Origin of the sequence: Chryseobacterium sp., from assembly GCF_041914225.1 — a bacterium.
In the GTDB taxonomy this organism is placed as follows: domain Bacteria; phylum Bacteroidota; class Bacteroidia; order Flavobacteriales; family Weeksellaceae; genus Chryseobacterium.
This window is the reverse complement of record NZ_JAYSDT010000034.1, coordinates 1-41,523: the sequence shown is the minus strand read 5'-3', so window position 1 is coordinate 41,523 and position 41,523 is coordinate 1. Positions and strand designations below refer to the sequence as shown.

Genomic DNA, 41,523 nt, shown 5'->3' with positions numbered 1-41,523 from the left:
AGACAGAAATAATTAAAAAATTAAATATATTATGTCAGTAAACTTTAAACCATTGGCAGACAGAGTTCTGGTAGAGCCAATCGCAGCAGAAACTAAAACAGCTTCAGGTATTATTATCCCGGATACTGCAAAGGAAAAGCCGCAAGAAGGTACTGTAGTAGCAGTAGGTCCTGGTAAAAAAGACGAGCCTACAACGGTTCAGGTAGGTGACAAAGTACTTTATGGTAAATATTCAGGTTCTGAATTGAAGTTAGAAGGGAAAGATTACTTAATCGTAAGAGAAGCTGACTTATTGGGAATCATCGGGTAAGCATCTCGCTATTGGCTTCTGGCAAATGGCTTTTTATACATGAAAATTAATGTATGAGAGATTTTAAAAAGTTTGAGGTATGGCAATTAAGTCATCAGTTGACATTGAAAATTTATACTTCAACCGGAAGTTTTCCAAAAGAGGAAATTTTTGGACTCACCTCTCAAATCAGAAGATCATTTGCATCGATTGGATATAATATCTCAGAAGCGGCAGAATTCAGATAAAGAATTTGCCAACTTCATCAAATATTGCTCTGGGATCATCCAATGAAGCCGAAAACCAATTAATTCTCGCCAAAGATTTAGGATACATTCATGAAAATGATTACCAAAATCTTCTGGAAGAGTTGACAACATTAAAGAAAAAGCTTGTCACTTTGTGGAACAGGCTCAATGGAAATTAAAAATTAAAGTTAAACACGCGAATTGCAAAAGCTAAAAGCAAAAAGCAAGTCGCCAAAAGCTAAACAAACATGGCAAAAGAAATAAAATTCGATATTGAATCAAGAGACGCTCTAAAGAGAGGGGTAGATGCATTGGCTAATGCAGTAAAAGTAACTTTAGGTCCTAAAGGGAGAAACGTAGTGATCGAAAAATCTTTCGGTGCTCCACACGTAACTAAGGACGGTGTTTCTGTAGCAAAAGAAATCGAACTTGAAGATAAGGTAGAAAATATGGGAGCTCAGATGGTAAAAGAAGTAGCTTCCAAAACTAACGATATCGCAGGAGACGGTACTACTACCGCTACTGTATTGGCACAGGCTATCGTAAGAGAAGGTCTTAAGAACGTAGCTGCCGGTGCTAACCCGATGGATCTTAAAAGAGGGATTGACAAAGCGGTAACTGCTGTTGTGGAAAACCTTAAATCTCAATCTCAGGAGGTTGGAGATTCTTCAGAAAAAATCAAGCAGGTTGCTTCTATCTCTGCCAACAACGACGATACCATCGGTTCTTTAATCGCTGAAGCGTTCGGAAAAGTAGGTAAAGAAGGAGTAATCACTGTAGAGGAAGCTAAAGGTACTGATACAACAGTAGACGTTGTAGAAGGTATGCAGTTTGACAGAGGATACCAGTCACCTTACTTCGTGACAAACCCTGAGAAAATGTTAGCTGAACTTGAAAACCCATATATCCTTTTAGTAGAGAAGAAAATCTCTTCCATGAAAGAATTATTACCGGTTCTTGAGCCAATTGCACAAGGTGGTAAGTCTTTATTGATCATCTCTGAAGAAGTTGAAGGAGAAGCTTTAGCTACTTTGGTAGTAAACAAACTAAGAGGTTCTCTTAAAATTGCTGCTGTAAAAGCTCCAGGATTCGGAGACAGAAGAAAAGCAATGTTAGAAGATATCGCAATCCTTACAGGTGGACAGGTGATCTCTGAAGAGCAAGGTTTCACTATGGAAAACATCTCTTTGGATATGCTTGGAACTGCTGAGAAAGTAACCATCGACAAAGACAATACAACAGTTGTAAACGGTGGTGGTGACGAAGCGAAAATCAAAGGAAGAGTAGCTCAGATCAAAGCTCAGATGGAAACTACAACTTCTGACTACGACAGAGAAAAACTTCAGGAAAGATTAGCTAAGTTAGCTGGAGGTGTTGCTGTACTTTACGTAGGAGCTGCTTCTGAAGTGGAAATGAAAGAGAAAAAAGACAGAGTAGATGACGCCCTACACGCTACAAGAGCGGCTGTAGAAGAAGGTATCGTTGCCGGTGGTGGTGTTGCTTTAGTAAGAGCAATCTCTTCACTTGACAATCTTTCAGGATCTAATGCTGACGAAACTACAGGGATCAAAATCGTGAAAAGAGCAATCGAAGAGCCATTAAGACAAATCGTTGCCAACGCAGGCGGTGAAGGTTCTGTAATTGTTGCTAAAGTAGCAGAAGGAACTGGAGACTTCGGATACAATGCAAAAACTGACGAGTATGTTCACATGCTTGAAGCAGGTATCATTGACCCAACTAAAGTAACAAGAGTTGCCCTTGAAAATGCAGCTTCTGTATCTGGAATGCTTCTTACTACTGAATGTGTAATCACTGAAGTGAAAAAAGACGAACCAGCAATGCCAATGGGTGGTGGAATGCCAGGAATGATGTAACAGCGTAAGCTAAGACAATCTAATATACTAACCGTTCTACTTGTAGAGCGGTTTTTTGTTTGGATTATGGTTTTCCATAAGGAAATAGTATATTTATACTTTATATTTAATGATTAAAAATAGATAGCTAAAATCAAAACAGAATTGGCGCAGTATCTATTGTCATTATTGACGCAATGCGTAAATTAGAAAGTTAGTGGCAAGTAAAGCCAAAAAATCGCAAAAAACAACCAAGAATGAATAAACTAGATTTGGAATACAATTCAACATATATAAGTCTAAATCTTATTGATGAATTAGATTATATAATTGGCGGATATGATAAACCAAATATTACTTTTATTTATACTTTAAACACTTTTATAGAATCATTTATACTAAATAGTAAGTTTTATATTTCCGATCAAGAATTTAAACATTTAAATATTGTTTCTAAATCTATCTTCCCCAATGGAAGACCAATTTTAGAATTAATAACAAAAACAAAATGCTTAAGTGCAATTGGCGGAATTGGAAATAATATAGGACAAGTCGTAAGTATTGGCAAATTTGATCCAAATAACCCAACTACTTATCAAGAAAGGATTCAAGAATTCGTTGAAAAAGGTCTAGATACTAAAGATTCAAGAGAAAAGTATTTAAAAATATCAACTTTGAATGAGGACGTTGAAAAATTATCTTTTTTAAATATTGGCAGAGTTGAAGATGGATTTGTTGCTCTTGTAAGCCATAACTCGCCTCAAAACTTTTTCAATAAATTAAATGAAGTAACGTATTACAGTAATGTTCAAGCAACACTTCCCTATTATTGCTATAAAAATCAATTAAATAATTTTCAAAACAGAGGTTTGGGGAAAGAAATCATTACAAAATTAACAGATGTTTTTGAATCAAAACAAGCTCAAATTAATAAGTACTTTGGATATACGAATCAACATATTCCACCCTTAGTAAATATTCTTTTAAGTCAGTGTAATAGTATTGATGATATTCCAAACAAAATTTTCCAATTGAGAGAAGATTTTACACAATTAAGAAAATCATTAACGAAATATGAAGCGCAATTAAGTGAAGCCCCTTCCGAACTCCCTCCAGCCACTTAATCAAGGGGTTCCAGCCCCTTCCATAAGCCCCTACAGCCCCTTGGGTAAGGAGGTATCTCCCCTTCAGAACGGCCTGTACCCCCTTATACAACCCCATATAACCACTTCACAAAGCCTCTCCACCCCCTTCCATAAGTCCCTTTACCCCTTGGATAAGGGGCTATACCCCCTTCATGAACCCCCTCTACCCCCTTAGGGAAGGGGGTAACTGTACCTGCAGAAATATAAAGCGTGAATGAAATCAACCGTTTTTTAGAAAAAATAACCTGATGCCTGTCTGAATAAAGCATTTTAAAAATTCTCTCCAACTTTTTCTTATCTTTAAACCACGAATATGCTATTAAAGACTGATCCGGAAAATAAACCTGAATCACTGAAAGTATAAAACAGAACCCAACACTAAAACCCATACCATTGAAAACAAAATTATTATTCCTGTCATTTTTGAGTTCACTGCTGGCTCACGCGCAAACCCTTAATTTTAAAAGTCTCGCCAACATGTCGGTAGGCAGAGGAGCCACAACCAGTGTAATTGTTGATGATAATATATACGTGATCAATGGATATCAGGAAAGCGGAGGCAATGCCAACTATATTGAAAAATATAATATTACTGATAACAAATGGAGTGTTCTCAATTCTATTCTAAGTCCCAAAAAATTTGCTAATTCGGAGACTTATGATAATAAAATTTATATTTTTAACGGTTGGGGAAACAGCCATCTTGAAATTGTAGACCTTGCAACCCTTAAAGTAACGAAGGGTGCTGTTAACCGTTCCTATACCGGCAATGCAGGTTCTGCCATCCATAACGGGAAAATATATGTGTTTGGCGGAAGCGGGCTCAATGGCGCTGCAACCACTTCCTTTTCCAACAGGTTCCAATATTATGATATTGCTTCCAATACATGGCATCCATTACCGGATATGCCCACAGCCAGAGAAGCAAAGGGCAAAATTGTGAATGATAAGCTTTATGTCATTGGCGGCTTTAACGGTACCTCATCCCGCCTGATCAATATCTACGACATCAACACCAACCGGTGGACCGATCAGATTACGATGCCAGCCGGGATATCAGGACATTCGTTAGCGGTATCCGGTGATAAGATTTTTATTGCAGGAGGCTATAATAATCAGACTTTTCTGGCCTATTTTGATACGGCAACCAATAAATTCCATCAGCTGTCATCCAATATGATCCCCAGGAGACACGCTGCAACGGAAGTATACAATGATAAATTATACATCATTGGCGGAAGCACAACTTCTGTAACCAAATCAGCTATTAAAAGCTTACAAGCAGCTGATATTTCTGAAAGTGCGCTATCTTCAAATGCAGCCGGTGAAGACCGTGAGACTAAAACAAAAGTCTACACCAACGCATCCAAAGACGGTTTCATCATCAGCAATAAAATAACAGCAATCAATTTGAATTTACCGTGTACTCTTTAGATGGAGAAGTGGTCAGCAGAGGCTTTGCCTATTATAACAGAAATATAGATTTATCTAAAGTACAGCGCGGAACTTATATTTTCAGTTTTAAAGATGAGAAAGGGGTTTTGCAGAAGATTAGAATTGTAAGATGATGCCAAATGATACATCTCCGTATAGATAAAATTAAAGAGAAATGGGCCAATGAAAGTATAAAGCTTAACCCGCCTGCAACACCGGAAGCTATAAAAGCAGTTGAAGAAATCATTGATTTTCAGTTTCCTGATGATTTTAGAGAATTTTATTTAAATCTGGATGGATTTGCAGATTCGGACTGGACTAAAAATATGTTTTCTATCTGGTCATTATCAAGAATCCTAGAGGAATATCATCATGAGAAAAACAAGAGTTTCATTGTATTTGCAGACTATCTGATTAACTCGCATCATATCGGCTTTGTGAAAGGAAAGAAAGGTGTGTTCAAAAACTATGGTGAGGTGCCGGAATTAATTGCTGATACTTTTTCTGAAGCAATCCTTCTTATCAATTCGGATGCAGATATTTTGTATTAATATAAGTTGAACCATATGGACATATATTCTAATTCGTAGATTTGAAAACTAATAACCGTACTATGACTGCTCAGGAACTTGAATTATTATTAACAGAAAGAGCCCGGACATTTGACCTCAGACAGAAAGCATTTGACACTCTCCACAAAATACTCTCCGAAGACCCTGACGAATTGATAGGAGGTTTCGCACCCAATGAAATTACCTTCCTGTTTGATGGCTATCAATATCTGATTGAACAGCGATATATTGAACCATTTATCAGAGCAAGAATAGGTATATATGTGGAAAATGACATGTATCTTAGAAATTCAGAATCCATCGGATATTATGATCTTGAAATGGATTTTGATGGAGAAATAGTAGATGCCTGGTTTGTTATCGAAAAGGAGAAATACCTGAAAGATATCGGAATCATATCCTATTTTCAGGAGATGAACAAAAAGATGCCTTCTCACTATTTAAAAGGAAATCATGGTGAATATGAATTTGTTTCTTACATATCCTTAATCGGAATGTTATTCATCAGCAAAGAATTCGAAAGTGCCGGAGTATTCGTCAACAAAGCAAATACTTATCTGAAAACCGATGGCAAACCTTTACCTGATAAAGATTACTTAAAGGAATGCAGATATTTCCTGAAAATAATAAGCCGCTACCTGATAGAAAACAACCTGATCAGTGAAGAATTGAAACAAAGTTTAGAAGAGAAACATGAAAAGTAAAGCCTTCATTTTTTTATCCCTTCAACTTTCCCTTATATTTGTTTCCATAACGGTCTGAGCAATGAGGAGGACATAAACCAAGCAAAAAAATATGCCAACAAAAGAAGAATTCTGGGACAGGAAAAAGAAATTAAATGATGATTTTTTCGTAATGGGTTCCCTGGCAAATCCGGCCACCGAAGAACAGATTACAAGGTATGAAGAAAGTACAGGTTTTACATTCAGTGAAGATGTTAAGGATTTTCTGACAACATTTGGCTCCCTGATTTTTGAGGTTAAAGAAGAAATATGGAAACGGCCCGAGGAATTTGATGTTCTTCCAGCCTGGAAATTCGGATACGGCTTTTTCGTGTACGGGCTTTCACAGGACGAAGAAATGCCTTCATGGATGGGTTTTGAAGAGAAACACGCCGAAGCTCTTGAATGTAAAGACAAGCCTCTGGGCCAGCTATTTTTCAAACGCAGCGGAAATCTGTACAGAGCTTATACAGACAACGGAATCATAAAAATTGAGTATGACAAATATGACGAGGAAGATTATGAAGTATTTGAAGGAAATATTTATGATTTTTTAATCAAAGAAATTGACAAATTAGAAGAAGATTATCAGGAATATATCAACGAAGGAAAGTCGTGATCTGAATATGAAAAAAGCATTTGAATTTCTTAGCCATTTAAAAGAAAATAACAACCGGGAATGGTTCGCCAGGCACAAATCTGAATATGATGTCATTGTAAAGGAAAATAAAGTTTTATTTACTCAGATCTATCATGAACTTCAGGAACATGATCAGCTCAAAGGAATGCATATTTTCAGGATTTATAATGACGTCCGTTTTTCCAAAAACAAAGCTCCCTATAAAACCAATTTCGGAGTGGGATATTCCCGTTCGAAGCCTATGCTGAGAGGCGGATATTATATTCAGCTGGAACCTGGAAACAGTTTTGTAGGAGGCGGATTCTGGGGCCCGGAGGCCAAAGATCTGCTTCGTATCCGTAAAGAATTTGAAATAAGCAGTAAAGAAATTGAAAAAATTATTTCCGATACAACTTTCATCAAATATTTTGGAGAACTTAAAGGAGACGCTGTAAAAACGGCACCTCGTGGGTTTGATAAAAACCATCCGGCTATTGACCTGATCAGAAAAAAACAATTCCTGGTGATGCGGAAATTTACAGATAAGGAGGTTCTGTCAGACAGCTTTCATAAGGAAGCCATCCAGACCTTGCTTGCCATGCGGTCCTTTTTCGATTATATGAGTGAGGTACTGACTACGGATATGAATGGGGAACCTTTATTTTAACAATCATAAGTTTTTTATGTACTCTATATAAGAACAGGAAAGTTAAAGAATGTAACACATTCTGAATCTAATGATCAGGTAAAAAGTAATGTTAAAATACAACTAAAAAAGGATATTAACTCTATATAAAACATGCTCCGATAAAGTCATGAAAAAAATGTCTTCATTCATTTTTACTGCTTTTATATTATTGAGTTGTACTGAGAATTCTCAAAAAACAAAATCAATGATTTTCGCAGTTTTACACTTCAGGCTCCTAAAGGCTGGAGCAAGCTGGAGCCGAATGCGTATGATAGCAATGCTGGAATTATTGTCACAAAAAATAATGATTCTATTTTTTATGATTACGGACCTTATTCAAATTCTCTTGAGCAGCTTTCAACTCCTGTTATCAGCAGAAAAGATTTGAATGAACTTTTAAAAGTAAATCCAGACGCTGATACTACATTATTTATTATTCTCAATGAAAATGAGAATCAGGAAAATTTCATCAAAAGTAAAATAACCTATAAAAAAATTGATGGATATAAGGCAAAAATATTGGAGCCCAAACAAGTGGGAAAAGGAATTACAGGTGTTTATATCGACAGCCTCAAGACTGAATCGATAGGAAAAATCAGATTCAATCTATATGGTACAAATCTGAAAAAAGAAAATCAGGTAGAACTTTTAAAAGCCATTCAGACATTAAATTTTGCAAAATAATATTCAGGACACAAAAAAAATCAAATTCTCTTTTTTTGGTATTTTGCCCCAATTAAAAACAACCAATGAAAATAAAAATCCTTCTCCTTATTTTATTCATCACCAATGCTGTTAAAGCGCAAATCACTGAGAAAATAACCATTCCCAATGGTGTGGTGTATCATTATGCTGAAAACATCATCAATGATAAAGCTAAAAAACTACTTACTGAAAGCCTTACGAAAACAACCAGCTATGATATATTGGGAAATAATTTAATTATAGGGCCTACACTTTGGAAAAGGTTTAAGAATATTGAAAGCTTAAAAAGTATCCCTGATAGTCTGATTTTCCATATAGATGATGCAGAAATTGAAGGAAAAATGGCCAAAAAGCTGGATGACTCCAAAAAAATATGGAATGAATTTAAAAAAGAGGTTTCCGGAAATTATCAGATAAGAAAAGCTAATGAAGATGAATTAAAATATTACTGGTCTACCATCTCATTTGATATTCAAGAACCTTTGTTTATCATACAAACCGAAAACCATTATTACATTATCAACTTTCTGAAGGAAAAGCTAAAATTATTCTGGCTTGATGAGTTCCCGTATAAAAATTCTTACAGCAATCCTATCGGTAATGAAACTTATAAAACGGATGGAACTATTAAAACATATAAAAATGGTAATGAAGTGTATGTTACGGATAAAGGCAACAAAGAAACTAAACTTGAAAAGGTCATATTTCTGTCCGGCGATTCGGAATTAAAGGCTAATTCTTCCTTTGAGGATATTAAATCTGTTATTGAAAAAACCAACAAAATTTTTGAGAATTTGTTTAAAAACTCCAAAAGTGAAGGAAAAATAATGGTTCAATTTGAATTAGGAAAAAAGAAAAACGATGTTCAGTTTGCGGTTAAAGATGACCTGGACCTGGAGATTATGAAAGAATTCGAAAAACAGATAAATAAAGAAAAATACCCCAATTCAAAGAAAGACACCGTAAAGTTCCAATTGATTTATAAAGTTAATTCTTACGATGATACGGAATAAACTATCTCTTATTCTATTTTACTGTAGCTTATTTGTAATTTAGCCAATCTAAAAAACAAACCATGAAATTCTACATTTTATTATTTCTTCTTTTTATGGCAGGTATAGTAACCGGGCAGAAAAAAGAATACCCATTCATCAAAAAAGGAGATTTTCCCGAAGGCATTTATATGACTTTAGAAGATGTTTTAAACAAAAAACCGTCTTCCACTGAAGAAGTATATTTCAAAGCCTGTAAAAAGTGTGATTCTCTTGATCTGCCGGAAAAGGCTTTTTTTTACTTTAAAGAAAAGAATAAAAGAGTAAAATTTCCGCTAGCCGTTTCACATAAAGGAGAGATGTATTTCCAGACTTATAGAAAATATACCAACAAAGAGGACAAGGGATATGACCCGGATCAATATTCAAGATTTTGTAAAGTGCTGAATTACGGGAGGTTCATTTATTTCGAAGAAAATATGAAAGGCTTATGGTCCAAAGCATTCTTAGGAGCATTAAGTCCTCTTACCTACTCTATCAATGGCAAAACCAAAGGAATTGTTTTAGATTTGGACAACAGGGAATTTAATATCCTGCAAAATTGTGATGATCTGAACGATTTTTTATCAACACATGACATTCCGGAGATTCAATGTAATTCAGAAACCTTTACGATTGGGGACCTGAGGGCAAAAATTGATGAAATCAATCAGCCTTACCGCCAGCCTGTTTTACAAAATTAATTTTATTCCATTGAAAACCAGCTTTTCACTTCCTATGATTTTGTATAAATGTTTCTGCCTGCAAATGCAACACTTGATTCAAAAAAATAACTTTTCAATACACGTCTGAAATATGAAAAAGTTAATCGCAGTTACGTGTCTGGTATTGGTACTGACTCTTTACAACTACCCTGTTTATGACGACAAAAAAATTACATTTGCCATTATTTTTATTTGTTTTGTGGTTCTTGTATTTTCAGTAGCAAAACTGTATTATCCCGAAGAGAAAGATTATGATTCATTTGAAAAGGAAATGGATAAACAGCATGAATATGACGGGATTTTTCAATACACAGAAAAAGGGTTTTATATTAAGCAAAATAATAACTCTGAATTTATAAAATGGGATGAAATTATTTCAATATATTTTTTTAGTGTCCCAACTCCATTCAGTGATAGAAAACAAACCGGGCTTGAAATCATTACGGGTAATAAAAGCTATGAATTTGATTATAATGTAACACCGGGAATCGTAAAATTAGAAGATCAGCTTTCCTTAAATCTTCCAACCTGGGATATAGATTCTCCAATGGTCAGAATTAATAATTTCGGGCTTGAGAAAACAAAGTTATATGAAAAAAAATAGTTCTAAAGATAGATGATTATGCCCACCATCATTAAAATAAAAAACAAGGCTGTGACCATTATATTGGGCTTAGGTTTACTCCTGCTCACTTTTATTATTCTGATTATTATTCCTCTTTCAAGCCTTCAGGGAGAAAGTATCTTTTTCATTTTAAATTATATTTCATTTGCCACTCCTTTTATAGCTTTTTTTATACTGTTCCTGTATATCTGGTTATGGAACACCTTCGGAAAAACAATACTTACCATTGACCCTGAAAAAGTAACTGTCCAGTATAAAAACAAGCTGTTTACAAAACCTAAAACTTATCTGAAAAAAGAAACTGATCAGATTTTAGTAAAAGATTTTCAAGTGGAAAAATATAAATTCGGGGTTCGCTATCACTTTTCTCTGAGCGGATCTACATATTCTGTTGTTCTTATACAGAAAGACATTGAAACCAGAATGGTAGACTGGATCACCGAAACCAAAGCCATTGTAATAGCAAATGAAATAAAAAATGTTTGGCATTATTAATTCCCCGTCTGCACAATAAATATTTTCTGCAATAGCATGTAACAATATCACACTTAAAAGTGTCTTATTATAAAGAAAACGAAATCTATTGTAACCGGCTTCGTTTTATTATATTTTTTGTTCTTTTCTCACAGAACTCAAAAAAACTGGAACGGCTGTTTTTCAACTTGTCCGATGCTATACAACCATGATACAGTATCAGGAAATCAAACCCATAAAATTGCCATTTGTAAGTAAAAAATACACATTTTCAAACCGTTCTGAAAATAGAACGGTTTTTATTTTTAATATCCATTGCTGTTTTTTATTATTTTTATCTCACACAAAATCAAACCACAAAATATATTTTATGCCTCATTTTATTATAGAATGTTCACAGGGTATTCTTCAGCAGAGAACACCTGATGAATTACTGGATGCCATTTATGAAACAGCTGATGCAACAGGTCTGTTTGCTCCCAATGATATTAAAGTAAGGCTCCAGCCCTATCAGTATTACAGATTAGGTGCAGGTAAGAAAAATTTCCTGCATGTGTTCGGATATATTATGGAGGGACGCACTCCAGGACAAAAAGCTGACCTTTCCAGACAGATCACCAGCCGACTTTCTGAATTGCTGCCAGACATTTCCTTTCTTTCTGTCAACATCAGTGATTTTGAAAGAGCAACATACAGCAACAAAGCACTCATCAATCCTGAAAATTCAGATCAGGACCGACATTTCGGATTGTAGCATCATTTCTCAAACCCAATAAATATAATATTATGAGCTTAAAAGCATTAGTCAGCAAAAGTGTACAGTACAACAACTGGGTGGTTAACAAATATATTGACTGGCTATCCACAAAGTCAGATGAACAACTGAACCAGGTAACCATTTCAAGCTTTCCTACGATCTTAAAAACCCTGCATCATATCTGGCAAACGCAGGAATACTGGTGGAGCCACATTTCCGAAAATAATGATTTTGATTTTACCAAAACGGCAGAAGTTACCAGCAAAGAGGAGGTGTTCAATGCCATAAAAAACAATTCACAAAAACTGGTAGATTATGTGGAAAGCTTGTCTGAAGAGGATCTTTCTAAAAATGTAAAGATAGAATCCCAATGGTTTCAATGTGACTTTTCCAAATATGAATATATCCAGCATGCTATTCTTCACGGCACCTATCACAGAGGACAGATTGTAACAATGGGAAGAAATATCGGAATAACAGATGCACCTATGACAGATTTTAACTTCTGGAATATTTATAAAGACAAGTAAGAAAGAACACAATTTTGTGGATAAGTCGAAAACTAAATCTCAAGACATCTACAGACTACAGGTAAATAATTGATTTAAAACTATTTAAACCAAAACATATATTTATCCACATATTTAAATATTTGTGGATAACTTTTTATATTCCAATTTACCTTTGTGGATAAACTATGGATAAGTTTTTTCAACCATTGAAAACAATACAATAACGTTCTATAATTCAATAAATTAAAAATAAAATTACTTTTTGTGGAATTTTCAGCATAGAAAAGTCTGTGGATAAGTTATATGAATAAGTTATCCACAGTTACATCTTCATATATTCATCTTTCAAAATTTGAATAATGAACATTTATTCATAATTCATTATGAGTATTTTTTTATAAATTGCAGCAAAAAACAAATCACCAAATAAAGAAATAAATAACACAAAACAATTATATTCAAGTAATTAAGAATATATTTACAAAAACTAACTACAGATATGCTAACGATTCTTATTTATTATTCCCGATTAAATAAAATCTAAATAATCATTATATACACATCTTCACAAAAAAACCGCAACACTATGATGAAAAAGTTATCCACAAATGAAAACAGATTGAATAACTTAATAATCCCTCATTTAAATGACAACAACAGACATCAAAGAAAACATCATCCCTTATCTCGGGGAAACTGCACCGTACATTTCCATCCCTGAAAGTATTATTTATAACGGAAGCAGGATGGAAGCTGAAATTTCAGATTATGATTTCAGCAATGAAAATTTTTCAAAACTGATAAAGATATTATCTTCATTAGGAAGCTGTAACCTTTACAGACTTTTAAATACTTCCTCCAGAGACCCGATTTATTTTATGGGTGAAAAGGTGAGAATAAGGCAGCTTTCCTATAGAAAATCAGATTCTGCCTCCATTACCTGCGAGAGCTTCCTGGAATCCAAAAGAAAAGGTAAATCTTCACTCCTGATGAGAGACAATCACTCCGGGGAACCACTCTACTCTTTCGAACTCGATTATCATATCATTGCGAAAGATACGTTCAAACTTTTTTATAAAGACTACTTCAATGATGCTCCTGTGGAATATTACGATGAAAATCTTCCCGAAGGCACAATTACAATAGAAAATGAACATAAATTTAACGTTTTACTCAACCCTTTTACATCTAACCAATGTAAAGGTCATTTTGAAAATTATCCTATTGTACCTTCTGTTTTTATTATGAATTGTACATTAAGGGTTAAGGGAAATCCTTAATTTCATGGGAAATACCGGCACATATGAAATAGACAGCCTGGAAGGTTTTGCTACCAGGGCTATGCCGACAGGAATAGAGTACAGGATTGAAATTTCTCACCAGCAGTTTTTAAAGAATATTATTTTCTACAAATGTGAAATAAAAGATCTCCTGGGAACACCACCTTATGCCATTATTATAGTCAACCTGAGATCAACTGATAAAAAATAAATTTCGCAGCCCTGTATTTGAATACAGGACTGCTTTTACCACTAAAATCATTAAAATTCTTGCAGCCTTTTTGTAAATTGGGCTAAAATACATCAATTACTCATCGAAATGGAAAAATATGCAATCTCATCAGATGGCCGGAAAATTCATTATAAAGAATCAGGCAACGGAAATACGACTTTACTTTTTGTCCACGGATGGCTTGGCAACACAGAGTGGTGGGCTGATCAGCAGGAATATTTTGCCAACCGGTATCATATTGTACAAACAGACCTTGCAGGACATGGAAAATCTGATTCATCCAGAAAAGAATGGACAAGTGCCCGATATGCAGATGATATTAAAGCTGTTGCCGATGCCGTTCATTCGCAGGAAATAATTCTTGTGGGTCATTCCATGTCCGGAGCTTATGTTTTGGAAGCTTCTTTACAAATTCCGGCTGTAAAAGCTATAATTCTGATAGATACATTAAAAAACCTGGACGAATCATTTACCGAGCAGCAAACTGAAGAAGTGCTCTCTCAATACAGAAAGGACTTCAAATACACTGTGGAAAACTTTCTGCCGCAATTTTTATTTGCAGAAGGAACTCCACCTGCTGTAAAAGAAAGGGTACAGCGTGAATTCCTTCAAAATGAACCTGAATTGGCAATCAATGCTCTGTGGCCTTTATATAAAACAGACTTCAAAATAATTGCAAAACAGGTTCAGGTACCCGTTATCGCCATTAATTCAGATGCTTCTCCCACGCATTTGGAAAACAACCGAAAATATCTGAAAAACTATGATTATGTAACCATTGAAGGCGTTGGGCATTATCCTATGCTGGAAAAGCCGGAAGAGTTTAACAGGATACTTGATCAGGTCATAAAAAGATTAGACTAAAAAGCTATTAAACAATCAATATGCAGAATACCCGAATTTTTGCAATGCCTTTTGCAAGTGTTTATCCACATTATATTCAAAAAGCAGAAAGAAAAGGACGCACTAAAGAAGAAGTTCACGAGATTATATTCTGGCTTACCGGATATAATGAAAAAGAGCTCCAGGAAATATTAGATCATAAAACAGATCTGAAAACATTTTTCGAAAAAGCCCCTCAGATCAATCCGAATGTTTCACTGATCAAAGGTGTCATTTGTGGATATCGTGTGGAAGACATTGAAGATGAACTGATGAGAAACATCCGCTATATGGATAAACTGATTGATGAGCTGGCAAAAGGAAAGAAGATGGAGAAAATATTAAGAAAGACCTGAAGATAAATTCTGAATAACCTTAAAAACACTTCCGCTACTAACTTTATAAAATCTGAAAATCTCTTTTCCAATTCAAAAAACTTCCCGAAATTAGCAGCCTGTGCGTTAAATATTATTCAATGAAATAAAAATTTAAATTACAACATACAGCAAAACTTAGTATAAGTTTTCTTCGGGGCAGGGTGAAATTCCCTACCGGCGGTTACAGTCCGCGACTCCTTTCTTTTGAAGGGACTGATCTGGTGAAATTCCGGAACCGACAGTTAAAGTCTGGATGGGAGAAGAAAATGAGATGATCAGTAAGATTCCTTATGGGCTCTTATTGTATCATATTTCATTTCCATGTACCGAAGACTATTTTAACTTTTAAAAGTAAAATAACATGGAAAAATTATTGGAACAATTCGGAGCAAACTCCAGAGAACGTGTAGAAAAAGCACTTGCAACGTTACAACAGGGAAAAGGTATTCTTTTAGTAGATGATGAAAACCGCGAAAATGAAGGCGATATCATCTTTCCCGCTTCCACAATTACAGAACAGGACATGGCACTTCTGATCCGCGAATGCAGCGGTATCGTTTGCTTATGCATTTCTGAAGAAAAAAGCCGCCACCTCAACCTTCGTCCGATGGTGGAAAACAACAGTTCAAAAAATCAAACCGCATTCACAATTTCCATTGAAGCCAGAGAAGGCGTAGAGTCTGGTGTTTCAGCCAAAGACCGTGTCACAACGATCAGAACAGCTGTAGCATCAGATGCACAGGCAGAGCATATTGCAAGTCCCGGCCATGTTTTTCCCCTGATCGCCAGAAAAGGTTGTGTATTTGAAAGACGCGGTCATACCGAAGGCAGTGTAGATCTTGTAAAAATGGCTAACCTGGGTGACGATGCTGTACTTTGTGAACTGACGAACGAAGATGGCTCTATGGCAAGACTTCCTGAAATTGTGGACTTTGCCAACAGAAAAGGGATGAGTGTCGTAACCATCGAAGACATTTATGCTTACCGTAAAATGGTAATAAGCAATTAGACCTAAACATTTTTAACGCACAGAGCCGCCTGTTGATATGATCAGCAGGCGGTTTTTTCAAATATTCAATTAAAAACAAAATAAATTAACATTTGAATACTATTTTTTAATTATTTTTAACAAAAATTTCTGACTATGAAAAAATCTTTACTCCTTTTATTAGGAGCATCTGCCATGTTCTCTGCGCAGATCACGCTTACAAAAGCAGCCAATGACCCTATTGCCGGGAATGTTGTTAATTACAATATTGTAAACGGAGGTGTAAATAACTCTGCAACTGGTGCTAATGCAACATTTTCAAATGGAGGGCTTACGATGGGAGCTTCATCACAGACAACCTATTTGACGCCCACTTCTGCTGAAATAACAACTTTTCCTGGTTCAACCATTAAAATGTTAGATGGAACAACAACTGTTTATTACAAAGCTTCATCTACCAAACTGGAAATCACAGGAATTGTAAACCCTCAGGCCACCTTAAACTTTAGTGTGGACAACGGTACTTATATCAGTTATCCACTAACTTACGGGCCAGCACAAAACGACACAGCCAAAGGAACCTTCTCTTCATCTTCCGCCAACGGATTGTTCAGCGGTACAATGACTGCCATTGCTGATGCGTACGGAACCCTGATTATAGGAAATCAGACGTACAGCAACGTGCTTAGAGTAAAATATACACAGAACTTTAACCTGTATCCGTCTTTTGATGTTACTTATTCCAACCCTATCGGGACACTTACCAATACTGCTTATGCTTATTACGATGCTTCTCACAGATATGCGCTGCTAAGTTCCACAAGCGGAAATATCAGCATTCCTTTGTTGAGCATCAATCAGACAGTAGCCACTGCATTGGCTTTAAATGAAACATTTTTAGCAACCGGCAATGCCGTGAAAAAAGAAAACTTAATGGTTTATCCTAATCCTGCACAGGACTTTATCGGATTCAAAGGAAATACGGATAATTATTCCAAAGCAAATATTTACAGCCTGGATGGAAAGCTGGTTAAAACTTCAGATATAAAATCCGGAAACGTACAGATCTCAGACCTTCCGCCAGCGTCTTACTTCATTGAAATCAGCGGAAAAAATGCTGCAGACACAAAGAATACAAAATTCATCAAGAAATAACAAAAGCAAAATCCCCGCTCCTACAAGTGAGCGGGGATTTCTTATTAACATTCAAATTAGCCTCTAAAAAGTTGCCGCAGGAGCCGTTTCATTATTAAGCTTTCTCTGCATCTCCGTTTTTTTCCCTTTTGAAAAATCATAGCTGAGCCCCAGTATAAACATCGATTTATTGTTCATAATCTGAGTATGAACTCTATAATCTACCAAGCTTTCGGGTAAACTTTTTGTTTTGTATTCCGAAGGCATTCCTATCCAGTACATCCCTGTGGAAAATGTCCAGTTTTTATGTTTATAACTGACAAAAATATTATTCTGGTTTTCGTTTGTATTCAGGAAAGCCCCGCTAAGGCTGTACACCGGAATATTAAACTGATATTGTACAGAAAAAGATTTATACTCCGAAGAAACTACAAAATAATTTCCTAAATAATCATTTTTAATCAAAGCACCGGTACTTGTCTTCACAGTTTCAGAAGTAGGTGTGATCACAGCTTTTACTACAAGCAGACTGTTTCCGAAAGGTTTATAAGATCCTGTAAGCTGTACGCCATACCGCTGTCCGTTTTTACCATTTTCATAAGTGAGTGCATAGCCTCCCAATACGTCATCCTGAACATAATACTGATTGATTATCCTGTTGGTATACCGGTAAAATAAACCTGCATTAAAGTCAAAATATTTATTATTAAAAGAATAGGTCAGGTTATTGGAAAATACCTGTTGAGATTCTAAGAAAGGATTTCCTCTCTGAACAACATTGGGTGCCAGTTGTACCACATTACTGCTCAAAGCATTACTCCACGGGCTCACCGGATTGTAACTGGATGTAAAACGAAGATTCTGATTGTTTTTAATCTGATACGCTAAAATAACTTTCGGGGTAAAAGTCCATTCATCAAAAGTATTCTCTGCACTTTTGTTGTGAATATTCGTAAGACCTGCACCGATACGATAGCTGAATTGATCAATTTTTCCAGAAAATTCTGTATAAAAATACTGCTCCAGATAATTAACGCTGTACTGGGAATAGCCGGCAAGGTTATTGAGGTCGTTGGAAATGGAGGACCTTGAAATACGGTATCCGGATGAAAGCTTTCCTGCCTTGAAATCATGGGTATGTGCCAGCTCCCCTACCAGGCTCGTCTGCTTTGCTTTCAGCATCATATCATTATCATACACTGACAGACCTGAGGCTACAATCCACTCGCTGGCTGTTTCGGAAGTATTGGTAGTATAGTGAGATCCTACTACATTAATGCTCAGCTCATCTTTTTCACCAATCTTTTTCGAATAGTAAAGATCCAGCTTGGGAATTACATAATCTGAACCATTATTTTTAAACATTGCATGTTCCTCTTTCAGGGCATCTTCAGTAAATACACTCTGCCCTGTTCCTTTTGAAAACCTGCTGAAAATATCCATATTCAACTTGGCCTGAAAAGCATAATCATCAGGAACCAGCCTGGTGTAACGCAAGGCAATATTCTGGAAAGTATAACCGAAATGATCCTTCCTGTTTTCGTCAGAACGGTAATGTTTACCGTTCAGCTGATAATCATAGATACTGTTTACCCTTCTGTCATTATAATCCCTCAGATTCAGGGAATATTCCAACCCAAAATTATTTTTTCCTTTTGTATAATCGGCATAGGCAGATCCATTCACAAAACCTGTATTCAAAACTGTGGAAACATCAGCTCCAAATACATATCCCGTTTCCGTAGACCTTGTCAGAATATTAACTACAGTATCAGCTCTTGTTGCCCACCTTGCCGGCGGTATATCATAATATTCCACCTTTACCACTTCACTGGGTGCTACACTCCGGATCTGCATATCCGTATAAGAAATAATGTCGTTCCCCCTTTTGTACTGGTAATTGTATTCGCTACAGGATCCAGCTGTAATTCCGGAAGGGTGCGAAGGAGATCTTTTGCATACCGGGCTTTTTCCAGAGCCTCCTTATCAAAAGTATAAACGGCTTTATCCGCAAACTGTTTTTTCCGCTGAGATTTTAAAATAACTTCCTGAATTTCTTTGGCCGCCGCTACATCAGCCGTATCACTTTTCTTCTCCTGAGAAAATATGAGAGTTCCGCAAAGGAAGAAAATGGTATATATAGTTTTTTTCATTTCTGAAGATGAATTATACTATTAGGACAACCCATCTCCGATGTTTATTACATTTATAATTGCAACTCATTAAAAAATTTGATAATTTTCCATTTAAATTCTAATTATTATGTTAAATTCAGCCCGTTTTTTGCTGGTTACTTTTTTACACCGCAAAATGTAAAGTCATGAAAAAGTTATTCATATTAATTCCGTGCTTTCTGTTTTCTGTACTGGAGGCACAGGAAATTCCAAACGGTTCGGCAGAAAAGATGAATATCATCAAAACCAATGTCACGGCCTATGCATTCAGAAATATCAATCTGTCTTATGAACGTGCCATCAACCAGTGGTTTTCTGTGAATATCGGCTTCGGAACTATGCCGGAAGGAAAAGTACCTTTCATTAATGCCTTTCTGAAAGATGAAGATGAGAAAAGATTCCAGAATCTTAGAGTAAAAGCAACCAATTTCACAATTGAACCAAGATTTTATATTGGTAAAGGCTATGGAAGAGGATTTTATTTTGCGCCTTATTACCGCTACTCCAGCGTTACTTCCAATACTTTTGATTTTTATTATGACTATAAGGGGCCGGGCGGGGTTACCTACCAGATTCCTATTAAAGGCCAGGGAGATACCAAAGGAAACAGCGGCGGTCTGATGGTTGGAGTACAGTTCTTTTTAACAAGAAGCCAGAATCTTGTGCTGGACTTCTGGATTGCAGGAGCTCACTACGGAAGTGGAAAGGGCGATTTTACCATGACCTCAGATTATGTGCTGACTCCCGATATGCAGGCCCAATTAAAAAAAGAAATAGAAAACCTCGATATTCCATTCGTAAAATATACGGTGGAAACCAATGCCAATGGAGCCAGAATAAAAGTTGACGGTCCCTGGGCAGGTTTCAGAAGCGGACTTTCGATTGGATACAGATTTTAAACACACAACTTATAATATCTAAGCCGTTCTTTATCAGAACGGTTTATTTTTTTCTGAAATTTGTATCTTGGATCCCATTATAAAAAATTTCTGGAATTATACTATGAACTCAACCTCAATCACCACCGGCCAAAGAATCAAGGCTATCATAGGCGGATCTATCGGAAATCTTGTCGAATGGTATGACTGGTATGCATATGCTGCCTTTGCCATCTATTTTTCGCATTCCTTTTTCCCGGATTCTGATCTTAATGCACAACTGATGAACACTGCGGGAATATTTGCTGTAGGTTTTCTCATGAGACCAATAGGTGGATGGATGTTTGGGAGTATTGCAGATAAAATCGGAAGAAAAAAAGCTATGACACTTTCCGTTCTGCTGATGTCTTTCGGATCATTACTGATAGCGCTTACTCCAACTTACGAATCTATAGGCATTCTGGCTCCTTTATTACTTTTACTCGCAAGACTGCTTCAGGGTTTGAGTGTTGGCGGGGAATACGGAGTATCGGCAACTTACCTCAGCGAAATGGCTACACAGGACAGAAGAGGTTTTTATTCAAGCTTTCAATATGTCACTTTAATTGGCGGTCAGCTGATTGCTTTAGGAATTCAGCTTATTTTGCAGAAATTACTGCTGACAGAGACCCAACTTGAAGAATGGGGCTGGAGAATTCCTTTTGTGATCGGGGCTATGCTTTCTATTATCGCATTGTATCTTCGGGCTAACCTCCATGAAACCGAAGCTTTTGAGAATAAAAAAGATATGAGTGAAAAGAAAAAAGGAACAGTAAAGGAGTTGCTGAAACACCCGAAAGCTTTGCTTACTGTTGTAGGTCTTACATTAGGGGGGACGCTGGCGTTTTATACCTACACCACCTATATGCAGAAATTCCTGGTTAATACGGTTCATCTTACCAAGGAAGAATCTACACTGGTTTCCTTTATTTCATTATTTATATTTGCCTGCCTTCAACCTGTATTTGGAGGGCTTTCTGACAAAATCGGAAGAAGACCGCTTCTTTTGGGGTTTGGAATACTGGGAACTTTATTTACGGTTCCGCTTCTTACAGCCCTCAGCACCACCACTTCAATCTGGACTGCATTTTTCCTGATCATGACTGCATTAATTATTGTAAGCGGTTACACTTCCATCAACGCAGTAGTAAAAGCCGAACTTTTTCCTTCTGAAATCCGGGCACTTGGCGTAGGTCTTCCTTATGCTATTACCGTAGCAGTATTCGGAGGAACTGCAGAATATATTGCGCTTTGGTTTAAGAAAATTGGTTCTGAAGAATATTTTTACTGGTACATTACCGGATGTATTCTCTTTTCCCTGGTTGTGTATACCGGAATGAAGGATACTAAAAAAATTTCTACCCTGGATAAAGATTAAAATCTCAGAGCTTTATAAAAAATTGCGCCGCAGGGAATCTGCGGCGCAATTTCTATTTTAGTGATAGGCCTGTTTAAATTTTTCAATCATACTGTCCAGATTATGACGCTGGACATATATGCTTTTCACCTCCTGATACCTTGGTGATTTGTAGAAAACCTCGTGGAAATCCATACTTCCGTTTCCCACTTTTACTACTTTCTGTACTTCGATATTCAACTTTCTCAATTCGTCTTTGAAGACTTTAAATTCATCTTGGATACTACTGCTCATTAATATTTTTGGTTTTTAGTTAAAAATTCCATTTACCCCTTCAAATGTTAGGGGTTGCCTCTCAAATTCTGAATAAAGTTAGTAAATTTATCAACACAAAATAACACTTTGTCAATATTTTATCATTTTTTTACAAATAGTCAGTTAATAATATCCGATTAGTACATATTTCGTATTTTTAACTTCATAAAAAATCGCAATAACATTATACAAACCATGATTATTAAAGCATTTTTCTCATTATTCTTTTTAACACTGCTCACTTTTCTGCATGGTCAGAAAATGGAATTCAAAGCACCGGATTATGCAGTAATTCAAAAAAATATTGAAGATAAAAACTCGGAATTCTATTATCCGAAGCTTTTAAAAAGATTAAAACAGAATGATACACTTCTTACAGGCAGCCAATATCGTCATCTCTATTTTGGTTATACCTTTCAAAAAGAATATCAGCCCTATAAGACCGGCAAGAAAGCTGAGGAAGTGGCCAAATATTACCGTGGAGAAGGTATTTCACAAAAAGATCTGTCGAAAGGAATCCAGCTGTTCCTTGACACTTTGGATGAAAATCCGCTGGATCTGCGTGCGATGAATTACCTCGCTTATCTGTATCACTTAAATAATGATGATGAGACTGCAAAAAAAATTGCGGGAAACTTCCATGGACTATTAGGCGCTATTCTGACATCCGGCGATGGATTGATATGTGAAACAGGCTTTCACGTAATTTCCGTAACTGATGAATATGTACTTCTGAACAGGTTCCAGATGGAAACCCAATCACAAAGCCTGAAAGGAAAATGTGATTATCAGGAGTTTGAAAAGGGTAAATATAAGGTACCGGGATTTTATTTTGACATCAGCAGGTTCTATGGAAGAATATTAGATTAATAATTTTTATAAAATAAATTTCAAATGGTCTTGTCCTGAACATAAGGGTTTCAGAGAAGGAAAAATATTTTTTTTCATAAAAAATAAATTTTTGTGTAACATTTTTCAGAGGTTCGTCTCTAAAAGACAAATAAACCTTAAAACTTTAGAAATCATGAAAAAATTCACATTCCTTCTTATCATCATGTTATTTTTTTTAGCGGTGTGCAATATATTTGGACAACAAACAGCATATCCGTTTGAAGTAAAGAAAACCGGAAAAGGTAACCAGTCATTAATCTTTATTCCAGGGTTTGCTTCTTCAGGAGATGTATGGAGTGAAACGACTGCAAAGTTTGAAAACAACTTCACTTGTTATACTTTAACGATGGCAGGATTTGCCGGAACAAAACCGCAGGCAGAGGCCAGCTTTAAAGATTGGGAAAAAGGAATTGCAGCTTATATCAGAGATCATAAAATTGACAAGCCTATCCTTATCGGGCACAGTATGGGAGGGGGTCTTGCATTAGCTATCGCAGCCGATTATCCGGAACTTGCAGGTAAAATCATTATTATTGATACTCTTCCGTGCCTGGCAGCAATATCTGATCCCAATTTCAGTGCAAAAGAAAATAATGACTGCTCATCCACCATTACTCAATTAACTGCTATGAACGACGAGCAGTTCCGAAAAATGCAGGCTCAGGCAATCCCACGCCTTCTGGCAGATACTTCTATGCAGGAAACTATAATCGGATGGAGTATGAAGTCAGACCGAAAAACATTTGCTAAAATGTACTGTGACTTTTCCAATACCGATCTCAGAGAAAAAATAAAAAATATACAATGTCCTTCTCTTATTCTTCTGGAATCGTTTTTTGTTACCCTTAAACCAACGATTGAAAGCCAGTACAGGAATTTAAAAAATGCCAATAAGCAGTATGCTTCAAAAGGATTGCACTTCATCATGTATGATGACAAGGATTGGTATTTTAATCAGCTTACTAACTTTTTATCTTCGAAATAATGGTTTTTGAAGAGATATATGAACTCTACTGGCAAAGGATATTCCGTTTATGCATGGGATATGTAAATGATACTGAACTTGCACAGGATCTTGCACAGGAAACCTTTATCATTGTGTGGCAGCAGCTTCCCAAATTCAGGAATGAATCCAGCATTGGAACATGGATTTTCAGGATTGCTTCCAATAACTGTTTCCGGCAGATCGAAAAGGAAAAGAAATTTGCCAAAGCAGATTTACCGGTTAATCTGGAAGAGAAAAAGCAGGAATCCATAGAACCCCAGATCCAGATGCTCTACCAGTATATTTCTGAGCTGCCGGAAACAGACAGGATCATCATTTCATTGGAACTGGAAGAGGTAAAACAGGCTGAAATAGCCCATATCGTAGGACTTTCAGAATCCAATATCCGGGTAAAGATTCACAGAATAAAAGAAAAATTAACGCAAAAGTTTAAAGAAAATGGATTCTAATATCGATTTTAAAAATATATGGAAGCAGCAGACTTCCAACAAACCCAATATGGAAGAGCTTCTCGGTAAGCTGAAAAAATTCAGGAATCAGAATCTGCGCAGACTGATCTTTGCTAATATTGGATTAATTGTTACTTCCTTATTGATCCTTTTTATCTGGTACCGTTACCAGCCTGAGATGATCACTACAAAAATCGGAATTGTGCTGGTAATTTTAGGAATGGTTATTTTCCTACTTGCCTATAACAAGATGTTTATGGTATTCTACAAAATTGATCAGACCCAATCAAATAACGAATATCTGCAAAGTTTATATGTGGTAAAAAATAAGCAGAAGTTTATGCAGACCACCATACTCAATCTCTATTTCATCATGCTGTTTCTCGGAATATGCTTTTATATGTACGAGTACACTTCAAGAATGACTCTTGGCTCAGCAATTCTGACCTATGCAGTAACGTTTGCCTGGATTGCTTTCAACTGGTTTTATCTGAGACCACGAACTATAAAAAAACAACAAGGCAAACTTGACGAATTAATTAATAAATTTGAAGAGATCAATAATCAATTAAAAGAATCATGATTTCTTCAGACAATAAAAACCACTGGGAAAACGTATATGAAACCAAAAATCCTGATCAGGTAAGCTGGACCCAGAAAAAACCTCAGACATCACTTGACTTTATTACATCTTCGGGATTGGGAAAAGATGCCAGCATCATTGATATCGGAGGTGGAGACAGCAATCTTGTTGATTTTCTTCTTGAGGAAGGCTACGAAAACATTACGGTACTTGATATCTCAGCCAAAGCTTTGGAAAAGGCGCAGGAAAGATTGGGTGATGCTGCCGGCAAAGTAAAATGGATTGCATCAGATATCACTGCTTTTGAACCTATTGAAACCTATGATATCTGGCATGACAGGGCCGCTTTTCATTTCCTTACAACCCCGGAGCAGGTTTCAAAATATATTGATATTGCAGAAAAGGATGTAAACAATTTTATGATTATCGGAACTTTTTCTAAAAACGGTCCCACCAAATGCAGCGGACTGGATATTCAGCAGTATGATGATGAATCATTAACTGAAAAATTTCAAGCTGGTTTTACAAAGATAAAGTGTATTACAGAAGATCATATTACACCTTTTGAGACCATTCAGAATTTTGTTTTCTGCAGTTTTAAAAAGCTTTGATAGATACAAGCGGATATTTTAAACAAAAAAGCTGTATAAATTTACAAGTCACAAAAGGTTAGACCGAAAAAAGAGAATCATCATGACTCTCTTTTTGTTTATTTATAATTCCTTACGGATTATGATTCTTTTTCTTCCTCCATTTCCACTTCATGACGAAGCTGAGCTTTGTAAAGCGTAGCATAATATCCGTTCTTATCCAGAAGCTCAAGATGCTTTCCTTCTTCTACGATTTTACCATGCTCCATGACAATAATTTTATCTGCTTTTTCAATAGTGGAAAGTCTGTGGGCAATAATAATGGAAGTTCTGTTTTTGGTAATTTTTTCTGTTGCTCTCTGGATCAGCTTTTCACTTTCATGATCAATAGAAGAGGTTGCCTCATCCAGAATTAAAATTTTCGGATCTGATAAATAAGCTCTCAGGAATGATAACAGCTGTCTCTGCCCTAAAGAAATGGATGAACCTCTTTCGCTCACTACATAATCATATCCGCCTGGAAGCTGCTCAATAAACTGATCCACTTCAATTTCTCTCGCTCCTGCTTTTATTTTATCCAGCGTTATACTCTCATCCCCGAAGGCAAGATTTTCAAAAATACTTCCATGGAAAAGGAATACATCCTGCAGCACAACTCCGATATGGCTTCTCAGATTATACAACTCATAATCTTTTAAGTCTACATCATCAATCAGAATATTTCCGGAATTGATGTCATACAACCTTGTGATTAAACTGATAATGGTAGATTTTCCGGCTCCTGTTGCTCCTACAATCGCCACGGTTTCTCCCGGATTTACCTTAAAATCTATCCCTTTCAGTACTTCCTGTTTTTCATCATAAGCAAAATGTACTTTCCGGAATTCAATTTTTCCGGCAAAATGATCCTTCTTCACAGTTCCGTTATTCGGCATTGAATTTTCTTCGTCCATTAATCCCAGTACTCTTTCCGCACCTACAATTCCCCGCTGGATATTATTGAAACGGTCTGCAATCTGCCTTAATGGACGGATCAGCATGGAAATATACTGAATAAATGCAATCACCACCCCGGCACTGATGGTAATATAGCCACCATAAAAAAGGATAAACCCTATAAATAATGATGAAATAAGCTCTACTACCGGAAAGAAAAGAGAGAAAATAAATACGGTTCTCAGCAATGCCCCTTTCAAGGTAATATTGATATCATCAAATTTCTTAAATTCAGCTTCCTGTCTGTTGAACACCTGGATAATCGGCATTCCGGCAAGCCTTTCCTGCACAAAAGAGTTCTGATTGGCTGTCCAGTTTCTTTCATCCCCGAATGCTTTCTTCAGTCTTTTCTGGAAGAATCTCGTAATGACTACCATCAAAGGTAAAATGGCCAGCGTAATATAACTCAGGTGAACATTGGTACTGAACATCATGACCAATACAAACAGAATTCTCAGGATATCTCCAAATACCATCAGGAAACCGTCTGTATATACAGTAGCAATGGTTTCCACATCACCTACTGCACGGGTCACCAGCTGCCCGATCGGGGTTTTATCAAAAAATGAAGTCTTGAAATAAATCAGTTTAGCATACAAACGCTCTCTGATATCCCTGATCACATTCTGTGAGATAAAATTTGAAAAATAAACCAGGAAAAAGTTTAAAATCGTTTCAGCAAACACCAATCCCACAAGGATATAGATATGTTTCATCATCAAAGCCTTATCATGAAGCTTTGTTATATCATTATCCACCACCTGCATGGTAAGATAAGGCCTGTAAGTGGAAACTATCGAAAGGAATATGGAAATGATAAGGGTAAGGATGAACCAAGAACGAAATTTCATTCCGATAAAGAACAGCCTTTTTATAATTCCCCAGGTATCTTGTTTTTTCATTGTACGAATCGAAAGAAAGAATTAAAATATAAATTCTATGCAAAAATAAGACTTTATACCCGGACTGCCTTTACTACTTTTGCAAATCGTCATAGAAAATTTCAGATACCTGTCATTTACAATATGAATATATTAAGCATTCTTCTGTATCCAGCCCAAAACATATTCTGCTACTTCTTCCCAATTTTTTTCTCCACAGATGAAATGACTTCTTCCTGCAAACTCTTTAAAATCTACAATGCTGTTAGAATCTTTATAAGCCCCTGCTATTTTCTTTGAAAATGCTGCCGTAAAAAATGTGATCATTAGAACCTGCAATGAAGAGAAGTGGCTGGTGAGGTTTTTTAAGGTCTAATTTAGCAGAAGCTTTAAACAAAGGATCTTTTGCTAATTTTCTACTTTCAGGTACTGCCACTGTTTCGTATAATCTGTCACTTTCTTCTTTCGAATAATTATTGAAAAACGCTTTGTGGTACCATTCTTTTGTTCCCAGATAGGGACTTTTTCCTTTGAAAAAATTCACCACCGGCCAAACGATTTTAACGGTAGAAAAAGGAGCCATTATATTTTTCGGTGGAGCACCGTCAATACTTACTCCGGCTGCCGCTTTTCCCATATCAATAAGTTTCTGAACCATAAGTCCTCCGAAAGAATGTCCGATAACTATAGGTTTTTCAGGAAGGCTGTCTATCAGTTTTACAAGATTGTTGATTGTATCGTCAAAACCTACATGTCTTAATTCTCCGGGAATATTATTCTTTAAATCTACAGGATTTCCTTCATGCCCAGGATTGGATGGTGTATGCACAGTATACCCCTGAGCTTCAAAATATGTTTTCCATTCTTTCCAGCTTGTATTATTCACAAATAACCCATGAATTAATACGATTGTTTTTGTTTTCATAATTTTTACTTTTTGTATTGTTAAATTGATGAAACAAATTTCCACAGATAAAATGACGAAAACTTTAACTCAGGTTAAAATCGTACTATTTACCTGAAATTCTTTTCCTTATCCTGCTCAGAGAAGATCCCTGAATGCCCAGATAGGAAGAAATATGATAAAGAGGAACATTACTGAAAATATCCGGATGTTCTTTCATCAGATCCAGATAACGCTCTTCAGGAGACTTTAATAGAAATCCTTCTACCCTTGTCATGGTAACATTAAAAGCTGCCTGTGCAAGGAGCCTTCCAAATTTCTCCCATTGATGCGACTGCAGATAAAGAGAAAGCAGATCTGTGTGCCGGATAAAAATAATAGAAGCATCTGTAAGGGCCTGAGTAAAATAATCACAAGGAATCTGATTGAGAAAACTTTTAAAAGGAACCACAAATCCATTGGCAGAATAAAGAAAAACATTCTTTTCTTCACCCGTATCTCCATTGATGACATAAGAACGGAAAACACCATCAACTATAAATCCCAGATAAGAACATACATTTCCCTGAAGATTGTAAAAATCTCCTTTTTTATATTCTCTGGGTATCCAAAAACTTTCAGACAGGCTGAAATCTTCTTCAGAAATTCCGGCAAAATGATGCAATGCAAAGGCTAGTTTATCAATTTCAGTCATAGTTATTTTTAGTACACCTTATGGTATTTAAAAATAATCTTAATTTCTGATATTAAAAAGATAAATGTTGCAGACCTTACTGATCAAGGGACTTCCCTATTTCTTCAATTTCGATGGTTTTTGCCGGTCTTTCTTTGATAAATTTATTTTCAAGGAATTTATAAATTCTCCAAACGGCAACAATAGAGATCAGCCAGCCAACGATATTCACTGCGGAAAATCCTGTATAATTTACATTTTCTGCAGATTCAGGATCTGTAATACCCAGATACATCCCGTAAGCAAAACCTAACAAGAGCTGGGTTCCTAAATAAATACCGATAGCCAGAACACCATACTGCCACTTTGTTTTTCCAAACCTTTCTGCTAATTGTGCGTAATACCGGTAAGCACCGATAAGAATAAAAATTGATAACATGATTATTTGTTTTTTTTGTTTTATTTAAAATTCATAGCCTACATCCACCAGATACAGCCCGTGTCCCGGTGCTGAAGTTCCTGCAGCGTTACGGTTTTTATCTTCAATCACTTTACGGAGATCTTCCGGTTTCAGTTTTCCGGTTCCTATTTCTACCATGGTTCCGACAATAGCACGAACCATATTTCTCAGAAAACGATTGGCGGAAACTGTGAATTTAAGTTCAGTTCCGTTCTGCTCCCATTCTGCTTTGTAGATTTTACAGATATTGGTTTTGTTGTCTGTTTTTAACTTTGCAAAACTGGTAAAATCTTCATATTCAAAAAGAATTTTGCAGGCTTCATTCATCGCATCAACATCCAGGGATCTTTTCCAGTGCTGCCAGGCAGACTCCTGTGTGAACGGATTTTTTTCCAGGGAGATATAATATTCGTAGGTCCTGTATGTAGCATCAAAGCGGGCATGGAAATCATCTTTTACAGGAAAAATTCTTTTAATGGAAATATCAGGCGGAAGAAAACTGTTCAGCCTTCGGGGAAGCTGATCATCCAACTCTTTTTCCGTATCAAAATGGGCAAATATTTTTTTGGCATGAACTCCCGTATCTGTTCTTCCCGCTCCCGTAGTTTTAATCTCTTCGCGCAAAATTGTAGACAGCGCTTTTTCCAGTTCTTCCTGTACAGAAATAGCATCCGGCTGTATCTGATAGCCGAAATAATTCTTTCCGTTGTAAGAAAATTCAATAAAGTATCTCAATGTATTGTAATAACTCCACAAAAATACTTTAATTTAACGAAATATTTGTTGAAAAGTCTTTGAGAATATTACATCAATGCTTATGAAAATTCCTATTTTTGCAAACGTATGAAAAGATGGTACCTTTATCCTTTTTCCCTTGGTTATCATTTGGTAACGGGTATCCGAAACACAATGTATGATCTGGGAATTTTTAAGTCGACAAAATTCAAGACTCCGATAATCAATGTCGGGAACCTTTCTGTGGGCGGAAGCGGGAAATCCCCCATGGTGATGTATCTTGCCCAGTTCTTATCCAAACATTACAGAACCGGTGTGCTTTCACGAGGCTACGGAAGGCTGACCAAAGGCTACGAAGTAACCAATTATGAAAGTAATTACAAAATGGTAGGTGATGAAGCAATGCAGCTTTTTGAGCGTTTTAAAAACCGCTTTGTCATTGCAGTTTCCGAAGACCGGGTGCCAGGTGCCAAAAAAGTGATCAGCGATATGGATCTGGAGGTTCTCGTATTGGATGATGCCATGCAGCACAGAGCGATCAAGGCAGGATTCAATATTTTAATGACCGACTTTAATGATCCGTTTTTCAAGGATTACCTTCTTCCTGCCGGAGATCTCAGGGAATCCAGGTCAGGATATAAAAGAGCCGATATCATTATGGTCAGCAAATGTCCTGATGAACTTACTGAAGAAACAAAAAGGTATTATATCTCAAGAATAAAACCTTCATATGGACAAAAAGTATTCTTTTCATCCATCGGTTATGACGAAAATGTATACGGAAAAGATAAAATGCTTCCGGACAATAACCTGAATTATTACGATATTTTACTGATCACCGGAATTGCTAATCCGAAACCGCTTCTGGAGCATCTGGCAAAATTCTCAAAAAGGGTGAAACATTTAAAATTCAGAGACCATCATAATTTTACCGATGATGATATTAAAAAAATCCTTGCGGAGTATAAAAAATTAGGGGAATACAAGCTGATATTAACCACAGAGAAAGACTATGTACGTCTGAAAACTTTTGACTATCTTAGAGAAATTGTTTACTACTGGCCTATCAATGTACTGATTGATAAGAAAGAAGAATTCAATCAAATCATCTTAGATTATGTTAGAAAAAATTAAAGAAACTGCAGATTTCATTAAAAATATCATTCAGGAAACTCCTGATTTTGCGGTTGTTTTAGGATCCGGACTGGGGAAATTACAGCATGAAGTAGAACCGATCCATATTTTAGAGTACAAAGACATCCCCCATTTTCCACAAACTACAGTAGCCGGACACACCGGAAAACTGGTTTACGGAAAGCTGGAAGGGAAAAAAGTTCTGATGATGAGCGGCCGTTTCCATTATTACGAAGGACATTCGATGGAAACCGTGACTTTTCCTGTAAGAGTCTTCCATTTACTGGGCATTCAGAATCTTATTCTTTCCAATGCATGTGGCGGCGTAAATCCAGCCTACAGTGTTGCAGATATCGTTATCCTGAAAGATCATATCAATATGATGCCTGAGCACCCGCTTCGTGGAAAAAATATTGATGAGCTTGGACCACGTTTTGTGGATATGAGCGAGCCTTACAACAAAAAAATGATTGCAACGGCAGAACAGGCTGCTGCTGATCAGCATATTAAAGTACACCAGGGAGTTTACGTTGCGCTCCAGGGGCCAACCTTTGAAACTCCTGCAGAATACGGAATGATCAAAGCCATTGGCGGAGATATGGTAGGAATGAGCACCGTCCCTGAAGTCATTGTTGCCAGACATATGGGAATGGATGTTTTCTGTATTTCAGTGATCACAGATCTTGGCGGGCCGGATATTGCTTTTGCCGTTTCCCATGAAGAAGTGTTGAATGCAGCCAACAAAGCAATGCCGAATGTAATTGCCGTTGTCAAAGGCTTAATTAAAAACTATCAGTAAAAATAACCCTATATTACAGTTGAAGACCGCAACATTCCACTCCCTTGGAGGAGTGGCAAAAATTCAAAATTTTTTTGACGGGGTGGTTTCCACACTTCCACTCTCTTACCCATAGAGTCTATCAATATTATAAATTTTTCCTAATTCCGAAGAAATCAATCTCAGATTGCCATTCATTGTTTAGATTTGTATAAATGAAATTGTACGAGATGAAAAAGTTGATATTAATTTTTATGATGGGAATTTTTGGGATAAGTTATTCACAAAAAGTCCCGGCCGTCCTTAAAACAGGATTTTCAAAAGAAGCCTTACAGCAGAAACTGGAAGATGAAGATGGAAAAAGTGTGACCATACAGCAGATTCTTGATCAGCATAAAGGAAAAGTTTTAGTTATTGATTTCTGGGCAGGATGGTGCAGAGACTGTTTAAATGCACTTCCAAAAGCCAAGGAACTGGAAGAGCGCAACAAGAACATCGATTTTGTATTTCTGTCATTAGACCGTTCAAAAGAAGGGTTTGAAAAAAGTCTTGAAAGGTTTGATATGAAACACAAAGAAAATTATTGGTTTTCCACAGGCTGGAAAAATGATTTTAACAATTATGTAGATCTTAACTGGATTCCAAGATATATGGTTATTGATCAGAAATCTTCCATTGCAAAATATTACGCAATATCACCCGAAGATCCTGAACTTCAGCAAACCATCGATAAACTTTTAAAATAGTTGTCATTAACTTTAAAAACATAAAAACTCATTGGAAATCATCAACTTTCAATGGGTTTTAACATTTTATTTATATAACACCATGATCACAAGAGAAGCTACGGAACAGGATTTAAAAACTCTTTTAGAATTTGAACAGGGCATTGTAACTGCTGAAAGACCTTTCAACAGTACGCTTATTGAAGGAGAGATCCATTATTATGATTTAAGACATCTGATACTGTCTCCGGACGCGACAGTAATTGTTGCAGAAGAAAATAATGAGATTATTGCATCAGGATATGCCCTGATTAAAAAAGCAGAGAAAGATTATTATCAGTTTAAAGAATATGCCTATTTAGGTTTTATGTACGTCAAACCTGAACATCGTGGAAAAGGAATCAATAAAGTGATTACCGATGAACTTATTTCCTGGTCAAAATCCAGAGGAATAAATGAAGTAAGACTGGATGTATATGCTCAGAATGAATCTGCTGTAAAAGCTTATGAAAAAGCAGGTTTTGAGCCTCACCTTCTTACCATGAGACTGAAACCGTAAAAGGTAGGAAGCGGGAAGACGGGAGATGGAAGTTGTTTATGTCCTAAGAATAATTTGTGACTTTTTTAATCAGTTTTTAATAATTAAGACATAAATTTCCCTATCGATTTCATTAACTTCCAGCTTCCAGCTTCAACTTCCATACTATAAAAAATTTACCGTAAATAAAGGAATCCATATCTTTGTATATGGATTTTTCTTTGCCTCTTCGTAAAATTATTCATGTGGATATGGATGCATTCTATGCTTCTGTGGAACAGCATGATAATCCTACACTGAAAGGCAAGCCTATCGCTGTGGGAGGGCAACATCGTGGTGTAGTGGCTGCCGCAAGCTATGAAGCCAGAAAATATGGTGTCCGCTCTGCCATGCCCAGTAAGACCGCCAAAGAAAAATGCCCGCAGCTTATTTTTGTTCCTCCCCGCTTTGCCAGATATAAAGAAATTTCAAAAAAAATCCGGGAAATTTTCTACGAATATACTGATCTTGTAGAACCCTTATCATTGGATGAAGCCTATCTGGATGTTACCGAAAATAAAAAAGGAATGGAATCTGCCAACCTCATCGCCAAAGAAATCCGTCAGAAAATTTTTGAACAAACCGGGCTGACAGCTTCTGCGGGAATTTCGGTCAATAAATTCCTGGCAAAAGTAGCTTCCGATATCAATAAACCGAATGGCCAGAAAACAATCCATCCGGATAAGATGGAACAATTCCTGGAAGAATTGCCTGTAGAAAAATTTTATGGTGTAGGAAAGGTTACGGCTAACAAAATGTTTAGTTTAGGAATTTATAAAGGAAAAGATTTAAAGAAAAGATCGCTGGATGAACTGGTGAAAATTTTTGGAAAATCCGGAAAACATTATTACAATGTGGTGCGTGGCATTCATACTTCTGAAGTAAAGCCTCACAGGATTCAGAAGAGTGTGGCTGTGGAAAGAACATTTTTTGAAGATCTTCTGGATGAACAGCAGATTAATGAAAAACTGGAAAGCCTCGCGCAGGAACTCCATCAGAGATTACAGAAAAACAATATTCTCGGAAGGACATTAACATTAAAAATAAAATATAAAGATTTCTCTCTTTTCACCAGAAGTATCACAAAGGAAGATTATTTTTCTTCCCCTGAACAGTATTTTAATACCGGAAAAAAACTCTGGGAACTCCGTCCGTTCGATAAGGCTGTACGCTTACTAGGGCTATCCCTCTCCCATCTGAATACGGAAGAAAAAAAGCAGATTTCCGTTCAACTAAAAATCCCGTTTGAAGAATTTGAAAATGATTAGGTCATATTTTTTTACTAAATTGTATCCACCAAATCAGTAATTGTATGAACCCAACCATGATTCAGTTTTTCCACTGGTATTCTGAAGGAGACGGAAAGTTGTGGAAAGAGGCCGAAAAACAGGCCGGATATTTAGCAAAACTTGGAATAACATCAGCATGGCTTCCTCCAGCGTATAAAGGTACAAATGGCGGCTATTCGATCGGATATGATGCTTATGACCTGTATGATCTGGGAGAGTTTGATCAAAAAGGAACCATTCCCACAAAATACGGCACCAAAAATGATTATATCAAAGCTATTAAAGCTTTAAAAAAACATAATATACAAGTGATTGTAGATATTGTTCTGGGACATAAAGCAGGCGGTGACGAACTGGAAAAATTCAAAGTAGTAAAAGTAGATGAAGAAAACAGGGAAAAAGTAATTTCTGATGTCATCGAAATTGAATCTTATACCAAATTTACCTTTCCCGGAAGAGGAAAAAAATATTCTGATTTTGAATGGAATTTCACCTGTTTCAGTGGTGTAGATTATGCTGAAGGCATGGAATCCCATATTTATAAAATACAGTCCGAATATGGAAATGACTGGGAGGAAATGATTCATGATGAAAAAGGAAATTATGATTACCTGATGTATAATGACATCGAGCACCGGAATCCTTTTGTAAGGGAAGAGCTTAACAATTGGGCAAAATGGTATTTTGACCAGACAGATTTTGATGGAGTGAGGCTGGATGCTTTAAAACATATTTCTTTCGACTTCTATAAGGAATGGCTTACACTTCTCCGTTCCAATTCGGGTAAAAATATTTTCGCTGTAGGAGAATACTGGGCTCCCGGTTATCTTCACCTGCTTCAGAAATATATTGAAGTGACTGAAGGCTGCATGAGTCTTTTTGACAGCTCTCTTCAGAATAATTTTCATAATGCTTCAAAAGAAGGCGGCTCCTATGATCTTCGTAAAATTTTTGATGAAACTCTTACCCAGGCAGACCCGATGCACTCTGTAAGCCTGGTGGCCAATCATGATACCCAGCCGCTGCAGGATCTTGAAGCTCCGGTAGATTCATGGTTCAAGCCTCTTGCCTATGCTTTGATATTATTAAGAAAAGATGGTTATCCATGTGTATTTTATCCTGATTTATATGGTGCCCATTATATTGATAAAGACTCGGGAGGTCATGACCAGGAGATATTCATGCCGAAAGTAGATGGTATTGAAGAATTATTAAAAGCAAGAAAAGACCATGCATATGGTGAACAGCATGATTATTTTGAGGACGCCAACTGTCTTGGATGGGTTCGTACAGGAGACGATGATCATACAGGCTGTGCAGTAGTCTTAAGCAATAAAGATGCTTATAATAAACCCATGGAAGTAGGAAAGCTCTATGCCGGAAAAAAATTCAAAGATTTGCTGAAACGATCTAAAGACAAAGTAACCATTGATGAAAATGGCTGGGGCAATTTTCCTGTTCCGGCGGGAAATGTGAGTGTCTGGATCCCGGAATAAAATAAACTCCTATAAAAGGCATACATGGTGATTTATGGTTACAATTTTCGGAGCTCAAGAATTTCCGGCTTTTCGGATGTATCAGATATTTTTCCGTCACGTGCAAATTCTGCCCAGAGCGCTCTTAGTTTTTTACCATGTTCATGAATACGGCTCCAGGGAATATTTTTCAGCAATTCGGAAGATTTCCAGGCGGTTTCGTTGCCAAAGATTAAAGGCAGATCAATACAATGCGGTGCCCCGATATGATTATCTTTTGATTTTGAATGAATTCTAAACAGGTAAACATTTCCGCCAGCATCTGCCAGATTTTCTGCAAACTGCCTTGCCGGAGCTCCATAAATGAATTCTGTAGTCTTTTCAACGGTTTTATCCATGATCTTTAGCCCTAATCCTTTTCCGAAATATTTATTTAAAGCCTCGGATGTCTTGAGATAAAATGCAGTTTCATCATTATTCAGGCCAATCAGAACATCATATTTCTGGGCATTTTTTTTCCACATCTCTACCGAATCTTCTTCTTTACATAAAGGAAAGAATCCATACTGAGTTCCAAAAGGCATTGCTGCTTTCAAACCATATTTTATCACTGAAGGAACAAATGTCTTATATTCATCCATCATTTTTAAAACATCGGTCTCATCTTTCAATACTTCTGTTTTTTTCAGAAATTCCGCAGACATTTTCTGTCTTTTATGACGTAAGCCCAGAGGAGCGCTCTGGATAATCACACGGTGAAATAAATCTTCCACTCCCTCCGAAATCATCAGATGGGCAATAGCATCGCCTCCCGAAGATTGTCCAAAAGAGTAATATTATTTTCATCTCCTCCAAGATCGGTAATATTTTTCTTGATCCATTTCAATGCTTCAATGATATCCAGAAGGCCAAGATTGGCAGGTCTTTTTTCATCGCCTCCCAGAAAGCCGAAAAGCCCCAGACGATATGAAACAGTAACAACAATAATATGCTGTTCTTTCACCCATTCAGCAGGATCAGCAGTGGCAAGGTCGCCACAGCCTATTTCATGAGAACCTCCGTGGATCCAAACTACAACAGGCAGTTTTTCATTTTCAGAAATTATTTCAGGTCTTGTTACGGAAAGATATTGGGTAGATTCATCGGGTTCAAAACTTTCCACGGGAGTAGCCCCAATCATTTTTTCCACAAGCGGACTTAAAGCCTGCGGGCAAACCGGAGTTTTTTCAGGAGCAATAATATCTGAAACAGAAGGCTCCGCAGGAACCGGCATTTGAAATCTCTCAGAATGGGCATAGCGAATACTTTTAGCCCTGATAATCCCTTGTTCTTTCAATGCTATAATTCTTCCAAAACGGGTCTCAAAAACAGTAGTCTCTTGCGGGTTTGGTGTCATTTTTAGAATGGTGAAACTTTTCTCCTTAAATTTAATTATTTAAACACAAATCTCACAAATGATTACACAATATTCACTAATAATTATGGTGTCTTTCGTGAAGAGATTAGTGTTATTAGTGTTATAAAAAAACTAAACACAAATGTCACAAATGAGCACACAAATATCCACTAATAATTATGGTGTCATTGGTGAAGAGATTAGTGTTATTAGTGTTAAAAACTAGTTCAGGGTTTTATATTCACTCGGAGAAATACCAACTTTGGTTTTGAACAGCCTTGTAAAATGCTGCGGATATTTGAAACCTAAATCATAGGAAATCTCACTGATTGTTTTTACCTGATCCAGAATCTGTTCTTTGGCGATATCAATAAGCTTATTATGGATAAATTCCTGAGCGGAAATACCTAATTCTTTTTTAATCAGATCACCGAAATAATTGGCAGACAGGTTCAGTTTTTCTGCAAAATAATTGACCATCGGAAACCCTATATTTTTCGGGTCCTCGGACTTTAAGTAATCATCGACCAGATTTTCAAATTTCCCGATCACTCCCTGGTTGATATGATCCCTGGTAATAAACTGACGGTCGTAAAAACGCATGCAGTAATTAAGGAACAGTTCAATATTATTAACAATTAAAGATTTACTGTGTTTATCAATAGCCTGTTCCAGTTCCAGCTTAATATTTTTAAAGCAGTCCAGTACCACTTCCCTTTCCTTTTCTGAGAGGTGTAAGGCTTCATGCACATCATAAGAGAAAAAGGAATAGTCTTTCATATTCTTCCCTAAGTTGGTTCCTTTTATTAAGTCAGGATGAAAGATCAGGGCAAAACCTGCAGGCTGAACAAACTTATCTTTGTTATAGATTCCATAGGTTTGTCCGGGAGCAATGAAGACCAGCGTCCCTTCCTGATAATCGTAGCTATGCTTTCCATACAGCATGTCTCCGCACATGACATCTTTCAGAAAAACGGTATAAAAGCCGAATTTTCTTTTATGCTGGCAGATAAGATCGGATCTGGAAAAATCTATGATGCTTACCAGGGGATGCAGGGTTTCATGATTGGCCATTTTATTATATTCCGAGACGCTGTTATAGATTTCAACCTCCTGATTTTCCATGAAGTATATTTTTATTTCTATTCAAAATTACCACTTTCCTGTGTAACTGAAACAGTGTCTGTAAAATTGGTAAGTAATTCGGTAATCTGTATAAGTACGGTTTATTGAAAAGTTTCGACTTTTGTATTGTTATGGATTTCCACTCCGAACGGCTTACTTGGCAACGGATTGTAAAGCAACAAGACCATAACAAATGAAAACACTGCAATTATCCTAAATAAATTAAATATAAAAAATGAGTACAATTACAGTAAAAGCTTATGGAGCAGAGTCTACTACGGCAGATCTGAAAGAAATGAATATCGAAAGAAGAGAAGTCACCGCAAAAGATGTAGAAATTGAAATTCTATACTGCGGAGTATGCCATTCTGATCTTCATACTGCAAGAAACGACTGGGGCGGATCTTTGTATCCTGTAGTTCCTGGTCATGAAATTGTGGGAAGAATTACAAAAGTAGGAAGCGAGGTTTCAAAATTTAAAGCAGGAGATCTTGCGGCAGTAGGATGCATGGTTGATTCATGCGGACATTGCGACAGCTGCAAACACGATTTGGAACAATATTGCCAGAATGGATTTACAGGGACTTACAATGGAAAAGACAAGCATCTTGGCGGCCATACTTTTGGAGGGTATTCCCAAAAAGTAGTGGTAGACGAACATTTTGTTTTAAGTGTACCGGAAAACCTGGATCTGGCAGCCGTAGCACCACTTCTATGCGCCGGGATTACCACATGGTCACCGTTAAGACACTGGAACGCAGGCCCGGGTTCAAAAGTAGCTGTTGTAGGGTTAGGCGGTTTAGGGCATATGGCTATTAAATTAGCAAAAGGATTAGGAGCAGAAGTTACTTTATTCTCAAGGACGCCGGGAAAAACGGATGACGCGAAACAGCTTGGAGCAGATCACGTAGTAATTTCTACGGATGATTCACAGATGGATGCCGTAAAGGGTAAATTTGATCTTATCATTGATACGGTACCGTATGAGCACGACATCAATCCTTATATGCAGACTCTTTCTCTGAACGGAACTCTGGTTCTTGTAGGATTCGTAGGTGAATTCCAGGAAACGCAGGTAAGTACGAGACCTATGATCTTCCAACGCCGTTCTGTTGCCGGATCTTTGATCGGTGGTATTGCAGAAACTCAGGAACTGTTGGATTTCTGTGGAAAACACAATATTGTCTCTGATATTGAACTGATTAAAATGCAGGATATCAACAATGCCTATGAAAGAATGCTGAAAAGCGATGTAAAATACCGCTTCGTTATTGATATGCAGTCTTTATAATGCTTCTATAAGATATTAACAGAAACAGGCGCTTCAGATTGAAGCGCCTGTTTTTATTTTTTCAGATTCCGGCTAAAAGCATCTTGATCCTGATTGGTTATATATCTGTTTCCTTCAGCACATTTGTTATCATTCCTTTCCATATCCTGAAAAGCCCATGCGGCCATCGCATCAATAACGGGAGCAAGCTCATTGCCGGCTTCACTTAATTTATAAGTAACATGGGGAGGAATTACAGGTTTCGCCGTTCTGATAACCAATCCATCTGCTTCAAGCTGCTTCAGGTGCTGAATCAGCATTTTTTCTGTGACGGCAGGAATTGCTTTTTTCAATTCGCTGTATCTTTTTTCTCCGGTGGAAAGATTGAACAGGATAATCGGTTTCCAGAATCCACCGATTCTTTCCATAACGTACATTACCGGGCAATCCTGTACCGTCTTTTTATTCTCCTGAATGGTTGAACTTTCTTTAATGGCTGTCATATCTACACACTTTAGGGTAAGTACTTGTATAAAAGTAAGTATAAATATAACTTTGTTCCCGGAAATAAAAAAATATTTACATATGAAAATCGTAATCACAGGATCATTAGGAAATGTAGCCAAACCATTAGCCCAACAATTAATTGCAGAAGGGCATGCTGTTACCGTAGTAAGCAGCACTGATGCCAGAAAACCGGATATTGAATCTCTGGGAGCAACTCCGGCCATAGGATCTATCACAGACGTTAACTTTTTAACTCAGACATTCGAAGGAGCTGATGCTGTTTTCGTGATGACTCCTCCGGCTATCAGTCCTGATAAGATTGTAGAAAACACAACCAATGCAGGAAAAAATTATGCGGAAGCTTTGAAAAAAGCCCATGTAAAAAGAGCTGTCATGCTAAGCAGCGTAGGAGCAGAATCTCCCGTAGAAAACGGTCCTATCGCAGGTCTTCATAATATTGAAAAATTATATAATGAAGTAGAAAATACCTCTTTTACTTTTCTAAGAGCCGGATATTTTTACAATAACTTTTTCAATGACATTCCGTTAATTCAGAATGCGGGGATCATTGGAGGGAATTATCCTGCAAATGTTGAGATACCCATTGTACATCCCAATGATATTGCCAAAGCAGCCGCTGAAGAACTGGTAAAAGGAGGAAATACCAACAATATCCGTTATATTGTGAGTGATGTAAGAACACCTTCGGATTTTGCAAAGGTTCTGGGAACTTCAGTCAACAAACCGGAGCTTCCATGGGTAGAATTCTCTGATGAAGAATCTTTAAACGGAATGCTTCAGGCTGGTCTACCTGCAGACATGGCTCATCTGTATGTTGAAATGGGTAGAGGAATCAGAACGGGGGTTGTGCAAAAAGATTTTATTGATCATGGTTCTCCTGTGGCAGGAAAGATTAAGTTAGAGGATTTTGCGAAGGAGTTTTCTTCCAGATTTTAATTTCTAAGTCGATTTATAAACACGAGTTTCGGCGCACCAAAGGTGCGCCGAAAAAAGTTTATTATTA

General features: G+C 36.8%; 50 protein-coding genes, 2 pseudogenes and 1 riboswitch. Of the genes and pseudogenes, 39 read left to right on the top strand and 13 right to left on the bottom strand.

What is annotated here, in order from left to right:
* Nucleotides 1-31: 31 nt before the first annotated feature.
* From groES to ACE3RB_RS14625, 5 genes are all read left to right on the top strand, one after another.
* A complete protein-coding gene (groES, locus tag ACE3RB_RS14645; protein ID WP_002976538.1) occupies nucleotides 32-310 on the top strand; it encodes a co-chaperone GroES in 279 nt (92 codons plus the stop codon).
* A gap of 53 nt (nucleotides 311-363) precedes the next feature.
* On the top strand, nucleotides 364-537 hold the full coding sequence (locus ACE3RB_RS14640) for a four helix bundle protein (RefSeq protein WP_374464880.1): 174 nt from the start codon (nucleotides 364-366) through the stop codon (nucleotides 535-537).
* Between the two features lie 5 nt (nucleotides 538-542).
* A complete protein-coding gene (locus ACE3RB_RS14635; RefSeq protein WP_374464879.1) occupies nucleotides 543-716 on the top strand; it encodes a four helix bundle protein in 174 nt (57 codons plus the stop codon).
* 69 nt (nucleotides 717-785) lie between these two features.
* Nucleotides 786-2,411: a chaperonin GroEL gene (gene groL, locus ACE3RB_RS14630; RefSeq protein ID WP_374464878.1), complete on the top strand. Its 1,626-nt coding sequence runs from the start codon at nucleotides 786-788 to the stop codon at nucleotides 2,409-2,411.
* 236 nt (nucleotides 2,412-2,647) lie between these two features.
* Nucleotides 2,648-3,514 carry a hypothetical protein gene (locus ACE3RB_RS14625; RefSeq protein ID WP_374464877.1) on the top strand — a complete coding sequence of 289 codons (867 nt, stop codon included), beginning with the start codon at nucleotides 2,648-2,650 and terminating at the stop codon, nucleotides 3,512-3,514.
* 83 nt (nucleotides 3,515-3,597) lie between these two features.
* On the opposite strand, the gene ACE3RB_RS14620 is transcribed toward ACE3RB_RS14625, so the two are convergent.
* Nucleotides 3,598-3,924: a hypothetical protein gene (locus ACE3RB_RS14620; protein WP_374464876.1), complete on the bottom strand. Its 327-nt coding sequence runs from the start codon at nucleotides 3,922-3,924 to the stop codon at nucleotides 3,598-3,600.
* A 4-nt stretch (nucleotides 3,925-3,928) separates the two neighbouring features.
* On the opposite strand from ACE3RB_RS14620, the gene ACE3RB_RS14615 reads away from it, so the two are divergent.
* The 19 genes from ACE3RB_RS14615 to ACE3RB_RS14525 all read left to right on the top strand — a co-directional run bounded on the left by ACE3RB_RS14615 (nucleotide 3,929) and on the right by ACE3RB_RS14525 (nucleotide 17,313).
* Nucleotides 3,929-4,969 carry a Kelch repeat-containing protein gene (locus ACE3RB_RS14615; protein WP_374464875.1) on the top strand — a complete coding sequence of 347 codons (1,041 nt, stop codon included), beginning with the start codon at nucleotides 3,929-3,931 and terminating at the stop codon, nucleotides 4,967-4,969.
* A complete protein-coding gene (locus ACE3RB_RS14610) occupies nucleotides 4,957-5,103 on the top strand; it encodes a T9SS type A sorting domain-containing protein (RefSeq protein ID WP_374464874.1) in 147 nt (48 codons plus the stop codon). Before ACE3RB_RS14615 ends, ACE3RB_RS14610 begins: the two co-directional genes overlap by 13 nt.
* A gap of 6 nt (nucleotides 5,104-5,109) precedes the next feature.
* Entirely contained in the window at nucleotides 5,110-5,520 is a 411-nt protein-coding gene (locus ACE3RB_RS14605) for an SMI1/KNR4 family protein (protein ID WP_374464873.1), read from the top strand.
* Nucleotides 5,521-5,561: 41 nt separating this feature from the next.
* A complete protein-coding gene (locus ACE3RB_RS14600; RefSeq protein ID WP_374464872.1) occupies nucleotides 5,562-6,245 on the top strand; it encodes a hypothetical protein in 684 nt (227 codons plus the stop codon).
* Nucleotides 6,246-6,336: 91 nt separating this feature from the next.
* Complete coding sequence (locus tag ACE3RB_RS14595; RefSeq protein ID WP_374464871.1) at nucleotides 6,337-6,882, top strand: hypothetical protein; 546 nt, start codon at nucleotides 6,337-6,339, stop codon at nucleotides 6,880-6,882.
* Between the two features lie 7 nt (nucleotides 6,883-6,889).
* Nucleotides 6,890-7,549 carry a DUF2461 domain-containing protein gene (locus ACE3RB_RS14590; protein ID WP_374464870.1) on the top strand — a complete coding sequence of 220 codons (660 nt, stop codon included), beginning with the start codon at nucleotides 6,890-6,892 and terminating at the stop codon, nucleotides 7,547-7,549.
* A gap of 405 nt (nucleotides 7,550-7,954) precedes the next feature.
* Entirely contained in the window at nucleotides 7,955-8,254 is a 300-nt protein-coding gene (locus ACE3RB_RS14585) for a hypothetical protein (protein WP_374464869.1), read from the top strand.
* 65 nt (nucleotides 8,255-8,319) lie between these two features.
* Complete coding sequence (locus tag ACE3RB_RS14580) at nucleotides 8,320-9,288, top strand: hypothetical protein (protein ID WP_374464868.1); 969 nt, start codon at nucleotides 8,320-8,322, stop codon at nucleotides 9,286-9,288.
* A 62-nt stretch (nucleotides 9,289-9,350) separates the two neighbouring features.
* On the top strand, nucleotides 9,351-10,010 hold the full coding sequence (locus tag ACE3RB_RS14575) for a hypothetical protein (RefSeq protein ID WP_374464866.1): 660 nt from the start codon (nucleotides 9,351-9,353) through the stop codon (nucleotides 10,008-10,010).
* 112 nt (nucleotides 10,011-10,122) lie between these two features.
* On the top strand, nucleotides 10,123-10,635 hold the full coding sequence (locus tag ACE3RB_RS14570; RefSeq protein ID WP_374464865.1) for a hypothetical protein: 513 nt from the start codon (nucleotides 10,123-10,125) through the stop codon (nucleotides 10,633-10,635).
* Nucleotides 10,636-10,653: 18 nt separating this feature from the next.
* Nucleotides 10,654-11,151, top strand: a complete 498-nt coding sequence (locus ACE3RB_RS14565; protein WP_374464864.1) for a hypothetical protein — start codon at nucleotides 10,654-10,656, stop codon at nucleotides 11,149-11,151.
* A gap of 349 nt (nucleotides 11,152-11,500) precedes the next feature.
* Nucleotides 11,501-11,884, top strand: a complete 384-nt coding sequence (locus ACE3RB_RS14560; protein WP_374464863.1) for a 5-carboxymethyl-2-hydroxymuconate Delta-isomerase — start codon at nucleotides 11,501-11,503, stop codon at nucleotides 11,882-11,884.
* Nucleotides 11,885-11,916: 32 nt separating this feature from the next.
* The gene (locus ACE3RB_RS14555) at nucleotides 11,917-12,417 is read left to right on the top strand and encodes a DinB family protein (protein ID WP_374464862.1); all 501 of its coding nucleotides are present in this window, start codon (nucleotides 11,917-11,919) and stop codon (nucleotides 12,415-12,417) included.
* A gap of 629 nt (nucleotides 12,418-13,046) precedes the next feature.
* Complete coding sequence (locus ACE3RB_RS14550) at nucleotides 13,047-13,679, top strand: hypothetical protein (protein WP_374464861.1); 633 nt, start codon at nucleotides 13,047-13,049, stop codon at nucleotides 13,677-13,679.
* A gap of 4 nt (nucleotides 13,680-13,683) precedes the next feature.
* Complete coding sequence (locus tag ACE3RB_RS14545; protein ID WP_374464860.1) at nucleotides 13,684-13,890, top strand: hypothetical protein; 207 nt, start codon at nucleotides 13,684-13,686, stop codon at nucleotides 13,888-13,890.
* Nucleotides 13,891-13,998: 108 nt separating this feature from the next.
* Nucleotides 13,999-14,775, top strand: coding sequence for an alpha/beta fold hydrolase (locus ACE3RB_RS14540; RefSeq protein ID WP_374464859.1), 777 nt, complete (start codon nucleotides 13,999-14,001; stop codon nucleotides 14,773-14,775).
* A 20-nt stretch (nucleotides 14,776-14,795) separates the two neighbouring features.
* The gene (locus ACE3RB_RS14535) at nucleotides 14,796-15,149 is read left to right on the top strand and encodes a DUF2200 domain-containing protein (protein WP_374464858.1); all 354 of its coding nucleotides are present in this window, start codon (nucleotides 14,796-14,798) and stop codon (nucleotides 15,147-15,149) included.
* Between the two features lie 164 nt (nucleotides 15,150-15,313).
* Nucleotides 15,314-15,439, top strand: a riboswitch (FMN riboswitch).
* 92 nt (nucleotides 15,440-15,531) lie between these two features.
* Nucleotides 15,532-16,179, top strand: coding sequence for a 3,4-dihydroxy-2-butanone-4-phosphate synthase (gene ribB / locus ACE3RB_RS14530; protein WP_374464857.1), 648 nt, complete (start codon nucleotides 15,532-15,534; stop codon nucleotides 16,177-16,179).
* Nucleotides 16,180-16,314: 135 nt separating this feature from the next.
* Nucleotides 16,315-17,313 (top strand): T9SS type A sorting domain-containing protein, encoded by a 999-nt coding sequence (locus ACE3RB_RS14525; RefSeq protein WP_374464856.1) that lies wholly within the window; start codon nucleotides 16,315-16,317, stop codon nucleotides 17,311-17,313.
* 63 nt (nucleotides 17,314-17,376) lie between these two features.
* On the opposite strand, the pseudogene ACE3RB_RS14520 reads toward ACE3RB_RS14525, so the two are convergent.
* Nucleotides 17,377-19,445, bottom strand: a pseudogene (locus ACE3RB_RS14520) (TonB-dependent receptor domain-containing protein).
* A gap of 167 nt (nucleotides 19,446-19,612) precedes the next feature.
* Here ACE3RB_RS14520 and ACE3RB_RS14515 point away from each other — a divergent pair.
* Together ACE3RB_RS14515 and ACE3RB_RS14510 are read left to right on the top strand one after the other, a co-directional pair.
* A complete protein-coding gene (locus ACE3RB_RS14515) occupies nucleotides 19,613-20,365 on the top strand; it encodes a DUF3575 domain-containing protein (RefSeq protein WP_374464855.1) in 753 nt (250 codons plus the stop codon).
* A 103-nt stretch (nucleotides 20,366-20,468) separates the two neighbouring features.
* Nucleotides 20,469-21,761, top strand: a complete 1,293-nt coding sequence (locus ACE3RB_RS14510; RefSeq protein ID WP_374464854.1) for an MFS transporter — start codon at nucleotides 20,469-20,471, stop codon at nucleotides 21,759-21,761.
* Nucleotides 21,762-21,818: 57 nt separating this feature from the next.
* Here the strand turns inward: ACE3RB_RS14510 and ACE3RB_RS14505 are convergent, their stop codons facing one another.
* Nucleotides 21,819-22,034: a hypothetical protein gene (locus ACE3RB_RS14505; RefSeq protein WP_047435309.1), complete on the bottom strand. Its 216-nt coding sequence runs from the start codon at nucleotides 22,032-22,034 to the stop codon at nucleotides 21,819-21,821.
* Between the two features lie 216 nt (nucleotides 22,035-22,250).
* Between ACE3RB_RS14505 and ACE3RB_RS14500 the strand changes: the two genes are divergently transcribed.
* The 5 genes from ACE3RB_RS14500 (at nucleotide 22,251) to ACE3RB_RS14480 (ending at nucleotide 25,595) form a co-directional block, all read left to right on the top strand.
* Nucleotides 22,251-22,925, top strand: coding sequence for a DUF4919 domain-containing protein (locus tag ACE3RB_RS14500; protein ID WP_374464852.1), 675 nt, complete (start codon nucleotides 22,251-22,253; stop codon nucleotides 22,923-22,925).
* Nucleotides 22,926-23,079: 154 nt separating this feature from the next.
* Nucleotides 23,080-23,931 (top strand): alpha/beta fold hydrolase, encoded by an 852-nt coding sequence (locus tag ACE3RB_RS14495; RefSeq protein ID WP_374464851.1) that lies wholly within the window; start codon nucleotides 23,080-23,082, stop codon nucleotides 23,929-23,931.
* Nucleotides 23,931-24,401 carry an RNA polymerase sigma factor gene (locus ACE3RB_RS14490; protein ID WP_374464850.1) on the top strand — a complete coding sequence of 157 codons (471 nt, stop codon included), beginning with the start codon at nucleotides 23,931-23,933 and terminating at the stop codon, nucleotides 24,399-24,401. Before ACE3RB_RS14495 ends, ACE3RB_RS14490 begins: the two co-directional genes overlap by 1 nt.
* Nucleotides 24,391-24,984 (top strand): hypothetical protein, encoded by a 594-nt coding sequence (locus tag ACE3RB_RS14485; RefSeq protein WP_374464849.1) that lies wholly within the window; start codon nucleotides 24,391-24,393, stop codon nucleotides 24,982-24,984. Before ACE3RB_RS14490 ends, ACE3RB_RS14485 begins: the two co-directional genes overlap by 11 nt.
* The gene (locus tag ACE3RB_RS14480; RefSeq protein WP_374464848.1) at nucleotides 24,981-25,595 is read left to right on the top strand and encodes a class I SAM-dependent methyltransferase; all 615 of its coding nucleotides are present in this window, start codon (nucleotides 24,981-24,983) and stop codon (nucleotides 25,593-25,595) included. The genes ACE3RB_RS14485 and ACE3RB_RS14480 overlap by 4 nt, the downstream gene beginning before the upstream one ends.
* 119 nt (nucleotides 25,596-25,714) lie before the next feature.
* On the opposite strand, the gene ACE3RB_RS14475 is transcribed toward ACE3RB_RS14480, so the two are convergent.
* From ACE3RB_RS14475 to truA, 6 genes are all read right to left on the bottom strand, one after another.
* On the bottom strand, nucleotides 25,715-27,472 hold the full coding sequence (locus ACE3RB_RS14475) for an ABC transporter ATP-binding protein (protein ID WP_002976464.1): 1,758 nt from the start codon (nucleotides 27,470-27,472) through the stop codon (nucleotides 25,715-25,717).
* A gap of 132 nt (nucleotides 27,473-27,604) precedes the next feature.
* Nucleotides 27,605-27,778: a hypothetical protein gene (locus tag ACE3RB_RS14470; RefSeq protein WP_374464847.1), complete on the bottom strand. Its 174-nt coding sequence runs from the start codon at nucleotides 27,776-27,778 to the stop codon at nucleotides 27,605-27,607.
* Nucleotides 27,726-28,376: an alpha/beta hydrolase gene (locus ACE3RB_RS14465; RefSeq protein WP_374464846.1), complete on the bottom strand. Its 651-nt coding sequence runs from the start codon at nucleotides 28,374-28,376 to the stop codon at nucleotides 27,726-27,728. Before ACE3RB_RS14465 ends, ACE3RB_RS14470 begins: the two co-directional genes overlap by 53 nt.
* 85 nt (nucleotides 28,377-28,461) lie before the next feature.
* Complete coding sequence (locus tag ACE3RB_RS14460) at nucleotides 28,462-29,049, bottom strand: Crp/Fnr family transcriptional regulator (protein ID WP_374464845.1); 588 nt, start codon at nucleotides 29,047-29,049, stop codon at nucleotides 28,462-28,464.
* A 76-nt stretch (nucleotides 29,050-29,125) separates the two neighbouring features.
* Entirely contained in the window at nucleotides 29,126-29,467 is a 342-nt protein-coding gene (locus ACE3RB_RS14455) for a hypothetical protein (RefSeq protein WP_374464844.1), read from the bottom strand.
* 24 nt (nucleotides 29,468-29,491) lie between these two features.
* Entirely contained in the window at nucleotides 29,492-30,244 is a 753-nt protein-coding gene (gene truA / locus ACE3RB_RS14450; protein ID WP_374464843.1) for a tRNA pseudouridine(38-40) synthase TruA, read from the bottom strand.
* Nucleotides 30,245-30,331: 87 nt separating this feature from the next.
* On the opposite strand from truA, the gene lpxK reads away from it, so the two are divergent.
* The 6 genes from lpxK to ACE3RB_RS14420 all read left to right on the top strand — a co-directional run bounded on the left by lpxK (nucleotide 30,332) and on the right by ACE3RB_RS14420 (nucleotide 36,222).
* A complete protein-coding gene (gene lpxK, locus ACE3RB_RS14445; RefSeq protein WP_041461380.1) occupies nucleotides 30,332-31,357 on the top strand; it encodes a tetraacyldisaccharide 4'-kinase in 1,026 nt (341 codons plus the stop codon).
* Nucleotides 31,341-32,156 (top strand): purine-nucleoside phosphorylase, encoded by an 816-nt coding sequence (locus ACE3RB_RS14440; RefSeq protein ID WP_374464841.1) that lies wholly within the window; start codon nucleotides 31,341-31,343, stop codon nucleotides 32,154-32,156. The genes lpxK and ACE3RB_RS14440 overlap by 17 nt, the downstream gene beginning before the upstream one ends.
* Before the next feature lie 209 nt (nucleotides 32,157-32,365).
* Nucleotides 32,366-32,881, top strand: a complete 516-nt coding sequence (locus tag ACE3RB_RS14435; protein WP_374464840.1) for a TlpA family protein disulfide reductase — start codon at nucleotides 32,366-32,368, stop codon at nucleotides 32,879-32,881.
* Between the two features lie 82 nt (nucleotides 32,882-32,963).
* Nucleotides 32,964-33,419, top strand: a complete 456-nt coding sequence (locus tag ACE3RB_RS14430) for a GNAT family N-acetyltransferase (RefSeq protein WP_374464839.1) — start codon at nucleotides 32,964-32,966, stop codon at nucleotides 33,417-33,419.
* A 188-nt stretch (nucleotides 33,420-33,607) separates the two neighbouring features.
* Nucleotides 33,608-34,705, top strand: coding sequence for a DNA polymerase IV (gene dinB, locus ACE3RB_RS14425; RefSeq protein WP_374464838.1), 1,098 nt, complete (start codon nucleotides 33,608-33,610; stop codon nucleotides 34,703-34,705).
* Between the two features lie 44 nt (nucleotides 34,706-34,749).
* Complete coding sequence (locus tag ACE3RB_RS14420) at nucleotides 34,750-36,222, top strand: alpha-amylase (RefSeq protein ID WP_374464837.1); 1,473 nt, start codon at nucleotides 34,750-34,752, stop codon at nucleotides 36,220-36,222.
* Nucleotides 36,223-36,260: 38 nt separating this feature from the next.
* Here ACE3RB_RS14420 and ACE3RB_RS14415 read toward each other — a convergent pair whose 3' ends face one another.
* From ACE3RB_RS14415 to ACE3RB_RS14405, 3 genes and pseudogenes are all read right to left on the bottom strand, one after another.
* Complete coding sequence (locus tag ACE3RB_RS14415; RefSeq protein ID WP_374464881.1) at nucleotides 36,261-36,599, bottom strand: carboxylesterase family protein; 339 nt, start codon at nucleotides 36,597-36,599, stop codon at nucleotides 36,261-36,263.
* Between the two features lie 108 nt (nucleotides 36,600-36,707).
* Nucleotides 36,708-37,474, bottom strand: a pseudogene (locus ACE3RB_RS14410) (carboxylesterase family protein); the annotation flags it as partial.
* Between the two features lie 345 nt (nucleotides 37,475-37,819).
* Nucleotides 37,820-38,722 (bottom strand): helix-turn-helix domain-containing protein, encoded by a 903-nt coding sequence (locus tag ACE3RB_RS14405; RefSeq protein ID WP_374464836.1) that lies wholly within the window; start codon nucleotides 38,720-38,722, stop codon nucleotides 37,820-37,822.
* A 235-nt stretch (nucleotides 38,723-38,957) separates the two neighbouring features.
* On the opposite strand from ACE3RB_RS14405, the gene ACE3RB_RS14400 reads away from it, so the two are divergent.
* Complete coding sequence (locus ACE3RB_RS14400) at nucleotides 38,958-40,013, top strand: NAD(P)-dependent alcohol dehydrogenase (protein WP_374464835.1); 1,056 nt, start codon at nucleotides 38,958-38,960, stop codon at nucleotides 40,011-40,013.
* Between the two features lie 53 nt (nucleotides 40,014-40,066).
* Here the strand turns inward: ACE3RB_RS14400 and ACE3RB_RS14395 are convergent, their stop codons facing one another.
* Nucleotides 40,067-40,495 carry a winged helix-turn-helix transcriptional regulator gene (locus tag ACE3RB_RS14395; protein WP_374464834.1) on the bottom strand — a complete coding sequence of 143 codons (429 nt, stop codon included), beginning with the start codon at nucleotides 40,493-40,495 and terminating at the stop codon, nucleotides 40,067-40,069.
* Between the two features lie 82 nt (nucleotides 40,496-40,577).
* On the opposite strand from ACE3RB_RS14395, the gene ACE3RB_RS14390 reads away from it, so the two are divergent.
* Complete coding sequence (locus ACE3RB_RS14390) at nucleotides 40,578-41,456, top strand: NAD(P)H-binding protein (protein ID WP_374464833.1); 879 nt, start codon at nucleotides 40,578-40,580, stop codon at nucleotides 41,454-41,456.
* Nucleotides 41,457-41,523: the final 67 nt, after the last annotated feature.

What these genes read in the sequence shown, in the direction of transcription:
- groES (WP_002976538.1), top strand. Translation starts at nt 32, where the DNA reads ATGTCAGTAAACTTTAAACCATTGGCAGACAGAGTTCTGGTAGAGCCA.
- ACE3RB_RS14640 (WP_374464880.1), top strand. Translation starts at nt 364, where the DNA reads ATGAGAGATTTTAAAAAGTTTGAGGTATGGCAATTAAGTCATCAGTTG.
- groL (WP_374464878.1), top strand. Translation starts at nt 786, where the DNA reads ATGGCAAAAGAAATAAAATTCGATATTGAATCAAGAGACGCTCTAAAG.
- ACE3RB_RS14625 (WP_374464877.1), top strand. Translation starts at nt 2,648, where the DNA reads ATGAATAAACTAGATTTGGAATACAATTCAACATATATAAGTCTAAAT.
- ACE3RB_RS14620 (WP_374464876.1), bottom strand. Translation starts at nt 3,924, where the DNA reads ATGGGTTTTAGTGTTGGGTTCTGTTTTATACTTTCAGTGATTCAGGTT.
- ACE3RB_RS14605 (WP_374464873.1), top strand. Translation starts at nt 5,110, where the DNA reads ATGATACATCTCCGTATAGATAAAATTAAAGAGAAATGGGCCAATGAA.
- ACE3RB_RS14595 (WP_374464871.1), top strand. Translation starts at nt 6,337, where the DNA reads ATGCCAACAAAAGAAGAATTCTGGGACAGGAAAAAGAAATTAAATGAT.
- ACE3RB_RS14590 (WP_374464870.1), top strand. Translation starts at nt 6,890, where the DNA reads ATGAAAAAAGCATTTGAATTTCTTAGCCATTTAAAAGAAAATAACAAC.
- ACE3RB_RS14580 (WP_374464868.1), top strand. Translation starts at nt 8,320, where the DNA reads ATGAAAATAAAAATCCTTCTCCTTATTTTATTCATCACCAATGCTGTT.
- ACE3RB_RS14575 (WP_374464866.1), top strand. Translation starts at nt 9,351, where the DNA reads ATGAAATTCTACATTTTATTATTTCTTCTTTTTATGGCAGGTATAGTA.
- ACE3RB_RS14570 (WP_374464865.1), top strand. Translation starts at nt 10,123, where the DNA reads ATGAAAAAGTTAATCGCAGTTACGTGTCTGGTATTGGTACTGACTCTT.
- ACE3RB_RS14565 (WP_374464864.1), top strand. Translation starts at nt 10,654, where the DNA reads ATGCCCACCATCATTAAAATAAAAAACAAGGCTGTGACCATTATATTG.
- ACE3RB_RS14560 (WP_374464863.1), top strand. Translation starts at nt 11,501, where the DNA reads ATGCCTCATTTTATTATAGAATGTTCACAGGGTATTCTTCAGCAGAGA.
- ACE3RB_RS14555 (WP_374464862.1), top strand. Translation starts at nt 11,917, where the DNA reads ATGAGCTTAAAAGCATTAGTCAGCAAAAGTGTACAGTACAACAACTGG.
- ACE3RB_RS14550 (WP_374464861.1), top strand. Translation starts at nt 13,047, where the DNA reads ATGACAACAACAGACATCAAAGAAAACATCATCCCTTATCTCGGGGAA.
- ACE3RB_RS14545 (WP_374464860.1), top strand. Translation starts at nt 13,684, where the DNA reads ATGGGAAATACCGGCACATATGAAATAGACAGCCTGGAAGGTTTTGCT.
- ACE3RB_RS14540 (WP_374464859.1), top strand. Translation starts at nt 13,999, where the DNA reads ATGGAAAAATATGCAATCTCATCAGATGGCCGGAAAATTCATTATAAA.
- ACE3RB_RS14535 (WP_374464858.1), top strand. Translation starts at nt 14,796, where the DNA reads ATGCAGAATACCCGAATTTTTGCAATGCCTTTTGCAAGTGTTTATCCA.
- ribB (WP_374464857.1), top strand. Translation starts at nt 15,532, where the DNA reads ATGGAAAAATTATTGGAACAATTCGGAGCAAACTCCAGAGAACGTGTA.
- ACE3RB_RS14525 (WP_374464856.1), top strand. Translation starts at nt 16,315, where the DNA reads ATGAAAAAATCTTTACTCCTTTTATTAGGAGCATCTGCCATGTTCTCT.
- ACE3RB_RS14515 (WP_374464855.1), top strand. Translation starts at nt 19,613, where the DNA reads ATGAAAAAGTTATTCATATTAATTCCGTGCTTTCTGTTTTCTGTACTG.
- ACE3RB_RS14510 (WP_374464854.1), top strand. Translation starts at nt 20,469, where the DNA reads ATGAACTCAACCTCAATCACCACCGGCCAAAGAATCAAGGCTATCATA.
- ACE3RB_RS14505 (WP_047435309.1), bottom strand. Translation starts at nt 22,034, where the DNA reads ATGAGCAGTAGTATCCAAGATGAATTTAAAGTCTTCAAAGACGAATTG.
- ACE3RB_RS14500 (WP_374464852.1), top strand. Translation starts at nt 22,251, where the DNA reads ATGATTATTAAAGCATTTTTCTCATTATTCTTTTTAACACTGCTCACT.
- ACE3RB_RS14495 (WP_374464851.1), top strand. Translation starts at nt 23,080, where the DNA reads ATGAAAAAATTCACATTCCTTCTTATCATCATGTTATTTTTTTTAGCG.
- ACE3RB_RS14490 (WP_374464850.1), top strand. Translation starts at nt 23,931, where the DNA reads ATGGTTTTTGAAGAGATATATGAACTCTACTGGCAAAGGATATTCCGT.
- ACE3RB_RS14485 (WP_374464849.1), top strand. Translation starts at nt 24,391, where the DNA reads ATGGATTCTAATATCGATTTTAAAAATATATGGAAGCAGCAGACTTCC.
- ACE3RB_RS14480 (WP_374464848.1), top strand. Translation starts at nt 24,981, where the DNA reads ATGATTTCTTCAGACAATAAAAACCACTGGGAAAACGTATATGAAACC.
- ACE3RB_RS14475 (WP_002976464.1), bottom strand. Translation starts at nt 27,472, where the DNA reads ATGAAAAAACAAGATACCTGGGGAATTATAAAAAGGCTGTTCTTTATC.
- ACE3RB_RS14470 (WP_374464847.1), bottom strand. Translation starts at nt 27,778, where the DNA reads ATGATCACATTTTTTACGGCAGCATTTTCAAAGAAAATAGCAGGGGCT.
- ACE3RB_RS14465 (WP_374464846.1), bottom strand. Translation starts at nt 28,376, where the DNA reads ATGAAAACAAAAACAATCGTATTAATTCATGGGTTATTTGTGAATAAT.
- ACE3RB_RS14460 (WP_374464845.1), bottom strand. Translation starts at nt 29,049, where the DNA reads ATGACTGAAATTGATAAACTAGCCTTTGCATTGCATCATTTTGCCGGA.
- ACE3RB_RS14455 (WP_374464844.1), bottom strand. Translation starts at nt 29,467, where the DNA reads ATGTTATCAATTTTTATTCTTATCGGTGCTTACCGGTATTACGCACAA.
- lpxK (WP_041461380.1), top strand. Translation starts at nt 30,332, where the DNA reads ATGAAAAGATGGTACCTTTATCCTTTTTCCCTTGGTTATCATTTGGTA.
- ACE3RB_RS14440 (WP_374464841.1), top strand. Translation starts at nt 31,341, where the DNA reads ATGTTAGAAAAAATTAAAGAAACTGCAGATTTCATTAAAAATATCATT.
- ACE3RB_RS14435 (WP_374464840.1), top strand. Translation starts at nt 32,366, where the DNA reads ATGAAAAAGTTGATATTAATTTTTATGATGGGAATTTTTGGGATAAGT.
- ACE3RB_RS14430 (WP_374464839.1), top strand. Translation starts at nt 32,964, where the DNA reads ATGATCACAAGAGAAGCTACGGAACAGGATTTAAAAACTCTTTTAGAA.
- dinB (WP_374464838.1), top strand. Translation starts at nt 33,608, where the DNA reads ATGGATTTTTCTTTGCCTCTTCGTAAAATTATTCATGTGGATATGGAT.
- ACE3RB_RS14420 (WP_374464837.1), top strand. Translation starts at nt 34,750, where the DNA reads ATGAACCCAACCATGATTCAGTTTTTCCACTGGTATTCTGAAGGAGAC.
- ACE3RB_RS14415 (WP_374464881.1), bottom strand. Translation starts at nt 36,599, where the DNA reads ATGGATAAAACCGTTGAAAAGACTACAGAATTCATTTATGGAGCTCCG.
- ACE3RB_RS14405 (WP_374464836.1), bottom strand. Translation starts at nt 38,722, where the DNA reads ATGGAAAATCAGGAGGTTGAAATCTATAACAGCGTCTCGGAATATAAT.
- ACE3RB_RS14400 (WP_374464835.1), top strand. Translation starts at nt 38,958, where the DNA reads ATGAGTACAATTACAGTAAAAGCTTATGGAGCAGAGTCTACTACGGCA.
- ACE3RB_RS14395 (WP_374464834.1), bottom strand. Translation starts at nt 40,495, where the DNA reads ATGACAGCCATTAAAGAAAGTTCAACCATTCAGGAGAATAAAAAGACG.
- ACE3RB_RS14390 (WP_374464833.1), top strand. Translation starts at nt 40,578, where the DNA reads ATGAAAATCGTAATCACAGGATCATTAGGAAATGTAGCCAAACCATTA.